Genomic DNA, 57671 nt, shown 5'->3' on the forward strand with positions numbered 1-57671 from the left:
ATATCCCTTCGTAAGAGTAAGACCTCTCAAAGACTATGAGTTTGATAGGCTCAAAGTGTAAGCGTGGTGACACGTTCAGCTTGCGAGTACTAATCGGTCGAGGGCTTTTCCTTTTTACTTCTGAACTTCTTTGTTCTTGCCTCGCATTACGCTTTATTCGTTTCAAAACTTCACAAATATTTAGTCGGTGCTTATGGCAATGAGGTCACACCCGTTCCCATTCCGAACACGGAAGTTAAGCTCATTCGCGTTGACGATACTTGGCTGGCGACGGCCCGGGAAACTAAATCAGTGCCGACACAAATAAATATCGGAAGCTAAAAAATAGCTTCCGATTAATTTATGAGGGCCATTAGCTCAGTTGGTTAGAGCATCCGGCTCATAACCGGACGGTCTGGGGTTCGAGTCCCTAATGGCCCACCACGAAAAAAGCTTTCAAACTATTTGGTTTGAAAGCTTTTTCTTTATATATTGATTTAAATGAAAATGTATGTTATAATACTTATATAATTCAACCGTATTTAAGGAGATCATTATGAAAAGGACTGATTACATATCCTGGGACGAATATTTTATGGGTATTGCTCTTCTGTCTGCACAGCGAAGCAAGGACAATTCAACTCAGGTAGGTGCGTGTATTGTAAATGATAAGCATAAGATCGTTTCTGTAGGCTATAACGGTATGCCTACAGGCTGTATTGATGATGATATGCCGTGGGAGCGTGAGGGCGAGTCCACACTTGATACTAAGTATCCCTTTGTCTGCCATGCTGAGCTTAATGCTATCCTTAACAGCAGCTTTGGAAGTCTCAGCGGCTGTACTCTCTATGTTACACTCTATCCTTGCAATGAGTGCGCAAAGGCTATAATACAGTCCGGTATCACTCGCGTTGTTTATAAGTGCAATAAATACGCCAATACTGACAGCGTCAAGGCTTCCACCATTCTTTTTGAGAAGTGCGGAGTAAAGGTGGAAGAATATCAGCCAAGCGGCAAGGATATAATTCTTTCAGTCTGAGGTTTTAGATATGAAATTAAAACGAATTAACTGCTCGGTGCAGTAGGAGAGGGAACGTCACACCGAGTAAGAATAGTTCCCGTACTGCGCCGATTATTGATATAATTTAAAAAGGAGCAGTTATTATGAACAAATATTTGAAATATCTTGACAGGATAGAATTTGTTGTTACAATGTGCTGCACAGGCAAGTGCAGGCATTGCAGCGAAGGGGAGCATACAACAGGCTCTCCTCATATTGATACCGATATTGCGGTAAAAACTATTAAGGACGTGTGCAGCAGATATGATATCAGGTCTTTGATGACTTTCGGCGGCGAGCCGCTGCTTTATCCCGAAACTGTTGCTGCGATACATAAAACAGCCTATGAAATGGGTATCCCTGAGCGCGATATTATAACAAATGGTTATTTCAGCAAGGATAAGAAGAGGATAGAACAAGTGGCGTCAATGCTTCGCGAGAGCCATATACAGCGTGTTATGCTCTCTGTGGACGCTTTTCATCAGGAAACTATACCTCTTGAGCCTGTTGAGTTATTTGCTGACACTTTAAAAGAAAACGGCGTTTATGTTGAGATAAGTCCTGCATGGCTGGTTGACAGAAATGCTGATAATCCTTACAATTCCGTAACTTCTGAACTTATAGGGAAGTTTGCTGCAAAGGGCTTTGAAATAGGCAATGGAAATGTTATTTTTCCGCAGGGCAACGCTTTGAAGTATCTTGGCGAGTATTTCAATGAGGGGGAAGTCGTTTCAAATCCCTATGAGGAGTCGCCCTATGATATCCGCTCGCTTTGCATCGGCTGTGACGGTAGTGCATTGAACGGAAATCTCTGCGAGAAAGACGTTTTGCAGTTAATAGAGGAGTATTCTCCGAAATAAAAAAATTGCCGCAGCATTTGCTGCGGTTTTTTATGATTTCAGATAGTTGGAGAGTTTTTTCTTTTTCTTTTCTTTGTACATCTGCTTATCCGCTTCTGTAACGAAATTGAAAATATCTTCTCCTTCTTTGGGTGTTGCAATGATAAAACCTGTACTTGCACTTAGTTTGAACGGGTTTATCTTACTTTTATTTATCCTTTCAATATTCTTTTGAATCCTTAAAGTGAGATTTTTGGCGGCTTCTTCGGTATAGTCAGCACCAAAAATAATAAACTCGTCACCGCCAAAGCGGCAGAATATCTCTTTTTCACATGACTCTCTGAGAACATCGGCTATGTTGCATATGGCTTGATCGCCTGTGTTATGACCGTAGGTATCGTTTATGCCCTTGAGTCCGTCAAGATCAATGAACATAAGCATTATGCTGAGCTGTTCTTCCGTACATTTATCGTACAACTCGGAAGTAGCCATAACGAAGCCGTTCCTGTTATATATTCCCGAGAAAGTATCCTGTGCATAGAGTTTGCCAAGTCTGTCAATAGCATATTCAAGGCACATGAGCTTTCTGATATTTTCAAGAGAGTTGCTGATATTTATACAGAAAGACTGGAACATTATATTTTGCAGAGCAAGCTTAGTGCTCCTGATAGCCATATATCCGAGGCATCTCTCACCAAAATGAAGAGGCGTTACAAAGAAAAGCTTGCCGTTATTTCCTGTATTTATAGAAGGCGGGATAATGTCCTTGGACTTGAATTTTCCACAGTTTATGAATTCACCGTTTACGTACGCTATAGGAACTATGACTTCCTCAGTGAATGTCACGGGAACTTTTTCAGAGGAGCTGTCTAAGCCTGTGGAGTTTTCAACTGTCGTTTCACTGTCCCAGTTGTCGCAAAGGCAGAAGTAAAACTCATCGGGGTGTATCTCTACTGCTGCACGTTTGAGTGTTGAGATATACTCATCGAAATTGTTGCATGCGAGGAGCTGTGTAGATATTCGGTTCAGTACGGACATATAGGTCTGTATACTTTCAAAGTTTGAATAGTTCCTGTAATTGAGCTTTTTCAGCTCTGACAGGTCGGATAGCGCATTATGACCGCAGCCGCAGCTCTCGGTGAAGCAGGTAGACATATTCAGTATCACGCTTCTTTCCTGAGCTATTCCGCGCAGGTGATTATAAAGCATCTTGCAGGCGAGCCGTCCAGAAAGTCCCAGAGGACGTTCAACAGAAGTCAGCTCTACTTGATAATTATGACTGTTATAGGTATTGTCAAAGCCTGTTACAGCGATATCATCTGGCACACTGTATCCGTGTGAGGCAAGAGTCGTAATAGCTGACGCTGCCATAACGTCATTAGCGCATATGATAGCCTGTGGCATCTCGGGGAGACACTCAATGAACTGCTCCACGGCAAGCTTGCCTGTGGGAGCGCGGAAATCTCCGTAATATATAGCATCTTCGTTGATCCTGAGCTTGTTCTCTTCAAGTACGGAAGAAAAGCCTGCAAGTCTGTCCGAACTCTCGGTATTGCCTGGCGGTCCCGAGATATACGCAAATCGCGTGAAACCGTGTTCAGTTATCATATGCTCGGTTATTTTTCGCATTGCTGTCTTATTATCTATACCTATGTAAAAAAACGGCGGAACATCTTTATCTATGCTCACAGCAGGGATACCTGCTTTTTTTATTCTGTCAAGGATAATGTTTCCCACAGGTTTATAGTATATTGTATTCGTAAGAAGTATCGCTCCGTCAAAATCATTGAAATCAGGCAGATTAAAAATATTGAATTCACCAACATCGTGACGAGCGTTGCCCATATCGCCGCTGAATGATGTAAATGCGAGTATATTAAGTCCGAATTCTTCGGCAGCAGAAGAAATGCCATCAAGGATAGAGCTCTGATAGCTCTGTCCGATCTCTTCAATGATGACAGCTATTCTGTATCCACTCATCGTTTATCCCCTCTCTGTCAAAAGTCTCAAAAAACTAACCATACATATATTTTACTATATTCTTTTAAAAAAAGCAATAGAATTTTATTATAATATTCATTATTGATATTCACTTTTTATTAATATTGCTTTACTGGTTGTAAAAAATTGGATAAATCTTACAAAAATGCAAAAAGGACAAAAAAACGAAAAAAAGCTTTGATTTTGGGATAATTTATCATAAATGCCGAAAATTGAACGGTATATTGACAAATCTCAAAAAAATGGTATACTAAAATGTAGGGGATAACGTCATTAAATGGCTTATCAAAATAATCTTCTGCCGTGCAGACTGCGCGGACAGAGATGCTGCGGAGGGAATTTATGAATATCTGGCACAAGATCAGTCCAAAGAGAATAACTTCCGAAGATTTTATTGCTGTGATAGAGATCGGCAAGGGTAGCAAGATCAAGTATGAGCTTGACAAGGAAACAGGTCTTATAAAAATGGACCGTATCCTTTATACTTCCACTCATTATCCTGCAAACTACGGATTTATTCCAAGGACTTACTCAGACGATAATGATCCACTCGATGTACTGGTTCTCTGCTCTGAACAGCTTATGCCTCTTACTCTTGTGAGATGCTATCCTATCGGAGTTATCAGAATGCTTGACAATGGACACCGCGATGACAAGATCATTGCTATACCGTTTGAAGATCCGAATTACAATATGTACAAGGATATCGAAGAGCTTCCACAGCACGTTTTCGATGAAATGACACATTTCTTCACAGTTTACAAGGAACTTGAAAACAAAACAACAGCCGTTAACGAGGTCGATCATGCAGACGTTGCAAAAACGATCATAAGCGGAGATATCGAACGCTATATTGAGAATTTCTGTAAATAATGCACGGTTTTGACCGAAAATGACTAAAATGCGAAAGGAGATCACGCGTTTTACGTGTGAGAAAAGGTTTTATGACAGCTTCAAGTGAAATTTTATTCGGCAGTGATTCAAATGTTGCCCCTATCGGCATCATCGCTATGAACAGCGTTACCGAGCTTGGAAAGAAGATCGACGATTATCTCGTTGACTGGGCAGGCAAGGGCGGTATCAATGTGGATTCATTCCTCGTTGAGAGCGAATGCCCTCGTTTTTCATCGGGCGACGGTAAAGGTCTCATCAAGTCAACTATCCGCGGTAAGGATCTCTTCATCATTATTGATGTAGGCAACTACAGCATCAAGTACGACTACTTTGGAATGCAGAACGCAATGTCCCCTGACGATCATTTTCAGGATCTTAAAAGAATAATCCAGGCTGCAAGCGGTAAGGCTCACCGTATAACTGTCATTATGCCTACTCTCTATGGCGGCCGCCAGCACAGAAGAAGCTATCGTGAATCTCTTGACTGTGCCTGCGCTCTTCAGGAGCTTGAGGCAATGGGCGTATCAAACATCGTTACATTTGACGCTCACGACCCGAGAGTACAGAACGCTATCCCGCTCATGGGCTTTGATAACGTTATGCCTACTTATCAGGTACTCAAGGCTATGCTCAAGGATATCAAGGATATCAGCTTCAACAAGGAAAAGTTCATGGTAGTAAGCCCTGATGAGGGTGCTCTTAACAGAAATATGTACTATGCATCAGTTCTCGGCGTTGAAATGGGTATGTTCTATAAGAGAAGAGACTACTCCACTATCGTAAACGGACGCAATCCTATCGTTGCTCACGAATACCTCGGAAACCCTGTTGAGGGCAAGGACGTATTCGTATCAGATGATATAATCTCGTCAGGTGAATCTATGCTTGATGTTGCTTCTGCTCTTAAAGAAAAGAAGGCAGGCAGATTCTTTGCTTATGCTACTTATGCTATCTTCACAAACGGTCTTGAGAAGTTTGACAAGGCTTATGAGGACGGCATCATAGACGGTGTATTCGGTACAAACCTTACTTACAGAACACCTGAGCTCCTTAGCAGACCGTGGTTCCATGAGGTCGATGTATCAAAGTATATCGCATATTTCATTGAAGCTATCAACCACGATGTTTCTATCAGCAAGATCATTGATCCACACACAAAGATAGAGACTCTCCTCAAAAAATACGGCATGAAATAAATATTTAACAGATAAGGCATTGTTAACAAACAATGCCTTATTTATTTGTGAAATTTATGTGAAGTCGCTGTGAAAAAATGACAATCGAATTGACAATTATTCGTCAAAGTGCTATAATAATATAAGTAAATTTTAATTTACATAAGGGATTTAAAGGTAAAAATAATAACGAAGGGGCGATCCAATGTTACAACTGAAGGACATCGTGAAAAAGTACGGCGTTGGGGATAACGTCGTAAATGCTCTCAACGGAGTCAGCGTAACTTTCCGTGAGAGTGAATTTGTAGCTATACTCGGTCATTCGGGCTGCGGTAAAACTACACTTCTTAACATCATAGGCGGACTTGACCACTACACATCGGGTGATCTTATCATCAATGGTGTTTCGACAAAGGAATACAAGGACAGAGACTGGGACGCATACAGAAATCATTCTATCGGATTTATTTTTCAGAGCTACAATCTTATACCGCATCAGACCGTTCTTTCAAACGTTGAACTCGCTCTCACTATCTCAGGCGTATCCAAATCAGAACGCCGCAAACGTGCCAAGGAAGCACTGGAAAAGGTCGGACTCGGAGACCAGATACACAAGAAGCCTAATCAGATGTCTGGCGGACAGATGCAGCGTGTTGCCATTGCCCGTGCGCTTATAAATGATCCTGATATACTCCTTGCCGACGAGCCTACAGGTGCTCTTGACTCGGAGACTTCCATACAGGTCATGGAGCTTCTCAAAGAGATCGCCAAGGATAAGCTGGTGATCATGGTTACTCATAATCCTGAGCTTGCAGATCAGTACGCTACACGTATAATTAAGATCAAGGACGGTAAGCTCACAGGTGACAGCGATCCCTTTGAAGTCAAAAAAGCTAAAAAGTCAAAGGATAAGAAAGCTGATAAAAAAGCAGACAAGGAGAAGAAAAAGCGAGTATCAATGTCTTTCGGTACGGCTGTATCGCTTTCTCTCAATAACCTTCTTACCAAAAAGGGAAGGACTCTTCTGACTGCTTTTGCAGGCTCTATCGGTATAATCGGTATTGCCCTTATCCTTTCTCTTGCAACGGGTATCAATGAATATATCGACAATATCCAGGAGGAGACCCTTTCTTCCTATCCTCTGGAAATAATGCGTGAGAATACCGATACTTCGGGAATGATATCGGCTCTCATGAAAAATAAGGAGGAGTATGAGGCTCGTACCTTTGATGACGACAAGGTGTACGCAAATACTCAGGTCTATGATATGTTCAATTCCTTCAATGCCTCTGCAAAGCAGATAAACAATATGAAGGACTTTAAGACTTTCCTTGAAAACGACAGCGTTATCAAAGAAAAGACAACTGCAATAGGCTATTCCTACGACGTAAAGATGCCAGTATTCACGCAGTCTCCCTCAGGTGAGATAGTAAAGGTAGACTTTATGGATATGTACAGTAAGGCTATGGGAATGGGCGAGTCGGATATCATGGCAGCTACCATGAACAATCCTATGGCTGATATGGAGATGCAGGCTTTCGGACTCACTGTTATGGAAGAGCTGCTCCCCGGTGAGAATGGCGAGCCTGTAAATCCGCTTGTAAAGGAACAGTATGACCTTGTAAACGGCAGCTGGCCGCAGAATTATGATGAGGCTGTTGTTGTACTGACACAGAATAACGAGCTTCCTGATATCATAACCTATGCAATGGGACTTAAAGATCAGGAGGGCTTTGCAGATAAACTCAAGGCTGCAATGACTAATGAGGAGATAAAGGATTACGGACAGCTCGAGTGGAGCATAGATGATATCCTTGGAAAGAAGTTCAAGATGATACTTCCTTGTGAGTATTATCAGTATAACGAAATGGGCAAGGGCTGCGTAGACCTTACGTCTACAAAGACAGGTCTTGAATACCTTTTCAATGCAGATGATATAGGAACAGAGATCAAGATAGTTGGTTTCATACAGCCTAAGGAGGGCGTAAAAGCTCCTATGCTCAGCGGTTATCTGTGCTATACTACACAGCTCACGGATTATGTTATAAACAAGACCAATAACAGCGATCTTGTAAAAAAACAGGTAGAGGATAAGGAGAATGACATTATCACAGGCACAAAGTTCATGTCTGATGATTATGTTGAGCCTACTATCAATGAGAAAGTCGAGACTGTAAAGGAATTCATCAAGAATGCCGATACAGATACAAAGGCTGATATCTACCGTCTTGTTATATCACAGCCTGATCCTGCACAGGCAGATGCTCAGGTGGAAGCTGCTATGAAGGATTTTGACCGTCAGCAGTTTTTAGATCAGATCACTCAGATGTATTCATCTGAGCTTGGTGTTGATGCAGAGCAGGTAAAAGCTTTCGTTCAGGCTATGAGCGATGAAGAGCTTAAAGGCTATGCAGAGCAGGCTATCAGAGAGCAGATAGCCCAGCAGTACGCACAGATGGCTCAGGAACAGCTGGGTACTCTTACAAATGCAGAGCTTGCAAAGCTCCTCGACTCAACACCTATAAGCGATGAAAATTATGCTGTTGTATTTGAGAAGTATACTCCCGAGGAGATATCAAAGTCAACTTACGATGATAATCTGAAACTTCTCGGTGTTGCAGATGAGTCTGACCCGTCACGCATAAGACTCTTTGCAAAGAGCTTTGAGGACAAGGACGATATCTCAGACGCTATAAAGCGTTACAATGAGGGCGTAAAGGAGGCTGACGTTATACACTATACCGATGTTGTCGCACTTCTTATGTCGTCAATTACGGGCATTATAAGCGGTATATCATACCTTCTCATTGCCTTTGTCGGAATTTCACTTGTTGTATCTTCGATAATGATCGGAATAATAACGTATATCTCTGTTCTTGAGCGTACAAGAGAGATCGGTATACTTCGTGCGATCGGTGCTTCAAAGCACAATGTCCGCACGGTATTCAATGCCGAAACGCTCCTTGTTGGACTTGCGGCAGGTCTTATAGGTATAGGGGTATCAGTGCTTCTGACCATACCTATAAACGCTATAATACACAGTGTAACGAGCCTTGATACACTTCGCGCTCACGTTCCTGTTGTGGGAGCTGTGATACTTGTCGTCATCAGTATGCTCCTTACACTTATCGCAGGACTTATTCCGTCAGGCGTTGCAGCAAGAAAAGACCCTGTTGAAGCTCTCAGAACTGAATAACATAAAAGGACTGCTTAAAGCAGTCCTTTTTATGTTATAGCTCAGAAGCTGTCGGCATAGTCGTTTAACTCATCGGCAAGAGCTGTTATATACTCTTTTGTGAGTACATCGCTGAAGCCACATTCTTTCAGAGCCATTTTGAATGTATATTCACCTGAGTTGAAAGATGTTTTAGCGATCTTTTCGTATTGCTCAAGTGCTTTTTGCGGATCTTTCATGAGATCTTCAAATATGTCAAAGGCAGCCAGTGAAGAGGTTGCATAGCTTATATAGTATCCCGGGCTTTCAAATAAGTGTGGGATATCACTGATATTTATATATGGATTATAGCTGTTGAACAGGTCGTCGAAAAGGTCAACTACCTCCTGCGGAGTCATATTATCCTTATCTCTTACAACAGTGTATTCAAATTCACCGAGAAGAAAACCGCATATTACCGAGTCGAGGAGATCAAGTACCTTGCTCAGCTTATTGGCATCGCTTCCGTCTCCGTAAATATCGTCATAAAACTGCAAGAACAGGAGTTCAAGACACTGTGACTGTATCTCTGCGATATCCATATTGTTTTTGAAGAGATAAGAAGGTGTCTCGTCATAGAGGCAGGCATGGAAGTGACCGAATTCATGTATGGCAGAGCCGAGTATATTCTCGCTTCCTACATTTCCTATAAATACCCTTGCTCTGTTATTTGTTGGCAGATCGTCAGTAAACGCACCTGAAAAAGCATCGGCATTATTGCAGATAGTGTAGAGCTTTTCATCGCAGATGATGTTAGCGCTTTTTTCTATATCAGCTGACAGACGGGGAGCATAGGAACGTATTATCTCAAATGGATCAGAGCTGTCATCATTGAAAAATGCTGCCGCCCAATCGGGAATGTCGAAATATTTGTCCAGCAGATCGTTGTAAACAGGGATAAGCTCTGATTTTACTGTCTTGCCCAGTTTTAATATCTCATCGCCTGTATAGTCTCTGTCATACTGAGAATACAGCGAATCGGTATCATAATCGGTCAGAAGATCGAGGAGTATATCAGCACATTCAAGCTGCTTTTCCTTGGAGGTGAGGTCTTCATCGTTGGTGACATCGTAATAGCTGCTTACAGCTTCAGACCTGTCCTCAAAGCTTGCTTCTGATTCAAGACGTGCAGCCTCAAGATCGTATTCACCTTCATGTTCGTTCAGATCTTCTTCGTCCACCAGATCTTTGAAAAGGTCGCTGTATTTACTGTCGTAGCCATATACGAAACCATAGTCGATAAGGTCTTGGGCAACAAACGCTGCGCGGTAAAACTTGTTGTATTCGCTTTCCAGAGCCTTATCGGTATAGTTTCTGTAAAAGACTATTTCCATGTTGGTATGAGCGTCATAAATAAGATCGTACATATCAAGAAGATCTTGTATATCCTCTTTGATAACAGCTTCATCTTCTTTGTCGTCTATGTGTGAGATGAGAAGCTGAACTTCTTTCTCGATGTTTGAGATATCACATATCTCGTCATCGGGGATCTCTATATCATCAGGAATATCTTCCTCGTCAACAGCGTAGGACTGTCCTATCCTGAATTCCTCGTCCTTGTTTCGCTCTCGCTGTATCCTTGGCAGATCTGAGTTATTGTCAGAACATGAGATCATCGAAACGGAAAGGACTACTGCGGTAAGCAGTGCGGAAATGCGTGAAGGTCTCATAATTGCTCCTTTCTTGTTCAGGTACGGAGTTCTTTAACAGCCTTGGGTATATCCTGTATTTTCCTTACTATGATATCAGCTTTTGCAAGTTCTTCGTCTGAGCCGAAGCCGTATCCGCAGCCTATGGACGGCAGACCGTTCTGAGCAGCCGTTTCGATATCATGAAAACGGTCGCCTATAACTATGAAGTCACCTTCGTGGTTAGGGGCTATTTTGCGGAATATCTCATACTTGGGTATAAAATCAAAGGCTTCGCAGCAGTAGAAATAGTCGAAGAAACGGTCGAGCCCGAATACTCGTTTATGGCGTTCGAGGTAGTGGAAGCGGCAGTTGCTGAGGAAGATAAGGGTATAGCCGCTGTTTTTAAGCTCTGTGAGAATTTCCTCAGCACCGTCATACAGTGCGCCCTCGCCGCGGTCTACGCGCTCTGCCATATCCTGTCCCAGCATTATACGTGCTTTTTCACGTATCTCAGGGTCAAGCTCGGGGTGGAATTGTCCCCACATATCCGTTGAATTGAAACCAAGCCAGTAGCTTATCTCCTTGTCGGAGTATTCACGATCGGCGATATAGCCGTTATCCGAGAGCCATTTCATGGTATCGCGGAATGCGGGGGCGTATGTCAGCATAGAGTTGTGGATAGTGCCGTCGTAATCAAAGATCAGATTGGTCATTATGCCTCGATCTCTCTGATAAGGTTTATCATCTCGATAGCACCCTCAGCGCACTCGCTGCCCTTGTTTCCAGCCTTAGAGCCTGCACGTTCGATAGCCTGCTCGATGTTCTCTGTAGTGATAACGCCGAACATTACAGGGATATCGCTCTGGAGAGATACCTGTGCGATGCCCTTTGCAGCTTCATTGCAAACAAGGTCATAGTGTGATGTGCTTCCTCTGATGATAGCACCGAGGCATATGATAGCGTCATACTTGCCTGATTTAGCCATTTTTGAAGCAATGAGCGGTATCTCGAATGCACCGGGTACCCATGCTATGTCTATAGCGGCTTCGTTGACATCGTGACGTTTGAGAGTGTCAACAGCACCGCCGAGAAGCTTTGATGTGATGAACTCGTTGAAACGTGCAACAACGATACCTACTCTTATGTCCTTGGATACAAGTTTTCCTTCATATGTTTTCATAATTATAACTCCTTTATTATCTTTAAAGTTTATTCTTTGTGTAATTCTCTTTGAGCATCTGCTCAAGTTTTTCCTTATCACCCATAATTGTGTATTCCTTCGGCATTATAGCGTTATTGAACCACAGTTTCAGGCTATCTCCCGATAAAATGTATGTTACCTTTTTCTTGTTTTTGGCAAAGCCGAAGGTGTTTGGCTGATATACTCTCTGCGATGTGATGTAGGAATATCTGCACACGAAAAAGTTTAGCACAAGGAGAATGGTGAGAAGTCCGCCTGCAATGGAGAGCAGCTTGTAGTTTATCTCGTTGTATTCATCGCCGAGTATCTTTGCACCGCTCCAGTCCAGGAGAAATACCACTACCCAGATGAGCCAGCAGCAGAACCACCAGATACAGTTCTTTTTCAGACGGCGTTTTATTCTTATTGCATTCTTCTCGCTTTTTACTCTTATGCAGAATACGAAATATCCGACTACAGCAGCTGCGAACACTACTGACATGATGCATAGTGCAGCTATGCAGAAGTTTTTCATGGTGATCATATGGCTTTCTCCTTACTTTGTCAGTGGATTTTCATAGCCGTGCTTGCCGTACCAGTCAGCCAGCATCTTTACTGTTTTCTTCCTCTTTATGCCGAGATTGAATCCATTTGCGAACTTCTTATCGTTCATGAAAAGATCAAGCTTTTCCATGCCGAACAGTCCCTTGCCGTATTCATAGCTCAGGCTCTGTACAGGAGTTATTCCCTTATTGGCAAAAATTGCATTTCTCAAGCCCTCTGGCGAAAGACAGATGACAACGAATGGGATAAGAAATATAGCAAGCAATACCATAAGAACGGAATGGACGGTGTTATTTAATAAGAAACCGTTGACACCGAGAATAATTATGAGACCGAATGACCAGATATTGCTTATAAAAGCCTTTTCCTTTGCCTTTGACCATGAAATGAAACAGCATATATCATATATAAGAGTGACGGTGCAGAGAATTATAAGAACGACTGTAAAAAATGTACTCATGATAAAACACCTCAGTAATTAAGAATATGTCCCATTTTGTCTCTTTTTGTTTTAAGATAGAACAGGTCGTAGGCGGTTGCGTCTACCTGTATAGGCACACGCTCCTTTATTTCCAGTCCGAAGCCGCTGAGTCCGTACACCTTGTCGGGATTATTGGTCAGCAGTCTCAGTGTCTTGCAGCCTAAGTCGCGGAGTATCTGTGCGCCGATATAGTATTCGCGCATATCACCGGGGAAGCCAAGTGCAAGGTTAGCTTCAAGAGTATCCATGCCCTTGTCCTGCAATTCGTAGGCGCGGAGCTTATTGATAAGTCCGATGCCGCGTCCTTCCTGACGCATATAGAGGAGTATTCCGCGTCCCTCTTTTTCTATCTGAGACATAGCCGCAGCGAACTGCTGTCCGCAGTCGCATTTAAGTGAGCCGAAAGCGTCGCCTGTAAGGCATTCGGAGTGTACACGGCAGAGGATATCCTGTCCGTCGCCGATATCGCCTTTAACGAGAGCAACATGGTGTTCGCCGTTGAGCTTGTTCACATAGCCGAGAGCACGGAATTCACCGTATTTTGTCGGCAGCTTTGTGTTTGCAACGCACTCTACCAGATGATCGTGTACTTTTCTGTAGTCCTTGAGAGCCTGAATGGTGATGAACTTCATGCCCCATTCCTGAGCTTTTTCCTGTAGCTCGGCGGCTCTCATCATAGTGCCGTCATCGCGCATTATCTCGCAGCACAGACCACATTCTTCAAGACCTGCAAGGCGCATAAGGTCAACTGTAGCCTCTGTGTGTCCCTCACGTTCGAGGACACCGTTTTTCTTTGACATGAGCGGGAACATATGCCCCGGCTTGCGGAAGTCATCAGGCTTTGCATCGGGAGATACTGCCATACGTGCAGTATAGCCGCGTTCAGCAGCCGATATGCCTGTGGTGGTGTCAACGTGGTCTATGGATACCGTAAATGCTGTGCAGTGGTTATCGGTATTGTAGTCTACCATTTGGTGCAGGTGCAGCTTATCGCAGAGCTGCGGACTCATAGGCATACATATAAGTCCTTTTGCGTGAGCCGCCATGAAGTTTACATTCTCTGTAGTTGCGAACTGAGCGGCGCATATCATATCGCCCTCATTTTCTCTGTCCTCATCGTCAGTGACGAGGATGATCTCGCCGTTTCGGAGTGCCTCGCAGGCTTCCTCAACAGTGTTGTACTTAAACATTAAGATTACTCCTTATCAATTTTGATCTTGCCTGTATTTACTGCAAAGTCGATATTGCAGTTTTCAACTGTGATGCTCAGGCTCTGGGAAGCATCTTTCTTGCTTTCGTCCTTTACATCGTAGTTTTTTATGCCTGTTACTTCGATATTTCCTGTATCAGCACTGACGCTGATATCAGCTCCGTCCGAGCCGTTGAGCGGCAGACAGAAGGTTATATTTCCCGTATCAGCCGATATATCGGTCTTGCCCTTATAGGTAATGTTGTTCATGGTGATATTTCCTGTATCACATTTTATTACTGACGGACCTGTTATCTCACTATCCGTGAATTTGATATTACCTACGCCTACGTCAGCAGTAAAGCTTCCTGACATATTGACGAAATCCACATCTCCCGTACCGCATACAGCCTTGTAATCGGTAACGTATGTGGGAACAGTTACATAAGCGTCATAAACGATATAGCAGTCGGGGTAGTTCTTGGTGAACCATGTGTCTATATCCTCGCCTGAGTCTGCCTCGACAAGCTTCATTATCTGCTCATTGTCCTTTATCTCGGATCTGATGTCGATGTGTGGATTTATCTCGTCTAAGATCTCCTGAGAATCGCCGTATATGTCATAGACGATAGAGTAACCCGACTTGTTGTCGCCTGAGTGCTCGATAAGTATCTTGCCACTGGGAATTTCTACCCTTGCAGATGATATCTCCTCAGGGGTATCAAACGTATAGTTGTTTGCGTATCGTGCGCTTGCTTTATACTTGCTTTTGAGAGCTTCTGTATCTAAAGTGATCTCGGCAGGAGCAGTGCCCGAGCTTTCGTTCTTCTTGTCGGCACAGCCAGTAAGCAAAGTCGAAAGTATAAGTGACGATGCCAACAATGCTTTAAATGCTTTCATAGCTTATTTCTCCTTTTAATATCCGTTTTTCATAAGGAATTCCATGGTTATGCCGCCTGTCTTGGGAGATTCCGCAGGCTTCATCAGTTTTTCCACGTACTTGCCGATGATATCGTTTTCGAGATTTACGATATCGCCCACCTTTCTGCTTCCGAGAATGGTCTGAGCGGCAGTATGAGGTATAATTGATACGCTGAAGGACGTTTCCGTTACCTTAGCGACTGTAAGGCTTATGCCGTCAATGGCGATAGAGCCCTTTTCAACGATATAATGCAGCAGCTCGGGTGCTGCCGAGACAGTGTACCATACGGCGATACCGTCATTCTTTATGTCGGTGACAGTTCCAGTACCGTCGATATGTCCCGATACTATGTGTCCGCCGAAGCGTCCGTTTGCTGCCATAGCACGTTCAAGATTGACGGGACTGCCCGATGTGAGTTTTCCCAGTGATGAACGGCTGAGAGTCTCGTTCATAACGTCTGCGCGAAAGACTCCGCCGTCAAAATGCGTGACTGTAAGGCATACGCCGTTAACTGCGATACTGTCGCCGATATGAACATCTTCAAGGACTTTCTTTGCCTGTATCTCAATGAATGATGAACTGCCTGACTGCTTTACAGAGTTTACAGTGCCGATTTCCTCAATTATTCCCGTAAACATTCTTCAACCTGCTTTCTATGAGGATATCATCGCCTATTCTGACGATGCTGCCCTTTTCGAGCATTATGGCAGCCGAGGGGAAGGGGACTCCTTCGCCGCCTACAGGTGATTTTCCATTGCCGCCGAATATCTTAGGAGCAATATATGCCTGTATCTTGCTGACTATGCCATTGCTGAGGGCAGACCAGTTAAGCTCTCCGCCGCCTTCAAGGAGGATACTGTCTATTTTCTCGCTGCCGAGTATCCTCATAAGCTCTTTCAGGTCTACTCTGCCTTCTACAGGTGATGTCTTTATAACGCGGCAGCCTGCTTCTCTGAACTTTTCCGCGCTTGCTTCATCGTCCGAGACGGTTGCGATGATAGTGGGGACTTCCTTTGCAGTCCTTACTATATTACATTCGTAGGGAGTCCTGAGAGCAGAGTCGCAGATTATACGTACAGGATCTCTTCCGTTTTCAAGTCGGCAGGTGAGCATAGGATCATCGGCAAGAACAGTTCCGACACCTACCATGATAGCACTGTGTCTGAGCCTTTCGATCTGTACCTGTTCACGGGCGGCTTCTCCCGTTATCCATTTGGACTGTCCCGTATAGCAGGCTATCTTGCCGTCAAGTGTCATGGCGTATTTTAGAGTGACGAAGGGCAGACCTGTTGTGATATAGTGGAAGAATATCTCATTGAGCGCATCGCACTCGTCTTTGAGTATCCCCTCGGTAACATCTATGCCATGCTCGCGGAGTATCTGAGTGCCTTTGCCTGCAACAAGCGGATTTGGATCAGATGAGCCAACGAATACGCGCTTTATGCCGTGAGCTATGACAGCATCGGTGCAGGGGGGCTGCTTGCCGTGATGACAGCATGGTTCGAGAGTGACGTACATATCAGCTCCCGTGCAGTCTATGCCGTTGCTGTCGCAGTATTCAAAAGCTGTGCGTTCTGCGTGGAGATCGCCGTATTTTTTGTGATAGCCGCTGCCTATTATCTCGCCGCCGCGGACTATGACAGCTCCTACCATTGGATTTGGAGATGTGAAGCCCATGCCTTTTTGCGCAAGCTCAAGGGCTTCGAGCATAAATTCTTCGTGTGTCATGTTATTTACCTTTTTAGTTTATTCTTCATTATTGTTGTTTCTGAAATTGATATTTCCGAAATACCTCATGTAGAAGTACATCACCATATATACCAGTATAAATATTGGTATGGTTATGAGGAAAAGTCTTGTGAAGTCGATACTGCCTTTTGAGTAATACGAATATCCGCATCTGACAATAAGTGTTAAGAGGAAGCAGGACAGAATGTGTATAGGCAGGCGAAGCTTTGTTTTGAGTTTCAGGAGCGTAAACGATAACCCGTAGAGTATTGAAGCTCCGAACCATATAAGGACTGAGACCATAGTATCGTTAAGTCCTTTGTCGATGATGAGCATAGGAACAAAGATGACTGTTCCGAGACCAATGGAAAGGAATACGTTATGCAGGATATTCTTCACAGTAAAGCCCCCTTATATTGTAAAAATAGAAAAAGCCCCGTAACTCGGGGCGTAAATACTTATTACTGCGCTTGTGCGCGGTCTATCTTCTTTCATCCGGACTTTACCGTCGGCTTCGGAATCTCACCGAATCAACCCATAAGGCTCGCAGGCTTTAACTGCCGGTCAGGAATTACACCTAACCCCGAAGACAAATTTAATTCGTAATTAGGAATTCGTAATTCGTAATTATGGTATCCGCTTCGCGGATAAATTTGAATAAATTTCGTGCAGCTTAATTACGCATTACGCATTATGAATTACGCATTATTATTATATCACTGTGTTATACATTTGTCAATATGCTATTGACTAAAAATACATTTTGGGGTATAATAATTGTATTACATCATAAGGAGTGTTTATTAATGAGCGAATGTACACACGACTGCTCAAGCTGCGGAAGCGATTGCGGCAGCAGACAGGAGCCTCAGAGCTTTCTCGAAAAGCCTAATGCTATGAGCAATATCGGCAAGGTCATCGGAGTTGTCAGCGGTAAGGGCGGTGTCGGCAAGACTCTCGTTTCTTCTCTTCTTGCAGTATCTATGCAGAGACTCGGCAAGAATGTTGGTATCATGGACGCTGATATCACAGGACCGTCTATCCCTAAGGCTTTTGGTATACATCAGAAGGCTGATGCCTGTGAATTCGGTATTATCCCTGCTAAGACAAAAATGGGACTTGACATCATGTCTATAAATCTTCTTCTCGAAAACGAGTCCGATCCTGTAGTATGGAGAGGTCCTGTTATCGCAGGAGTTGTAAAGCAGTTCTGGACAGACGTTATCTGGAAGGACATCGACTGTCTCGTAGTTGATATGCCTCCGGGAACTGGTGATGTTCCGCTTACTGTTTTCCAGTCTCTTCCTGTTGACGGTATCGTTATCGTTACATCTCCGCAGGAGCTTGTTTCAATGATAGTTGAAAAGGCTGTAAAAATGGCTAAGCTCATGAATATACCGATACTCGGTATCATCGAGAATATGAGCTATTTTGAATGTCCTGACTGCGGTAAGCGTCACAGCATCTACGGCGAGAGCCATATCGAGGATATAGCTGCACAGTACGATATACCTGTACTTGCAAAGCTCCCTATCGACCCACAGCTTGCAAAGCTTTGCGATCAGGGTACTATAGAGCTCTTCGAGGGCGAGTGGCTCACAGAAGCTGCCGAGAAGATAGTTTCAATGGAAAAGTGATCAGTGTATAGTGCTTAGTGCATAGTTATCAGTAAGGGCGGATATTATCCGCCCTTTTGCTATGTTTATGGGCGCACAGTGTGCGCCCGAGCTGTTAGCCATTAGCCGTTAGCTTGTAGGTAACGCCGCCCTCGGCGTTCCGCGAATTCCCATAAAATATAAATGACCGACTGTAGGGACGCCCACCGGGCGTCAGTTTCTATCAAATAATAAAAAGGGCGGATAATATCCGCCCCTACTATTTGAATCGTAATTCGCGGACTGCCACAGGCAGCCCCTACACATTATATGTTTTATTCGCATAGTTTCTCTCGGGCGAGCGGAACTCGCCCCTACAATTATGAATTACCTATATTTATAGACTGTGGCTGCTTCAAATCCGTCAAGGAGAGTTGTCATTCTTCCGAATGCCATGCCTGTACCCTTTGCAACGCAGTTTATGGAGTCCTTAGCGATATTGCAGCTTATTCCCAGAGTACGCTTGATGAGCTGAGTAAGTCCGCCAAGCAGAGCGCCGCCGCCTGTGAGGAGGAGTCCGTTATCATAGATATCGCCCACAAGTTCGGGAGGAGCATCTTCCAGTACCTTGCGGATAGCCTCCATGATAGTGAAGGTGTCGTCCTCGATAGCCTCAAACAGCTCTGTTTCACTGAGAAGCACCTGTGCGGGAAGTCCTTTGAGGAGACTTCTGCCCTTGACGATATATGTCATCTCATCGCTTGGATCGTAGAGGTTGCAGAGCTCTATCTTTACCTTTTCGGCAGTTCTTTCGCCGATGAGGAGCTTGTACTTGTTCTGCATATACTTGATGATAGAGCGGTCGATAGCGTTTCCTGCCACTTTTACGGTATGTGAAGTGACTACGCCGTTCATGGAAACTATAGCCACATCGGTAGTACCGCCGCCGATATCGACTATCATGTGTCCCTTAGCCTTTGTGATATTTACTCCTGCACCTATCATAGCCGCAATAGGCTCCTGTATAAGATATACCTGTCTTGAACCTGCGCTCTTTGCAGCTTCTACGACTGCACGGCTCTCGATATCAGTGATGAAAGAGGGGATACATATGACGATACGGGGCTTTACAAGCTGCTTGCCTGTAACTTTAAGTATAAATTCGCGTATCATGCTGTGAGTAAGGTCATCGTCTGAGATAACGCCCTCGCTTATAGGACGCTTAACAGCGATATAGTCGGGATTTCTGCCTATCATCTCATAGGCTTCCTTGCCGACAGCAAGAACTCTTTCAGTTCTTGTATTGTAAGCGATAACAGAGGGTTCGCTGAGAACTACTCCCTTATTGCCCATTGTCATAACGATATTGGAAGTACCGAGGTCGATACCGATATCAGTGTTTGCCATTTTTATCTTCCTTTCTTACAGCTCGAAGGGGGAAGGTGACTTCTTTGTCCCTGCAAGCATATGGCGCAGGCAGGTATACCGCCTTGTGCGCTTGTTGTTGTCTACCATTTTATATATATTCTCCTCACTGCCTATGACTATGAGGAGCTTTTTTGCTCTTGTAACGGCTGTGTACAGCAGATTTCTGTAGCACAGCTTGTCAAATCCGCCCATTATGGGGAGTATGACCGCTTCAAATTCGCAGCCCTGACTCTTGTGTACCGTAACTGCGTAGGCGAGGTCTACCTGTGAGAGCAGGTCGAATGTATATGTAGCCTTTCTGCCGTCAAAGTCTATGACAGCAAGTGAGCTTCGGTTGTCTATGCTTATGATGCGCCCGATATCGCCGTTGAATATGCCTGCGCCCTGTTCGCCTTCCTTTGACCATGTGATGTCGTAGTTATTGCGCGTCTGCATTACCTTGTCACCCTCACGGTAGGTGTAGACGTAGCCCTTTTTCTCCTGCTTGTTCTTTGCAGGGGGATTTATCTGATCCTGCAAAAGCTTGTTCAGCTCAACAGTACCCGTAACGCCCTTGCGGGACGGCGTAAGTATCTGTATATCCTCAGTGGGGGAGTAATTATAGGCTTTGGGCAGTCTTGTCTTTACAAGGTCAACTATGAGCTGAAGTGCCTGCTGATAGTCGGTGCGCTTGAAGAAGAAAAAGTCCGAGTCCTTGCGTGTAAGGTCGGGATATTCTCCTGCAACGATCTTATGTGCATTTGTAACTATACAGCTCTGCTGAGCCTGTCGGAATATTTCTTTAAGCTCGGTAACGGGAACTATTCCGCTGTCAATGATATCACCGAGGAGATTTCCTGCGCCCACAGACGGGAGCTGATCGCTGTCGCCGACCATTATAAGTCGGCATCCCAGCCTTACTGCGCGGAGAAGCTTCTCAAAGAGCACAACGTCAACCATTGACATCTCGTCTATAACGAGCACATCGCAGTCAAGGGGATTATTCTCGTTATGTGCAAAGGTGAGCCTGTCTCCCGAGTCGTATACTACTTCGAGGAGACGGTGTATTGTCTTTGCCTCACAGCCTGCCAAGTCGGACATACGCTTTGCAGCTCGTCCTGTAGGAGCGGCAAGGAGTACCTTCATACCGCGCTTCTCAAAAATGGAGATTATAGCGTTGAGGGTAGTTGTCTTACCTGTACCGGGACCGCCTGTAAGTACCATAAGTCCCCGTGATACCGCAGTTGTTATAGCCTGACGCTGGAGCTTTTCGTATTTGATGTTATGCTCCTCTTCCTCGATGTCGATAAGGGTATCATAGTTGAAATCCTCGGGGGAGGAGAAGTCTTTGAGAATGTGTATCCTGTCGGCAATGAAGCTTTCAGCATAGTAATAATCGGAAAGATAGACGAATTCTATCTCATTTTTTATGTATTCAAACAGCTCGTCATCATCGAGAGCTGCGTTGTAAGCTGTGTAAAAGTCACTTTCGGACACTCCGAGAGTGGACTGTGTTTTCTGTGCAAGAACTTCAAGTGGCAGGCAGGTGTGACCTATGCCGCCGTTAGCGCGGAGTATATACTGTATGCCTGCGATAATGCGCTTATTGTCATTTCGCGGTATATGCAGGTCGTGAGCGATAGTGTCGGCACTGTTGAAGTCGAGCTCGATGTAGTCCGTGCAGAGCAGGTAAGGGTTGAGCCTTAGAAGTGTCATCGCGTCCGAGCCGTACTTCCTGTAGGCATTCATGGCATATCTTGACCTGACCTCATACTGTGACAGGAACGACATAAGATTGCGCAGGCAGAAAAGCTTCTGAGCCTCTGCGGCTATCTCGTCGCACTTCTTTGGCGATATGCCCTTTATCTCTGCAAGTCTGAACGGAGAATTCTCCATTATATCAAGTGTACGGTCGCCGAATACTTCAACTATTTTCTTTGCAAGTCCCGGACCAATGCCCTTGACTGCTCCCGAAGCAAGGTATTTCTCTATATTCACAACAGTTGCAGGTAGCTTTCTCTCGCAGTAAACTGCGCTGAACTGAGTGCCGAAGCGTGGGTGAGTGATGTAGTTGCCTTCGAGGATAAGACCTTCGCCCTCTTCAATGTCACCAAGCTCTCCCACAACGGTGATAAGCTCGCCGCCTGCATCGAGGTCAAGGACGATATAGCCGTTATTCTCATTTTTATAAAGGACATTTTCGACTGTGCCCTCAATGTGAAGGACCTCATGCTCCACGTTTTTCACCTCTGCACACAAAAATACATTATACATTATACCACATAATTCAGAAAATAGCAACAGACGCGGAGAAAAAAGGTGCTTATTTTTTATACGGCTTTTTTAGATATGCTTCTATATCCTCGGGGGATATAAGCTCTGCGGAGTGGTAACGGTCACAGAACTCGCTGCAAAGCTGCAATTGCTCGGCACTTCCGCCGTAGTCTATGAGCAGGATAGTGTCAGCTATGAGACTTCCGTCCTCAATCAGTGAAGAGAGGTATTCAAGCCGCTCTGAAAGCTCCGTATCATCGGGAAATACGGGCAATACAGTGCAGAGGGGATAGCTTTTTCCCCTTTGTTTTGAGCATATAAAAAGACATATAAGCTCTGCAGCGGCGATAACAGCAACAACTATTATAGCGATCATCTCTGGTGTTTTCATTTTGACCACTCCTTCCGCAATATTATATGCACCGAGTGGGGGAGTGGTTACGAAAAAGCTCACGATATGGGAGCTTATAAAGGTTTCCTTATCAAAAAGTAATCGCCGCGTTTAACAAAGCCCAGTTTTTCAGCTGTTCTTGCTGAACCGAGGTTTGAACGCTGACAAGTCCATGCAGGACGCTTTTCGGGGAGCATATCCCTTATGGCAGCAGCTGCGGCAATAAAAGCCAGTCCGCGGCGGCGATAGGCTTCAGCAGTCTCGATACCGATGTCACATTCCAGGCTGCTTGAAGCAGCCGAGAAAGCCCATGAAGCAGGCTCATTTCCGTGCATAACGCAGATGCCTTTGCCGTTTTTGCTGTATTCAGCGTAGTCCTTCCAGTAAAACGAGGGGACGACTCTTCCCGTGAGCGCGTTGAAGAGCTCCTCATCTATCTTGCGCAGGGAATGACCGTCAGGGATATCAATATCGGGAGCTTTGTCATTTGGATAGCAGTATGCATCTCGCATAACAAGCTCAACTCCTCCGTATTGCAGGAGTTTATCTGCCAGTGTATTGTCCTGACACAGGAATTTCAGTCCCTCTGACAGGATAAGTTCATGTATCTCGCGGATATCGTTTTCTTCGGGAGTTCCGTAAATAAAAGTAAAATTGCCTCTGTGACGAATGAGTACGACGCTTTCGCTCTCGTTTGTGTATATGAAGCCGCTCTGTCTGCCTTCAGTCACTGACATTGGATAGACTCTGCAAAAAGGAGAGTTCTGAGCCAGCGGTAAAAAGCGGCTGTATTCTGAAACAGGTATTTCTTTCATGTTATCACCTCTGAGATAATTAAAAGCTCCCATTTCGGGAGCTTTGAGTTATATGAGTTTGTTCACGTACGGTATGAATTTAAGTACTTTCGTTACTGCATATGAGATAACGAGGGTAAGTAGGCAAATGCCTATAGTAGATATCGTACCGCCGTGTTCAAATGGATTGAACTTCATAACTAAGAATATATATCTGAGTACGACCATATGCAGAAGATAGATGCCGAACGAGCAGTTGTCAAGCTCTGCGGCGATCTTATCAATAACTGGCACAGGCTGATTTTTTGTCTTTCTGAGGAAACCGAACAAAGCTATAGCTGCTGCAACATACAGTGGGAAAGAGTAAACTCCGAGAAGATTTATCATCTTGCCGCTTGTTTCGGGTGCAGCCTCTGAATTGTTGTAGGCGTGTACGGTCAGCATTGCGATTATGCCGAGACATATCACAAGCATGAGTACGCTTGCTCTTTTCGGGAGCTTTATTATTCCCGTATGAAGAGCGTGACCTAAGAAGAAGTAAAGCGGATAAACTGTATATACGCAGATGTAAAACGGCAGCTTTTTGCCTGCAATTGTTTCTATAAACGGTATCAGCGAAGCAAATATCGTATAGATGAGCAGGATATATTTAAGCTGTGCTGCTGTGGCATTTCCAGTGATCAGCTTGTATATGGGCAGCATAAGATACAGTGCAAACAGTAAATAAATGTACCACATATGCATCCAGCCGCTGCCAAAGAAGATAGCGTCAATTGAGTCCGTGAACATTTCGCCAACGCCGCATTTTTTTATAAATACACCGTCGAATACTGCGAACAATATCGAAAAGACTACCAGTGCAACTGCCATTCGCAGTACATATTTACCGAAGAGCTTTTTCATCGAGAGCACACGCTTGCTGTCCAGCAGAAGTGCTCCCGAAGCCATTACAAAGCAGGGAACTGCCCACATCATACAGTTCCTCACAGTCATCATAGCTCCCTGAGAACTCAGATCAGAGGAATACATATTTGCTGCAAGGAATGTGTGGAGAACAGTTACCGCAATACAGGCTAAAGCTTTAAGACGGCTCAGATATAGTATTCTGTTATTCATATATTATCAGTTGTTTGTTACGAAACCACTTCCGCAGCCTGCGTCGGGATTTGTAGCGAAGCCGCTTCCGCAGCCTGCATCGGGATTTGTAGCAAAACCGCTTCCGCAGCCTGCATCGGGATTTGTAGCAAAACCGCTTCCGCAGCCTGCATCGGGATTTGTTGCAAAACCGCTGCCGCAGCCAGTGTCGGGATTTGTAGCGAAACCGCTTCCGCAGCCTGTATCGGGATTTGTTGCAAAGCCGCTTCCACAGCCTGTATCAGGGTTAGTAGCAAAGCCGCTGCCGCATCCTGTATCAGGAGTCTGTGCAGCAGGAGCCTGCTGCTGAGCAGGTGCATATGTTGGTTCTTCAACGTATGATGCGTCGATGTTATTGTTTGCGTCAGGATCGAGCTCGTGGATAGCTTCTGTAGACTCAGGAAGTACAGCAGCCATTTCCTCTGACTTCTTTGTATCTACTTTTTCCTTTGTGCTCTTTGAAGTGTACTTGATAAATGCTATGCCGTCCTCAAGGTGGATCTCAGCGAGCTTGTCGATGTCATCGAATGGGAAGTTGTGAAGAACAGCTTCTGTCTTGTCAGCAAACTCTATCTTTACAGAGTACTGGAGAGTAGCGATCTTATCAGACTCACCGTATGTTATGTCACTTACCTTTTTAGGTACATAGTAAAGTGTGCGTTTTTCGTCCTTTGCGAAAGAGTCCTTTTCTTCGAGCATATTCTCGGGATACTCTTCCTCTGTTTCAGCCTTTACTGTGAAGCTTACGATCTCTTTGTCTGTCTTGTTTTCAAGGTCAGCGACCAATACATCTGAACCCTCTGCCTTTTTGCCGATAAGCTTGTATTCCTCAGCAGCTGTTGCTGCTTCTGTAGTTGGCTCGGCAGTAGTTGTTACAGCTGTAGTTGCCTCAGGAACCTGTGCAGCCTGTGTGACATTTCCGCAGCCTGTGAGGACAAGTGCAGAAATGAAAGCGATAATTGCAATTTTCTTTCTCATAATATTATCTCCTTTTACTTTATTTCGCCTAATTTCTGTAATGGCCATACGGTATGACCGTAGGTAAGTGCGAAACCGTTCTCGCCTGATTCTAATGTATAATCGGGATCATATACATAAGTTGCTCCGTTTTCGATTATCTCTACCCAGCCGTGAGGTCCGTAGCCGCCTACTTTAAGCGGTACCTGACCGTTTATGAGGTGAGCATCATAGCCAAGAAGTCTTGCCATTTCGCAGAACATAGCAGCAAGGACATAGCAGTTGCCCTTAGCTACAGCATTTGCATTTCCGTTTCTGGAGTTGAAACCGTAATCAGCAGCTTTCTGAAGGGTTATCTTGCTTGCGTCCTTTTCCCACTCTACATATACAGCTGTTACATTCTTGTTCGAGCAGTCAATGAAAGCGTCTTTCAGAGTCTTTATGTTCTTCTGCTCCATTCTTGCCTTAGCAAGAGGATAAGCGCAGGTAGTAGTTGTTGTAGTTGTAGTGGTGGTTGTGGTAGTTGTAGTAGTTACTGTCCACTGTGCCTTTGAAGCGTAGTAATCCTTCTTCGGAACTACGACCTGAGCGAGGACAGCTGCTGCAAAGTTTACAGTTGAGTTTGCATTGTATTCAGTAGCAGAAACAGTTACAGTACCCTTTGAGTACTTGACTGAGTCAACTCTGAGATCGGGAACAGCTATAGTTTCAGGTGCAGTGCTTGAAAGCTTTGTAACATATGCCATGTTTACATAGCCTGATATGCCTTTATATGTAACGTGACCGAAGTCGCCGTTTGCTGTTCCGTGAGCGTAAGTTATGTTGAACTTTTCTCCTGGAGGTATCTGACCAAGTGAAGCAGAGTTGAAATCGTGTTCTTTTCTGATATTCAGACCCTGATCAACAGTAGGACCTGTTGTATACAGACCTGCATATGAATTGTCACAGCCGCAGCTGAGCTTTGTAATTGTGCCGTTCTTTGTGTACTTGGCAGGATCAAAGTAAGCAGGCTTTATAAGGAGAACAGAGTCCTTGAAGAAGTCATCATTATACTTGGTTAAGTACTTGTTTACTAACGTTTCAGAGAAATAAGGTGAGAGAGCTGCTTTGAGTTCAGCTGTTGATTTAACCACAGTACCTCCTGCCTGAATGTCAAGCTTTTTAAGAGTATCTGTGATACCGTCATTTATCCTTTCGGTAACGGACTTGAAACTAAGTGTTCTGTCAGTTGAGAGGATACGCTTCCTGAGTGCAGTTACATCATAAACATCAACGACCTGATCAAGATTGATGTCAGCGACCTTGAACTGCTCCTCTGTGATGTCGTGCTTGCCGAGCACATATCCCTGTAAAATATCGAGGTCGGCGGAAGTGATAGAACCGTCCCCGTTGATGTCACCGCTGACAGCTGCATATACGGTCGCAGGGAATATTGATGTAGCTGCCATAGCAGCTGAGAGAACAAAACTCAACAGCTTTTTGTTATTCATAAATATCTTCCTTTCATGGGTTGTTTTGCGTTCTATATTAACATAACGAAAAGTTTTTCAGAAATGTGACAAAAAAACGAAAAAAGTTTTTTTACCATTTTTGAACAAATTTTGGTATTATGTTTGATATAAAGGCTTTTTTCGCTCTGTCACGCGAAAAAATCTGCATAAAAGGTCAGTATAGTGAAGAAATCTCCAGTGAAAGTGAGTCGTCATGCATAGATACGTAACTGTCATCTTCCTGTCTGAATACAGCTTCGTCACCGTGGCTTATGAGCTCAAATGAGCCATGAGGGAATGATGAGCTGCTGTTTTTGATGAAAAACAGGTAAGTATCTCCCACGTACTCTCTTCCTGCGCAGCCGCCGCCGTCATATATGGAATAATTCTCGGCATCGGGAAGCAGAACATATCTGTGATGTTTTATATATTCTTCTCCCGGGATATATCCGCCGCTTACGAAAAGAGTTATTCTGTCATCAGGTGTAAGACTGCCTTTAAATACCTCTGTGATAGTGATATTTTCGGCAGTATAAGCTTCGCCGTCAATAGAAGTATACACTATTTTGTTGACTTTTGCAAGTACAACTGCATTTGAGTCACTGAACATATCGCGTATTTTCTCGTCAACAGGGATATCGGAGCCGTTTTTGTCGTCATTGCCGTCCCTGCCGACGCCGTTGCCTGATGAAAGTGCTTCAACTGTAAGTATCTCATCACGGACATCGTATTTTACATCAATGTCAACGGTCATATCTCTTCCAGTTGCTCCCGATTCGACCTCACCTGCACTCGCTTTTGATGATGTGGTAACAGTTGTTGTCTGAGGCTGGGGAGCAGGCTTTGTAGTAGTTAGATGATGTTGGGATTCGCGTGTTGTAGTAATTCTTACGCTTGGAGTTTTTGTTGTTCTTGCAGGTTTTTGTGTATGCTCTGTCGGTTCGGGCTCATTGTTTTCAGGATCGTCTGCTTCTGCAGTGACAGTTGAGTTATCGTCATTTGTCTTTGCAGGATCGGTTGAAACTGCCTTGGAAGCGGTTGTTGTCTTGCTTTTATCTTTGCCCATAGCGGTTGTTGTGACAGCTGCCGAATTATCAGCTGTGGTCTGTGCAGAAGCCTCTATGGAAGTTGCAGCCGTTGTAGTTTCGATAATGTTATCGTCGTTGAACATATCTGTATCAGGCTTGGGTATGCGTGTTATTGCCCCTATTACCAGTGCAAGCATTGCGGCAGAAGCAACAGTGCGCATAATGAGAGGGAATATAGGCTTCTTTATTTTTTCGGGTCTGCGCTTTCTGTATTCGTCTGAAAACTGTTTTTTTCTGTCAGGATCGGGTATGTCGAAAGCTTCAAGCAGTTTTTTCTTTTCTTTATCTGTCATTTAAGCTCCTCCTTTCCCATATACTCGTGCAGCATACCGAGGACACGGTTTATCCTGCGGTTAAGTGCGAAACGCGAGATATTATACAGCTTAGCCATTACGTTTACGGGTACTTCATTTATATATTTAAGAAGTATCAGTTCTCTGTCGTCCTCCGAAAGCTTTGTAAGAGCGTTTTTGAGTTCGATGTCAGAGAGTACATTCTCCTCGATATTTTCCGATGAAGCTTCTGTATCTGTCAGTTCATCGGTCTTATGCTTTCTGAATTCATCAGTGCAAAGGTTGCCTGCGATAGTGTAGAGGAGCTGTAATGTCTTGTCGATATTGCTGTATTGAGGGTGTTCAAGGTAACGGAGGAAGGTCTCCTGAGTAATATCCTCAGCAGTCTCTTTGTGTTTAACTTTCAGGTAGCAGTAGCGGTATATTTTGTCGTATTGTTCATCAATATCAAATGCCAAAGAGACACCTCCTCCATAGTCTTAATTTTATACATTATTACATTATAACACATAATAATAAATAAAGCAACCAAGGAGAGAATTTTTTTGAAATTTCGTAATTAGGAATTATTTTGTCCGCCTATACGGACGAATATATGTTGTTAATGCCGGTCAATAAGCGGAAATACTGCTGTATCAGCAGCTGTATAGTCTGAAAAACAGGGGAACTTTGAAAAAAGTCCCCCTTCTGATTATCCCCCTTACAGGATATGTTTTATTAAAAGCTGCAAAGTGCAGTTACAGCTTATGAGAGTGAATTGAGTACGCCGATGAAAACAGGGACAGATGTCTGTGTATCTATGATGCAGTAAACAAAAGGTCTGTCAAGGATAACTTTCTTCTGATCTTCGGGCTCGAAAGCTTCGCCGTCGTTCATTGCAACAAGGGTTGCTGCAGCAGCCTTTGTGCCGTTTTCGTCAAGGTCTATGAAGGTCTTGTGCACAACATAGCCTATGAAGATAGGGTGAACGTCTGCGATAGATGACATATTGGTGAAATCAGCAGCTTCATCACCTCTGTTGAAAGCAGTGGGCATACCCATATCTATAAGGTAGTCTGAAATATTTTCTCCGTATTCGCATTTGAACTTAGGGAGCTTTACATCTGCCTTTTCGTAATTTTCCTTGTAGCTGCCGAGGATATTGCTGAGCTTTTCGGGAGTAAGGTCTGCCACATACTGTTCAACGGAAGTGCCTTCCTTGGGGAGAAGAGCTGCGAAGGCATATTTTCCGCCGCTGTAATATTTCAGCATACCGTCTGTATCCTCGTCACCGATATAAACTTCGTCGCTGCAAAGCATTTTTGCTTCCTGCTCTGTGCCGTCGGCAGCAGTGAATTTGCCGTCTGCGATCTCATATTTATCGTAAGGTCTCATCCATTCTGCCTCGAAAGCAACTGCGTTAACAAGGTACATAACAGCGTCATCGGAGATGTGCTCGAGTATACTTGGTATCATCTTGTGAGTTTTTTCGTTTACCCAGCCGTTTACATCTTCGAGCGTAGTATCATCGAAGGGAGCGATGTAGTACTCACTGTCGTAGTAGTCAACGCATTTCTGTATAAACTCGGGACGCGCCTGTATACGATAAGGGTTGTCTATAGCCCAGATAGAATTAGCTGTACTCATTGACCACTTGTTATATTCGGATTCATTGGGGTTAATTGTTCTTTTGCGCTGAGCAAGCAGATATTGGTCAAGCTCATCTATGGACATTCCGTTGCCGAGTACTTGTTCCATTTCTTCAAGTGTCTTGCCGTTTGCACCGTTGGCTGTCATTGCCAGTGCCTGCATTATGGAATAAGGAGAGATCATGCTGTTTTCGCCCTGTTTTGTAGTGGCTTTCAGCATATCTACAGTGAATTTCATCTGGCTTTCGATGAATTTTTCGTCAGCTTCTTTACCTTCAACAGCGGACTTGTTTATGCCTGCACAGAGATTTCTCGAATTCGGAGCATAGCTCGGCACGGGAACACTGCCGATACACTCAATGAGCATTTTTCTCATTGCACTAAGGTCGAATATATCAAGCTCGCCGTCCTCGTTTACGTCGGCATTGCTGATGTTTTTGAGTTCGCCGCTGCCTTTGAGCCAACGCTGATACATTACCATGTCAGCAAGATTGAAGGAAGTGTCACCGTTTACATCACCTTTTATCGGCTCTTCAAGTGCGCTGACAGTTCCTGCGATACCTGCGGGAATTGCAATACAAGCAGCCATAACAGCTGAAATGAGCTTTCTGAATTTCATATATAAACCTCCTCATATTTCACTTTAGCGAAACCATTCGCTTTTCATATATATTAACGTAAAAAAAGGGGAGATGTGCGGCTTTGAATGTAAACATTCTGTGAACAAAACGTACTGTATATATTTGACATTATTGCTGTTTTATGGTATAATACATATTATTTTTATGTTCGTATTAAACGCAAAGGAGACAAATTATGAAAAAGGTCGTTTCATTATTATTATCACTTGCAATGATAACGGTTTTAGCATCATGTTCAGACAAAAAAGGCGAAAACAGTACTGAAAATGCTGAAACAACACAGGCAACTGAAACAGCAACGACGGCTGCTGAGGTAACAACAGAAAAAAGCAGTGATGCGCAGTTAAAATATGAAAAGTATGCTTCAATGACTCCCGAGGAGATAGTTGCACAGCTCACTCTTGAACAGAAAGCTGCTCAAATGGTTCAGCCTGCTATATATATGGTCATGGATGATCCCGAAGCTATTATGAAGGAGGAGGATTTCGGCAGCGTTCTCGGTGAGCTTTCTGGTATGGAATTCACCTGTCAGGAGTGGCAGGAGATGACGAATGAGCTCCAGAAGGGTGCTATAAATTCAGAAGCAGGCATACCTTTTATATACGGAATGGATCACGCTCACGGCGTTAATTATTGCCTTGACTCGGTAATATTCCCACACAATATCGGTATCGGAGCAGCCAACGATGAAGAACTCACATATAAAATGGGACAGATAGTTGCAGATGAAGCCAAAATATGCCATATCCCGTGGAACTTCTTCCCTGTAGTTACACCCTCTGTTGATCCTCGATGGGGACGTACATACGAGTGCTACAGCTCTGACCTTGATATCATATCAAAGCTTGGTTCTTCGTACATAAAGGGTTATATCGACGGCGGCGGAATTACCTGTGCAAAGCACTTTTTTGCAGAGGGAAATGCTGCCTACGGTACAGGCGAGGACTCAATGAACGGTGAGCAGTTCGTTGACAGACTTATCGACCGCGGTGAGGCTACTCTTTCCGATGATGAGATAAATAAGCTCCTGAAAGTATATCAGGATATGATAGACGCAGGCACACAAACTATAATGATAAGCCACGCATCTCTTAACGGCATAAAAATGCATGAGAACAAGAAGTACATTATGATGCTCAAGGAAGAAATGGGCTTTGAGGGCTTTATCGTCAGCGACTGGGAGTCTATCCAGAATATTCCGAACAAGTCGTATGAGGAGCAGGTCATCGCTGCCATAAATGCAGGTATAGATATGCTCATGGAGCCAAACAAGTTCGATGAAGCAAGAGATATTATCATCGACGCTGTTAAAAACGGAAAGATATCGGAGGAGCGTGTCAACGATGCTGTTACACGTATCATAAAGGTAAAGAAGGATTACGGTTATTTTGATGATCCGCTGTTTGAGAAGTCTGTTACAAAGCAGAAGGAAACAGGCTCAAAGGAGTACAGAGAGGTGGCTGAAAAGCTTGTTGAGGAGAGTCTTGTACTGCTGAAGAATGAGAACAGTGTTCTTCCTATAAAGAGCGGTTCATCGGTATATGTCATAGGACCTGCTTCCGATGATGCAAGCGCACAGTGCGGCGGTTGGACTCTTGACTGGGCTGAGAGCTACACAAAGGATATCCCCGGAGCCACTACCATACTTGAGGGCTTCAAGGAAGTTGCCGAGGAGTACGGAATTACCGTTATAACAAACCCGAAGGAGGCTGAGAAAGCAGACGTTGTTGTGAACGTTGTGGGCGAACAGGTCTATTCCGAGTGGAACGGTGATACAGAGGATATGGAGCTTTGCGGCAAGCTTGGACTTGAAAAGAACCGTATGGCTATTGACGAAGCAAAGAAGCTCGGCAAGCCAACTGTAACCTGTATCGTTGCAGGCAGACAGGTGATACTCGACAAGGCTGACCTTGACAGCTGGGACAGCGTGGTAATGTGCTATCTCCCAGGCTCTGAGGGCAAGGGTGTAGCAGACGTGCTCTGCGGCGGAAGCAAGTTCACAGGAAAGCTTCCGAGTCCGTGGTATGAGTCCGTTGACCAGATAGGCACTGATAAATGCTGGCTCGAAAAAGGCTTCGGACTTGAATACTGATGATGTCACCATTTAACCGTGGGACTTATATAGAATTTTTTTACATGAGCTATTTAGGGAAACTTTTGAAGAAGTATTTCTCTGGATTCTTTCAAGACCGTTATTTAATTTTTTTCTTTAACAGAGCCATATAAAAAGATCTGCCCCCTTGTAGATACTTACAAGGGGGCTCTGTTATAGAAAAATCAGCTAAAAGTCTTTGGAAAGGGGGGCGGGGTGACTCCCCGCAGTGGGGGGAGATGTCACGCAGTGACAGAGGGGCGCGCCTCTGTCAGAGGGAACCTTTCCTCAGAAAGGTTTTCCCCGATAATTTCATATAAAGTTTTATATAAGTATCACAGTTAAGTGGCTATACACCGCGCTCTAATTCGACTGTTTTTCTGCGCCAGTCATTAGTGGCTGTTTCGTATGCCTTATCGAAATATGAGTTGGCATCTTCGTGTCTGCCCATTTTTTTCAGGCAGCGGGCTTTATCAAGGAAAACGCCGAAGGAAAGCTGCTCATCTTTTGCATATTTGTCCAGAAGCTTTAAGGCATTTTCGTATTGCTCGTGTATCATTAGCGATTCAAAATAAGCCGTATCCATAAAATAATCCGTGATCTCGTTCATGCCGCGGTATTTTGCAAAATATCGCTCACTGTTCCTGAGCTGATCCTCCAGCATTTTTTTGTCATTGCGTCCTGCATAGAGCTGCACCCAGAGTACGCAAAGCATTACGATATTGTGCTGTGCAGGCAGAGACTCGGGATTTTTAGCCTGTAACTGCATGAAGTCGATGTCGGCTATCTCAAGCTTTTCCTCAGCTTTGTCGAATTGTCTCAGAGACATATATGCTTCCGCAAGAAACATAGCATACTGATTGGTGTAGGCTGTATATTTTCGCGGTTCTGCCCGACAGAATGTGAGCTGCTCTTCCATTTTTGAGATAACATCGTCAGAGTACCCACAATCGGCTATCTTTTGCAGTATCTTGCGGAAAACGCTGTATTGCTTATTCAGCCGCGGAAGAATGAAGAGCCGCGCTATAAGGTTTGCTATCACAGAGCCGACTGCGGCAAACATCACACGAAAGGCTATTGTGTTGGATCTCTGTCCGCTGATGATATCAATAAGAGATGTCAGCGAAAAGATGATAATGAACATTATTGCCCATCGCATGAATAATGAAGTGAAAATAAGTATATACTTATTAGTTTTGGGAGAAGGTTCTTTCATATTCTATCATACTTCATAAAATGAAGCCCTTTCTTAAAGTAGGTATCGGCAAACAGCCTGTATATCCGAATGTAAGGGAGCTGCATAACAGCTGTCATGCACTGCAAAATACTTTTACCCCAAGGGATTATAACACAAAACACTGTAATTGTAAAGAGGCATTAACGTACAAAGGCTCCGATAGAAGTTCGGAGCCTCTGACGTTTTGAAATGGAAGAACAATTATTGATTGATAACAAGTTTTCTTAAAAATACAAGGTCAAAAACATCAGCAACGCCGTCTTCGTTGCAGTCGCACATAGAGCGAAGCCTTACCTTGCCAAGCAGAGCGTTCTGCAAGTAAACAAGGTCTGCAATATTGACTTCACCGTCATGGTTGATATCGCCAACGAGCTTTTCAGGTTTCACAGTAGTAGTTGTTGTAGTTGTTGTCTGTGAAGTTGTTGAAGTCGTTGATGAAGCTGACGAAGTATTTGTCGCAGATGTGGAAGTTTCTGTAGTAGTAACAGTTGTTGTCGTTGTCGTCGGCTTTGATGTAGTTGTGGTAGTAGTTGGTTTTGATGTAGTCGTTGTGGTCGTGGTTGTAGTCGTGGTAGTAGTTGGTCTTGAAGTAGTTGTGGTTGTCGTAGTCGTTGTAGTGGTAGGTTTTGATGTGGTCGTGGTAGTTGTCGTTGTTGTTGTAGTCATTGCCGCAGATGTTGTAGTTGTCTGAGGTGTATAAACATAATCAGTCTCTGATATTTCGGGATAATTCAGAGGAGTGATAGTATAGATCGCCTCAGGAGTATGGTTTTTGTTAAAGCTCTTTGAACCTTTCAGGAAGTAATCATACTTTATCTGACGGCCGTTCTTGCCGTCAAGGTCGTCCCATGTAACGTCCATGGCGTACCAGATGCCGTCCTCCATTTTGACATAATTCCACATATGAGCGGATTTTTCTTCTTCGTTAAGATTACCGAAAACGCATACACAAGGGATGTCAAGCCTGTCACAGATGAGTTTAAAAGCTTCGGAATATCCTTCGCAAACTACTCCCGGTTCAACAAGAGCACCAAGTGCGGAACTGCTGAATTTTGCCTCAGTATCGTAATAAGTGGAATTAGCTATGTAATCATGGATACTTTTCAGTTTTTCATATCTTGTTTCGCCAGAGATATCAACTTTTTCAAGAGCCTCTTCAAGTCTTTCTCCGTACTCCTTAGCTTCATCTGCTGAGTCAAAACAGCTCATATATGCAGGATAAATAGTTATCTTGTATATCAGAGCGGTATAGCCTGATGAAAACGGCCAGTTTGAAGTAAAACTTGTGTCTTTTCCGATAGCGATAGACCATAGTGAAGGATCTACCCAGTATAGCTCGGGCATATCGAAAAAAGCACAGTCAAGTCCCGGTTTGCAGTTTTCAATGAATGCGTTTTGCAGCTTTTCTGCATCTTCGTCCTTGAATGATTTTGAATAAGGCGAAGATGACAGCTTGACGCTGACAGGATTTGGAAGTGTTACCGTAAATCCCTGATCAGTGGGGTCGGTGAGATCTTTTACGGCGTTGTACACAGCGAGATTGTTCTCGTCAAGCATATCGCCGTAATTGTAAGAGTCGCTTGAGTAGTTAGATTTCAGTTCAGGATAATCTGATAGCTGAACTTTGAAGATGTCAAAATCTCCGAGATACGTTTCATTCTCAATAATATCTGTATTTTCTGATGTCATATCACCGGCAGCAAACGCTGTGCTAAAGCAGCCACAGGCAAGTATAGCCATAGATGTCATTACAGAGATCGTCGATGAGATTAATTTTTTCATAAAGATACCTCCTATTGAAGCAATTAATTCCCATCCCCTATGTATTCTTTTTCTATATACATATATTATATACAAAATTGCTATAAAAGTCAATGGGCTTCACTGATTTTTCATTAAACATTTACATTTGGCATTACAGTTTCATAAGCCATACCAAAAGAGAATATCGCTATATATAGGCGTAAATGCCGAAAACAACAAAAAAAAGAGTTTTCAAGGTTTATAATTTGTTATATTGTCTCTTGAAAATGTGTCAATGCTGTGATATACTTTTATGTGGAGATTTTGTGCTGTTATGCACCATAAATATTTGAAAGGTGAGATCCTTATAATGAATTTATCCCAGATGACAAAAAATGAGATCGCTTCGTTCAAGAGTGAGAACGAGAAGCTCTACAACGACTTCAAAGGTCAGGGGCTTTGTCTCAATATGGCAAGAGGTAATCCGTGTAAGGAGCAGCTTGAGCTGAGCGTTGATATGCTCAGGGCTTTCGATGACGGAAACTTTATGAGCGAGTGCGGAAATGATGTCCGCAATTACGGTATACTTGACGGTATTCCCGAAGCAAAGAAGCTGTTTTCGGATATGCTGGGCGTTGCTTCTGATGAAGTCATCATTTACGGTAATTCAAGCCTTAATGCAATGTTCTTCTCAATGCAGTGCGCTTTCAATAAGGGAATTCTCGGAAGCAAGCCGTGGTCACAGTGCGGAAAGATCAAGTTCCTTTGTCCTGTACCGGGATATGACAGACACTTCAAGGTGACTGAGTTTTTCGGCGTAGAAATGATAAATGTACCTATGACTCCTACAGGCCCTGATATGGACATGGTAGAGGAGCTCGTAAAGGACGAAGCTGTAAAGGGTATCTGGTGTGTACCGCAGTATTCAAATCCTGACGGTATCTCATACAGTGATGAGACAGTAAAGCGTTTTGCTGCACTCAAGCCTGCTGCAAAGGATTTCAGGATATTCTGGGATAATGCTTACTGTATACATCATCTTACAGATAAGCCTAAATATATTCTCAACATACTTGATGAAGCCAAGAAGGTCGGCAACGAGAATATCGTTTATATGTTCGGTTCTACATCAAAGGTAACATTCCCCGGCGCAGGCGTTGCAGTAATGGGCGCAAGCAAGGAGAATATCGAAGAGCTTAAAAAGTATCTCGGCATCAGCATCATCGGTTTTGATAAAATGAACCAGATGCGCCATGTCAAGTATTTTGGTACATACGAAAATATGGTTGAGCATATGAAGAAGCACATGGCTATCATTGCTCCTAAGTTCAGACTTGTATGTGATAAGCTCCAGAGTGAGATCGCACCTCTCGGTATCGGCACATGGACTACACCTGAGGGCGGATACTTCATCTCATTCAATGCACCTAATGGCTGCGCAAAGAGAATAGTCCAGCTATGTAAGGACGCAGGCGTAACACTTACAGGTGCAGGTGCAACATTCCCATACGGAGTTGATCCCGAGGACAAGAACATCAGACTTGCTCCTACATATCCTCCGATAGAGGATCTTGCAAAGGCAATGGAGCTGTTTGTGATATGCGTAAAGATAGCAGCTGCTGAAAAGCTTCTTGCTGAATAAAAAGTTTAAGCCTCCTGAATATCAGGAGGCTTTTTTACGTTATTTTGCAAATACTTCTCTTTCGATAACGTCCATATTTGCGTCAAAGTCAACTTGCAGAACGTTTCCGACATCAACATCTGCGCCGTAGAATGTACCCTCGGCAGGTATCTGTATCTGCTTCATTTTGTATCTTGCTGCGAAAGGCAGTCTCAGTGATAGCAGGTAAGCATCGAGAGTTGACATATTTGTTGAAACATCGGGGATAACGTCAGATGCAAGGTGCTTGAACATTGATGGTCTGAATGACTTGAGTTTTGCGATGATAAGGGACATTACACGACGCTGACGCTGTGTGCGCTCGAAATCGCTGTTGCCGACCTTACGTATACGTGAGTAGGAGAGTGCCTGCTTGCCGTTAAGGTGGAGTTTTCCGCCGTGGTCAAGAAGGTCTGACATTCTGTCATCACCCATAAGCTCATTTACCTCAGATATGAGGATAACGTTGATCTCCTCGGCTTCGTCATCGCTTACTTCGATATCTATTCCGCCGACTGAATCAACAACGGATACGAATGAAGCAAAGTCTACAGAAACATAATCGTCGATACGTACATCGAAGTTATATTCGATAGTGTCCATGAGAAGCTCGGGACCGCCGAAAGCATATGCTGCATTGAGCTTGTTCCAGCCGTTATCAGGTATCTCAACGTAACAGTCACGCATGAAAGATGTCATAATAAGCTCATTTGTCTTGCTGTTGAGAGAAACGAGTATCATAGAGTCCGAACGTCCGCGGTCGTCATTAGTCCTTCCGTCAGTACCGATTACAAGTACGCTGCGGACATGGCTTCTGCCCGTATTATTAGCGTAATGAGTACGGTTGCCTGTTTCAACATGGTTCATTTTGCTGATAAGGCTTAAAGATGTACATGAATATATTCCGAACAGCAGCAGGAAAAGAACAAGTAATGACCTAATTATCCTGCCGATTATCTTCCTTGCAAGAGATTTATGCTTGCGCTTTTTCTTTTTTGGCTGGTGTTCAGGCTCGGGAGCAGCGGCAGGTCTGCTCTGTGAAGCAGGTCTCTGCGGCGGCGGAGCTGTAGGTGCAGCAGGCGGCGGAGTCTGTGAATATCCGCTGTAGTTCTGAGGCGGCTGCTGATTATAGTCGTAATACTGTCCCGACTGCTGATGCATTGGCGGTGGGGGAGCAGCGCTGTGTGGGAACTGTGGCGGCTGTCCGGATTGCGGAAACTGCGGCGGATCATTTGAAGTATATACCCTCTCACCGTTTTTCTGCTGTGGACGGGAAGTGTTGCTGCCCACCTTTCTCAGATGAGGAAGCTCCTGACGGGGCTGCTGATATTGCCTGTAATCGTTAAGATCATCAGGCAGAAGCATTGTATCCTCATCGTCAGTATTTTTTATTTCGTCATGGTTTTTGCCATTATATTTGTTTGGCATGGTTGTGTCCTTTCTATGCTTTAAGAACCTGTATCAACTTTGCGGAAGATACAGGTTCTTTGGTTATTTATGTTTTTTTGATGCTTACGGCAATGTATGTGACAGCAGCCCAGACCAGATTATAAACGGTCAGTGCGGTAGCTGACATATACACATAATTGGATCGGAATGCCTTTGAAAGTATCAGAAGCATACACAGTCCGAAGCCGAGAATTATTGATGCTGTCTGTAGGATAAGACCTATTATAGCAGATGTATGGACTACCTTAGTGCCGATGAGAAGCTCGGCAAGTGAGGAGAATTTACCTGTAGTAGCCATTGAAGAACTGAGACGTACTGCCTTTTTGGTCTCCTCGTAGAAGTCCTCATGGAGCTTTTTGGGAAGTATTTTTGACATATCCTCGGGTATACCGAAAAGGGTATTGAGCTTTTTAACGGTGATACACGGATCGATGCTCTTTACGAATAAGCATATCTTATTCTTGCAGAGCTTCTTTGACCATTTCTTCACATAGCGGTCGGCAACGATATCAACTACGAACATCGCAGCAAGATTTCCCGATATCGAAAGATACATTGCGTCTTTTTTGCCGTCCACCATTTCGGCTTCCTGTGTTTTTGTAGGTACGCCCTCGATGTTGTGGCTCGTCATGAGCTCACGGTTTCCGAAGAGGACTCTCTTGTTGTTTATCCAGCCGCACATACCCATACCCTCCTCATAGGAGTAATTTTCGATAGGGTAGAGCACACCGTTTCTGCCTGCGATAACGTCTGTGAAGAGCTGTGACATTATGCTTCCTGCTGTAGCTGTAAGGCTTGCAGCTTCAAGGAGAGCTTCGTCAAGCTTTGTATTCGAGAATACCTTGATACCGTCAAGTCTGACAGTACCCTCAGGGAAAAGAGAACTTGCGTCAATCAATATGGAATTTGTATCATAGAAGTCGTCAACGCTCTGGTATCCAAGCATTATGCCCTTGTTTCTGATCGCACTGTTTGAAACATTCTCCAGCGGTATATTGACTACGAACGGTATAGCGATACAGGAAGTAGCGCATATGAGCATACTGAATATTGAAAATCCGAATGCAGCCGAGTCAAGGTTGAAGAAAGTGCCCTTACAGAAGAATGTAAGGAAGAATGAAACGATGATCGAAGCAATAAGGCATATAGGAGTAGCTTTTTTGCAGAATTCATCGGTCATATCCGAAGAATAGGTATATCGCAGAAAATCGGTAAGGAAGTCCGTTTTCCTCATAGAAGCAAGGATAGGGAAGTCTCCGAGAGTTCCGCGGGTTATACGTTCTGCACGTTCCTCATCTGTAACATATGTAACGCCGTGACGGTCGAAATTCTTTGAAACGAATTTGAAATTCCTTGCTGCGCGTCTTATAATAAGTAGCTTGCCCACTGCGTTGATAAACAGAGCAAGGATACCCACGGGCATATATATATGTATGTTTTCGGTCGTGACAAGATCAGGTCTGAGAAATGCAGGTATCAGCGCGATAAGGCAGGAAATAGCTGTTACTGCCGTCATGGAATCGCTGTCTGCTTTCAGGCTGACAAGCTTTTTCACTCCCTTTGTTATCACTGCCATTGATGAGAGTATGGATATAACTCCCAGCACAAGATGTGTGGTGAGGTATGTCTTTATGTGCGACATACTCAGAAAATCAAGCAGCGGCAGCTGGAACTGATTGGATATCGTTATGAACAGGCTCAGAAAAGCCGTCATAGCAAGAATTACGACTCTGACGGAAATAGTGCTTTTCAGCTCGTATATATCTCGTCCGACATCTTCAACATCGCCGTAATAATTGAAGTCAACGATACGTTTTGTTCGTTTGCGCTTTGAATGTACCGACATATACTCGTCAGCTTCCTGAGTTATGTGTACATCGAGCTGACCTGCGTCTATCTGTGCCTTTTCGCTGAGATTTATGCTTGTGAGCTCAGCTCTCGGAGCAGGTTCAACAGGCTTTGCAGCCTCCACAGCAGCAGGCGAAGGAACGATATCGGTTATCTGCTTGCGTCCCTCGGGACTTTCGGCAGCCTGTATTATCTGTATCCTGGTACGCTTTTTCTTTTTGAACTCAGGGGGAGCATACATATACTCTCCATCGGGAGTTTCCTTAGCGTAGGTATAGTCGTTATCCTTTTTGCCCTTGCGCTTCTTTTTGTATTTTTTACCGTCAGCTTCCTTGGCACGCGTAGATTCGCTCATACGCCTTATCTTTGGAGCTTCATCGGGATTCATCTGTACAGGGGTGACTACACCTGACGGAATCACCTTTCGCTGAGGATTTGTACGTATCTCGCTCATTGCGTCCGAGCTTACAACGGCTATCTTATGCCGTGAAAGATCGGCAGGCTTGACAGCGTCCGCAGGCTGTTCGTTACGGAGCGCATTGTCAAAAAGCGCGGATTTCTCATGTGAAACGGGAGGTCTTGATTTAGCTTTCTGAACGATGTCGGGTGAGTCTACAGTTGAATTTATGATCTTCTGGGCATCTACTCTGCCCACTTTAGTCTTTGGTCCGTTGTTATCGGGAGAGTACTCGTCAAGAATAGCCTCCAGCGATGGTTTCTGTTCCGACATAATTATCTCCTTAGTTATTGCTTCTGCGCTGACGCAGCACCTCATACATAAAGATACCTGCTGCGACGGAAGCATTGAGTGAATTTATTTTTCCAAGCATAGGGAGTTTTATCATAAAATCGCATTTTTTCTGTATAAGCTTGCTCATGCCGAAGCCCTCAGAGCCGATAATAAGAGCGACTCCGCCTGTGAAGTCTGTCTCTGAATAATCAGTGCCCGAGGCGTCAGTGCCGTATATCCACACGCCGTTTTCCTTGAGTGTGTCGATACAGCTTGCGAGATTTGAGACTCTTGCAACAGGCACATAATTTGCTGCACCTGCTGATGTCTTGAAAACAGTAGCGTTAAGGGAAGCACTTCTGCGCTTCGGGATAATAACGCCGTCAGCTCCCGATGTTTCGGCAGTACGGATAATAGCACCGAGGTTATGGGGATCTTCGATCTCATCACAGATGATGATGAAAGGCTTAGTGCCTTTTTTCTGTGAAACAGCGAGGATATCCTCAACGGAAACATATTCTCCGCAGGCTCCTTCGGCAACAACGCCCTGATGAGAACCACCTCCTGAAAGTCTTGAGAGCTTTTTATCATCGGCATCTTTTACGACGATGCCTTTATCTTTTGCAAGTCGGCGGATAACACCGAGGCTTCCGCCGTTACCGTTGATATATATAGTATCAAGGTTAGCACCTGATTTAAGTGCTTCGATAACGGGATTACGTCCGCATATTATATTTTCGGACGCTTCTGTAGTATTTTTCTCTTTTTCCATATCTTACAGAGGGCACAAAAGCTGCCCATGCTCCTTTTGTTCTGTGTTTTGTGATACTTGCTTAAAACGAAATATCATTCCTATTATATCATTATTCGTCTGAAATTACAAGTGTTTTTTATTTTTCTTGGAAATACAGGCGTTTTATCTGTTTATATCTATTACCGAAAACTCAGGACGATTGAAAATTCTTGGTATGAATATCATTCTAAGCGGTCTTGCAAGTCCGCGGCTTATTATGTGGACTGTATCGCCGTAATGATACATACCTGTGGTATATTTCGGGAACAATCCCTGCTGTGGGGCGTAAAGTCCCTGATCGAGTAGCTTTGGTATCCTCCACTGACCGCCGTGAGCGTGTCCCGATAATATAAGGTCGAAATCCTTATCGGTATTGAAGCCTTCGCCGAGGTAATAGTCGATATCTTCGGGCTGATGAGCAACGAGTATATTGTAATGTTCATCGTCAAGATCATCGAAGCACTCCTGAAGCTGAGTTGAGTACTTATAGCAGACCTCAGCATTTATAGCACCGAAAAGTCGTATATCCTGTCCGTTTACAGTGATATCTGCGTGATCTTCGCCCATAAGTACGGGACATATCGTCCTAACTTCATTGTAAAAATCCTCGATATCGCTTCTCATTTCCTCGTGATTGCCCGGGGAGTAGAAGCAGGGATACTCGCTGCTGAGAGCTCTTATAAGGGTGAGGGCGTGTTCTGTACCGCCCCACATATCAATGACATCTCCGCCGAATACAACGATATCGGGAGCGGCATCGTGTACTCTTTCAATTAGAGCCGACTGATCTGTACCGCCGTAGAAGCAGTTATGCAGGTCGGAGATGAATACTATCCTCAGTCCCTTGTCAAGCTTGTCGGACTTTACCTTGTACTTTACAGTCTGCATCACATATCCCCATGCAGTAAGGATAACATAGATAACAAAGAGTATAAGCAGTATTTTGAGCTTCTTTTTAGTTTTCGGGGATAATTTCTTACCCATTATTTTCCTCTTTCTGCGATAATGTTTATCATTTCTCCCACATTCTTCATGCCTGAGACTTCGCGCATCTTGAAGCGCATACCGAATTCAGCTTCAACAGCACCGATGAGGTTGATGTGCTCAATGCTGTCCCAGTCATCAATATCGTCAGCTGTAGTTGAAGCTGTGACCGAGATAGAAGAGTCTCCGAAAACATCGCGAAAAACCTCATTAAGTCTTGGGATTATTTCATTAGTGTTCATTTTATAAGCTCCTTTTCTTTTGTTTTTATGACTTTATTTTTCTTTTTATAGTCAGTGATATCAAGATGCCATACAGCGTCTCCGTTTTCGGCTTTTTCATCAAGTGTGAAGCCGAAATCACCGTACAGCTCCGATACCATATTGTTTTTTGCGGTTTTATAGTAATAGCCGTTGAGCCTTGTGATATCCTTAGCCTTAGCCTGACTTACAAGCTCGTCAAGCATAGCAAGCTCCATATCACGTTTGAGAACACGGCAGCTCATGAGCCACAGCTCGATATCAAGAGCATTGCCGTTTATTTTTCCGATAACTACCGAAACTATGCCGTTGTCGCCGAATTTATCACTGAGCTGACCGCAGAGACAGATATGATCGCTGCTGTTGCTTAGCTGCTGTATCTCATTTTCGGTATAGCGTCTTGTAGTAAGGTTGAACTGATTGCTCTTGTTGGTGAGCTGAGTCACACGCTGAATGTAAACGGGCTCAAATCCGCTTATTACAGCGGTCATATCAAGACTAAGCAGGTAATCAGTATAGCTTCCGAACTGCTTCTGCTGAGCAGCTCTTTTGGCATTTGCAGCATACATTTCCGAGCGGTGCATATCATCGGCGGAAAGGGAAGTTATCTCGAAATATCCGCTTCTTGAAAGCATATACATAGCATCGTGAACGCTTGTTACGGGAATTGTCTGCACTGACGGCAGCTGCCCCTCAACAATGGCACATTCCGCAGGATTATCGTCAACGAACACGAAGGAGTCTATGCCAAGAGAAAGTTCGTCAGCGGACTCGGCAATATTCTGATCCTTTGGCTGCCAGTTTGCCTTTATGGACACAAAATCCTCGGGAGCAAGTATACTGCTGGGGTGCTTCAATCCGAGAAGGGCATTTTCTTCTTCGTTTTTTGAGCAAACAGCAAGAAGTACGCCGTAGTCCTTATAGCCTTTAAGAAATGACTGGAACTCGCTGAATGACTGTCCTGTGGCAGTTTCGGGACCTATTTCGATGCCTTCCTGACCGTCATCACCGATAACGCCGCCCCACAGTGTATTATCAAGGTCAAGGTCAATGACCTTTTTGTTTTTGCCGTATACCGACTTGATGATACAGGCGATGCTGTAGGCAAGGTCGGGGATTACCTCTGTGCTCATGGCATATTTATAGAGATACCAGTCATCGGCGTTATGCCACTTTGTAAGTCCGCAGACTGATGAAAGATAGTTGATATCATTTACGAAAAATCCCTTGTGTGTACGCGCCCAGTCAGACACAAAAACGTTCATGCGCTGGATAAAAGCAGCCTGACCGCAGGTGCTCCAGCCGTCGAAGCTGCCTGAGCGGCGGAACAGCGGGAGCTCGAAATTATTCTGTATAACAGGGCAGGAGAAACGCTTTTCAAGGCTTTCCCATACCTGTCTGAATATATCTTCCTGCTCATCGAGCCTTGAATGAACGGCTTCGGCAGTTTCTGAAGGACTGTCAGGGATAAGGGTAAGATTTCTTGAAGTCGTATGGATATATATGATATCGGGGGAGAAGCTGTCGAGCCCGGCATTGCCGAAAACAGCATCTTCATAGAATTTATTGTATTCAGACTGGTAAAACTCAGGTTCTATGCCTGAATTCAGCAGAAAAAGCTCAAGAGCTGAAACTATATGATCGGTAGTTGAGCCGCCGAGAACGGCGATCTTTTTCTTTATGCGGACGCTGCCGTCGCTGAGGAGCTCCTTGCGCAGACCGCGTTTTTTTCTCATTATATAGGCAGCATCAAAAGGAAAATCAAGCTCTTTCATTATGTCTCCTTATCTGATAAGATTGTTGTATATACTGTTTCTGTTCACGCCTACAGCCGAGAACGAACACATTGAGAACAGCAGGTCTGTAGCTCCAACCTGATTTATGAAATCAATGGCATTAAGCTCAAAATAGCGGATATCGCAGAGATAGATGTTCTCAAACGAGCTTGTGAGCATAGGCAGAAGAGCGTTTCCGTAGCTGTCCTTGAAAATAACGAGAGTCCTTCCGTTTTTACACTCTGTATTTACGTGGACTATCCTCTCGTCCGAGCCGAATACCATATAATAGCCCGAATTAGGCATTACTGACGGGTCAAGCAGGAGATTAGCCACAACAGGGTTCTGGAAATGTGTATCGTACTGGGTTACTGTTACAGGTACCTTTGGCTTATAGTAAACGAAGTCCTCGGGATTATTGAGGAGAGTAGCACTCTGAGTATACATATACAGTGTACCCACATAGCCTGGGAGTGTAACTGTCTCATACTCGGAAAGATCGGCAAATGGCACACCTGCTGTGAGTGCGAATTTCTCAGCAGCATAATAAGCACCCAGCGGCTGCCAGTGATGATCTGTACGGGAGTAGATAGCCTCGTCCTTATGGGCGTTAAGAGCTGAATATGCATCAACTGACATAACGTTCTGCAATGCGCCGTCAATGTTGTCGAAATCTTCCTTCTCGCTGTGAGCAAGGTCTTTATAGTTGTCAGGCAGATAGAAAGAGCTTGAAGTAGGGAGCACCATTGAATAAACGTTGACATTTCCCAGCTTTTCCTTGTAAGCATTCAGATATGAAGCGTATTCCAGCTCAGTTCCCCAGCCGCCGCCGTAAAGAGTGATACCGCGTTTGTTCACGATAAGGATATTGTTCGTGAGCTCACCCTCAGCAGGAGCAGGTTCTTCCGTAGCAGGTTCTGTTGCAGCCTGCACAGCTGTAGTTTCGGTCGTGATTTCAGGTATAAACGGCTTTGTGGTTGTAACAGCAGATATGGACTTCTTTTTCTTGGCACTGCTTCCGTAAAGCTCTGCGCCGTCATCGCTGCCGCCGTATTTTCTGCCTTTCAGCGGCATAAGGTTGTCAGCGATGAACTCCTTTATATTAGCTCTGTTATGGACTGTATCATCGAAATAATCAGCAATTCCCTCTGTATACTGACCGCTTGCATATGACTTGGCAGATAGTTTCGGGAATTTGGTGAGCATACGGTTCTCGTCATCAGCTTTTGTCTCATGCGGGAGTAGTGTCATGTATGCAAAACCGCCTGCAAGGAGAGCTCCAATAAGGATAATATTTGAGAGCGCGATAGTGTTCATAGTCTTTTTTCTGCGTTCTCTGCGGAGCTTTTTAGCCTTTACAGGTATATCTATCTCTGTATTTTCACGATCCGAAGCTGCTATTGATATAACAGGCTCGGGACGGACAGAGCTTTTTTCAGCGTCCTTGTTTTTATCTTTTTCGGACGTTGTATTCTTATTATTCTCACTCATTTGTTGTTTTCCTCTTTAAAATCTGAAATAAAGGAACGGATTTGTAGTTGCATCGACAAGCATAACACTTGTAACTATGAGCAGCAAAGCAGCAGCAATTGCAGCTGCCGAAGAAACAGTCACCTTTGTTACATAATGCTTGTCCGAAATGTTTTTGATACTGCTCAGTATCGGGAAACAGCAGATAACAGCCAATATCATAAGGTACATATTGTTCATGAGAGATATTTTATCCTGAACTGCGATAAAGCCGTTTTTGCCGAAGCCGAAGGCTGTTTTGAAGAATGTGCCGAGTTTGCCGAGCTTCTCAAAATAGAATATGCCGAATCCTACGAATATAACGAATTTGCTGTAGATATGGCGGATAACGATCGGTATCTTCTTCATATTTTTCTTGCCTATCTTCATTTCGATGAAAACAAAGATACCGTAATAAAGTCCCCATATTATGAAGTTCCAGCTTGCACCGTGCCATATACCTGTGCAGAGCCATACGAGGAAGAGTCCGCCGTACTTTCTGCGCTTGCCGAATATAGGGATATAGAGCACATAGTCGCGGAAAAATGTGCTGAGAGATATGTGCCAGCGCTGCCAGAATTCGGTAATATCCCTGCATATGAACGGGTGTTTGAAGTTTTCGTCAAAATGGAAGCCGAAAACTCTTCCGAGTCCGATAGCAATGTCGGAATATCCCGAGAAATCAAAGTATATCTGCAAGCCGTAAGCAATTACGCCGTACCATGCGCCAAGCATAGTAGAGCTTCCGATATTGCCGAGGAAGCTGTCTGCGATAATGCTGAGCTGATTTGCTAAAAGTACCTTTTTTCCGAGACCGAGTGCGACTCTGTTAAGACCGTATGAAACATCACTGAGAGTAATGGTGCGTTCTTCGATCTCTTTTTCGATAGTGCTGTATCTTACGATAGGACCTGCTACCAGCTGTGGGAACAGCGTAAGGAAAAGCAGGAAATTCTTGAAGCTTTTCTGCGGCTTTACCTTTTCCCAGTGACAGTCTATGATATATGATATGGTCTGGAAGGTATAAAAGCTTATACCTATTGGCAGTTTTATATCAGGAACGGGTATTGAGGACGAAAAAAGGGCGTTGATATTTTCCACGATAAAACCGCTGTACTTGAATACTCCGAGCATGAGGAGGTCATAGACGACAACAGCTGCTGTTGCCGCAGTATCGCCCTTTTTACCCTGATACTTCCCGATGAGCAGACCTGCTGAATAGTTGACGACAGCAGTAATGAGCATAAGGAAGATATACACGGGTTCTCCCCAAGCATAGAAAACAAGTGAGAAAATTATCAACACCGTATTTTTAGCTTTAGTTCCTCGTGCCAAAGCATAGCACAGCAGGCACAGAGGAAGAAAAATATATATAAAGAATAATCTCGAAAAAACCATTGTTCTACCGCCTTGTTGCAAATAATCTTTTTATATCTGTCTGTAGTGATACCGCGTAAAAGCAGGCGGAGCAATGTAAAGTAATAAAAGTATTATCAAAGTTGAAAACTTGTACAGACCATTGCAAGCCTGCACAGAATATTATACAACAAAAGCAGTGGAAATGCAAGCGAAAAAGGGGACGATTTTCAAAATTCGGCAGCTTTTTTTAAAAATCGTATCAAACTACAAAAAAGCTCATTTTTTATGCGGCGTTTTTGACAGATAAAAATCCCCCTTTCTAATTACGGGAAAGGGGGATAAGAGCTGTGATTATGTGGTCAGTCGAAATCAATAGTTGCTGCGTATTTCCATTCTTTTCTATAATCCTCGTATTTATCATCCCATTCATCAACCTGAAATTCTATTATTGCAAATGAATCAGCCCATACTATCCTGACATTGTCGCCGAATTTATAAGCAGGGAACATGCCGTCAGTTGTTAGAATATAGTCACAGTTGAATTTATCAAGGTCGTAATAGTCATAATATTCGCCATAATACTTGTATGATCCATCATTATTTATATTGAAAAACATATAAGTGCAGCTGTCGTCCATAAAATCATCTTCTACTGCGGTAATATATATGTGATGCTTACCGTCAGGAGAATCAAATGCGTGTGCACGGTACTCAGGAACGAATAATTCAAAATCCCATACAAGACCTATACCGTTTGACTGGTCATATATACTCTTCGGAACGGTTGTACGGAAAAGAATTACCTTATCGGTTTTGGGATAAAGCATAGGGTGTGTATTATACTCCTGATATGTTATGAGCGTGTAAATATTTGAGTTTTTCAGGGTTTCAATATCAACATTTAATAATTCGGCTGCTTGTTCATATTTTGATTCTTCGGTAACTTCAAAAACCTCTGCAAATTTTCCAACCATAAAAGATGCTTCAGGGTATCTGAAATGTATGCCATTGCCGTATTCCTGGACAAGTGTGCCAAAGACAACATCACTGTCCTTAAAGAAATCGTCATCGTAGATATCAAGATATTGCTGTATTTCTTCCTCACTTGTCCCTATGCCAGAAAGATAAGAAGTTATATCCTCGGGCGACCTTATAAAGGCAGCAACATTGCTCGCTTTATTTGCTGAGGATAAAATATCGGCATCACTTACGATTTTAAAGGCTTTTTCGGGTGATATTACAAGCTTTCTGAGCTCGATAATGTCAAAAATATCGGTGGAAAGGTCGAAATTCAGATCGGAATACCCAAGCTCGTCGTAATAATACCTTCCATCAGCGTCAGATCTGTTTCCGTGCATAATATGAGCCATGATAACAAGGTCGCCTACACTTATTTCTCCATCTTCTTTAAGGTCGCCGACAATTCGGGTATTTGTTTTATGCGTGATAAGATCATCTGAAAAATCAAGTGAACCGTCAGCAAAAGCGGTTAAGGAAGATGCGGAAAAAACAGTCAGTACTGAGGTGATAATAGAAATGAATTTTTTCATATGCGATACCTCCTTTTAGGACAGGAAGATGTGAATATTACTCCTTATATCATCAGTTACTTATAGAAATATATGCGTTTGTATTGACAGACAATGAAACTTTCTTTAATTGAGCAATAAAAAATGCTTCCCGAAAAGGGAAGCATTTGAAAGTTTAAGTTCAGTTTGCCTGATAATCATGGAAATTTGTTTCACTGCTGCCTTTTGCAGGAACAGTGTCTTTTTCAACGATAGACTTGAGTCCCATAGCAAGACCTGCAAGGCCCTGTATCTCACTTGGGATAATGATCTTTGTAGCCTTACCGTCAGCAGCCTTTGCGAAGGATTCAAGAGACTTGAGCTGGATAACTCTCTCATTAGGATTAGCCTGATTGAGTTTTACGATACTCTCGGCAAGTGCCTGCTGTACCATTTCGATAGCCTTTGATTCACCGGTAGCTTCAAGTATCTTCTGCTCTCTTACAGCGTCAGCCTTGAGGATCATAGCCTGCTTCTGAGCTTCTGCTTCGAGGATCTGAGACTCTTTCTTAGCCTGTGCGCGGAGGATCTGAGATTCCTTTTCACCTTCTGCAACAAGGATCTGAGACTTCTTGTCACCTTCAGCCTGAAGAATCTTTTCACGACGCTCTCGCTCAGCCTTCATCTGCTTTTCCATAGCGTCCTGTATCTCACGAGGAGGAAGGATATTCTTGAGCTCGACACGGTTTACCTTGATACCCCAGCGGTCTGTAGCCATATCGAGGATAGCAGTGATCTTTGAGTTGATTACGTCTCTTGAAGTAAGAGTAGCATCAAGTTCCATTTCACCAATGATGTTACGGAGTGTTGTAGCTGAAAGGTTCTCGATAGCTGCGAGAGGTCTTTCAACACCGTAGATGTACTGCTTAGCGTCAGTTACCTGATAGAACACAACGGTATCTATCTGCATGGTAACATTATCTTTTGTGATAACAGGCTGCGGCTTGAAGTCAACGACTTTTTCTTTTAATGATACCTTACCTGCGATCCTGTCGATGAAAGGAACGAGAATGTGAAGACCTGTATCCCATTCAGCATGGAAGGAACCGAGACGCTCGATAACGAATACGTGAGCCTGCGGAACTATCCTGAATGATCTTACGATAACGAATAACAGGAAAACAATAACTAACAATACAATGATCTTGAATGGATCCATTTTAAATACCTCCAAAAAACAATAGTGGATTTAGTTTGTTACTTTTCTGGTGCGACGAGTAATCTTGCGCCCATAACTTGTTTTACGACAACGATCGTACCCTCAGGTATGATTTCGTTTTCGTTTTCAGGAACGGCACTCCAACTTACCCCATTTAAAGTGACTCGTCCTGTACCTTTATCGCTGTTTATAACTTCAATAACGGTTGCGTGTCTGCCTATATCAAGATCGGCATTAGTGGCAACGAAGTCGTTTTTCTTTCGGCGATTTCTAAGAAACGGTATGCTCAACAGCAGGAAGATCGAAGAAGAAATGATGAATATTCCCAACTGCTCGATAGCGTTAAGCTTATAGAAATAGCTGAACAGCATTGTGACCATAGAACCCGCAGCGAACCAGATCGAAACGAGTTGGACGGTGATAACTTCGGCAACTACGAAAGCTACAACAGCACAAGCCCAAAACAGAACACCCATAACGAGGCCCCCTTTCACAAAAAATATTTGTAGTAATCCCTACAGGAAATATTATATCACAAAAGTGTGAACTTTTCAAGTATAAGTGCCGTTTTTTGAACAAATATTTTTGTTCGGAGAGTATTATTTTTACATCTTTTTAATCTCTGTAAACGCCATGATATAAGGAGCTATGCCCTTTGCATCATTTTCGGTTATCTTTTCGCTGAGGTAGTATTCTGCTGAACCGTCACGTTCGTTTTCACCGCCGAGACCGCCAACGAGACAAATATTTCCGAGGACGGGTATCTCCGACTCTGTGTTAATGAATTTTTCGGTAATGGTATTGAAGGCTTTCAGACCTATCTGACGGATATCGTCTCCGCATACACCGAGCCTTGCAGCTTTCAGAGCAGCATAAGCCACAAGGAGAGTACCGCTTGTTTCGGGATAATTGCCTTCAAGCTCAGGCTTCAGCGGAAGCTGATAAAGCATACCGTCATCACGGCAGTATTTTGTGATATCGCCCAGCATTTCCGCAAGCTGTCTGCCTATTCTCGGATCTGTCAGTATCTCAAAAGTATCAGCCAGCGCGGCGCACAGCCAGCCGTTTGAGCGCAGCCAGAATTCGGGTGAAAGTCCTGTGATCTTGTCAGCCCATATCATAGTTTTGGTGTCATCATAACCGTGATAGTACAGGCCTGTTTTCGGATCGCGGGATATTCGTTTGATGTCGCAGAGCTGTCTTTCTGCATCATCAATAACACCGCGTAGATCGTGGAGCTTTCCGTACTCTGCCATAAAAGGCAGAGCCATGTAAGTTCCGTCAAGCCAAATCTGATCAGGATATACAGCCTTATGCCAGAAGCTTCCGCAGCTGAGACGTGGCTGACGAAGCACCTGTTCATTCCAGAGCTTTTCAAAACCGAGACGGTAATGCTCCGCACCTGTGAGCTTCCAGAGGTCGATAAGATTTCTTCCGCCGTTGAGATTATCGAGATTGTAATCTGCGTAGTTTATTGTAGGGATATTGCCGTCCTTATTCACATAGGTATCCGTGAATTTGACGGAATATCCCAGCAGTCTTTCATCTCCACTGAGATCGTACAGCATGAGAAGAGCGGTTATCATGCAGTTGTCGATGTAGTTCCATTTGGGAACTTTGCCGTAAACGGAGCTTTCAACGTTCCAAAGCGGAGAAAGCGGCTCAGAGGTCAATATGAGTTTTTCGATATAATTGTTTATGATAGTATCAGGTCTTGTCATCCCGAGAGTCCTCCTGCGGTGATACCGCTGATAAATTTTTTCTGCGCAAGAGCAAATACTGCAACAGAAGGTATAAGACCTATCACTGACATAGCGATTATTTTTTTCTGTTCATATCCCTGTCCCGTGCTGTCAACGGATAGTCTCAGAGCAAGGGAGAGGGGATATTTTTCAACAGACTGTATCATTATGAGAGGTGAGAGGAAATCGTTCATTGTCCAGAGAAATGTAAAGACAGCAATTGAAACAACAGCAGGTCTTATGCATGGCATGAGCACAAAGAACAATGTTTTTAAAGTGCCGCAGCCGTCTATACGGGCAGCCTCATCGAACTCCTTCGGTACTCTTTTCATGAACTGTATAAGTATGAATACAAACATACCTTCACAGGCGAAAAGAGAGGGGAGAGTAAGAGGTATATATGTATCGAGGAGACCGAGCTTGCTCCACATATAATACTGCGGCATTATCGTAACGATAGACGGCATCAGCATACCGCATATAAGTAGCGCGAAGAAGAATTTCTTCAGCGGAAAATCAAATCTTGCAAAGCCGTAAGCCACAAGCACTGAGGAGAGCACGGCAAATACGGTCTTTGGTATGATTATCAGAAAAGTATTGATGAAATAGTGTCCCATAGTGTATGGGGTAACAGTTTCCCATGCCTTTTTGTACACATCTGTGTCAAAGCTTTTGGGCATGAACCATATAGTGGTGAATATCTCATCGTTTGATTTGAACGACGCACCGAACAGCCACAGAAGCGGATACAGCATAATGATACTTATAAAAGCAAGTACAAGATAAAGAAGGATTTTTTTCATAGTTAGTCCCTCCTCAGTCTGCTGGTAAACTTGTACATCAGCATAACGATAATGCCGATGATAACGAAAAGCAGCCATGAAACAGCATTTGCAGTTCCGTCGTCGCCGTACCTGAACATCTCATCATAAATGTACATACCGATAGTTCTGGTACTTCCCAGTGGACCGCCGCCTGTTATCATGTATGGTGCGTTGAATTCCTGCATCGCAGCAATTGTTTGCAGTACAAGGTTTATGAATATGATGTTTTTGAGCTGTGGGAGAGTAATGTAGAAAAATGCCTTTATCCTGCCGCAGCCGTCTACCTTTGCAGCATAGTACAGTTCTTTGGGGATATCGCGGAGAGCAGCAAGGAATATGACCATAGTCGAGCCGAATTCCCATACTCTCAGCAGCACTATTATAAACAGCGCGGCATTTGTATCTCCGTACCAGCCGACGGGAGCTATGCCTGCTGCACTGAGCAGCTGATTTACCAGTCCGTCCGAGGTGAAAAGGTATTGCCACATTATTATGACCGCAAGGTTAGAGCCTAATATAGAAGGTATGTAGAAAGCTGTGCGGAATAATCCGATACCTTTCAGTTCGCAGTTGAGCAGTAGAGCCGCAAGGAGCGATACTACAAGTTTAAGCGGTACAAGTACAGCAGTATATTTAAGAGTTACCATTGAAGCCTGACGAATATTCCTGTCAGACAGTATGTTTTTGTAGTTATTGAAACTCAGGCAGCCGCTGTTATCGGTAAGTCCCACAACAAAGGAACATACAAAAGGATATACGATAAAAAGTATCGCACCGATAATGAACGGAAGTATCAATACAAGACCTGTGAATTTGCTTACGCCCACAGAGTTTCGGTAAATTCGGGATTTCATTTTCTTATCTTCTCCAGATAATTATTCACTGAGTCGAACATCTGCTGTGCCGCACTGTCAATATCGGCAGTCCCGTAGGATACGGATTCTATAGCTTGGTTATAGAATTCCTTCATGCGCGAGAGCTCCATGTAAGGGCTTATCGTGACAGTATCGGCATTGCGGAGGATATCATCGCTTTCCTTTGAGAGCCCTTTCAGCTCACCGCTGTTTTTCAAAGCGGCTTCTGCCTTGTGTGACGCAGGTATACCGCGTGTAGTGCCGAGTATTTCCGCACATTCTTCGTCATTGAGCAGGAAATTGATGAAAGCAGCCGCTTCATCGGGATGTTCTGTGTTTTTAGATACAGCATACAGCAGCGACGGCTTTATCATCCAGCCGTCAGAGCAGCCGTTCTCATCGGTAAGCAGCGGACCTGCTTCAAGAACACCCTCCGCCAGTACCGATTCATATTTTCCAACTGCGCTGCCCCATTCGAGAACACCCGCAACTCTTCCGCCTATGAACTCAGGCGACTGATACAGCGCGGCATTACCGTCCTCGTCAGTGCGTGTCCTTACAGTACGTATGACATGGCTTTCCTCCAGCTGCTTATAGAAGCTGAGTGCAGTTTTTATGTCCTCGACGGTAAAGCCGAGCCTGCCGTCAAGGGTAATGAACTGTCTGCCTGTCTGCTGCTGAACATAAACCACCGCCAGATACCATGCAGTGCCTCCCGACTGTATATCAAGGTCAAGAGGATAAAGCCCGTCTGCACCGAAGCTGTTGCCGAGAGCCATAAGTTCGTTCCATGTTTCTGGGTAATCAGCCCCCATTTTGCTGAAAACCTCGGAATTATAGAAAAGACTTCTTCCGCTTACCGATACCGTAACAGCGTTGAGCTTTCCGCTGACTCTGCCGAAAGATAGCACCTCTTCATCGAACTGAGAGAGATCAAGCTGTGAACTCAGTTCATCGAGGTCGTAAAATCCGTTCCCGTCAGGGGACATGGAAATGAGCCAGTCGTAGTTTATCTGCATGATATCGGGTTCAGTGCCACCCTTTACCTGTGAAGTGACCTTTTCCGACCAGCCGTCCCAGCCTCCGTATTCGGGAGTTATGGTGATATCGGGGTGCTTCTTGTTCCACAGTTCAATGGCTTTTAAAGTAGCTTCGTGTCTGTCGTCACCGCCCCACCATGAAAAGCGCAGGCTGCACTTATCAAGTTTCCCATCGGGCTTAGTGACTTTGTGTACCGTTTTTGCCGAGCAGGCAGAGAGCGACATTGCGCAGCATACAGCTGCGATCTTTAAAAATATTTTTTTCATACTCTCAGATCCCGAATAAATGATATTACAGTAATTATACATCATTTACGCTTAAAAATCAATAGAAAAATAGTGAATTCAGACAAAATAAACAGGGGGGAGTATTATCAGCCCATGTAAATAAAAAAGCCCTTAGTCGTTAGCAATTGTGTCGCCTTCGGCTAAGGGCTAATGGCTAAAGGCTGTATTATATACTGCTTTTTATCCGTTTGATAGCACTTTTTTCAAGCCGTGAGACCTGCGCCTGAGATATACCTATCTCACTTGCAACTTCCACCTGAGTTTTTCCGCGGAAAAATCTGAGATAAAGGATATTTTTCTCGCGTTCCCCAAGATCCTTTATGGCATCGCGGATAGTGAGCTCGTCCATACAGCTTTCAACGTCGTTAAGGTCACTTATCTGATCCATAATGTAGAGATTATCCTCAGAGTCTGAGTAAACTGGCTCATACAGCGACACAGGATCGCTTATACTTTCAAGAGCGATAACTACATCTGCACGTTTGACGCCTACCTCCTTTGATATCTCATCAATATTCGGCTCACGCTGTAGAGAATTCGTTAGTTTTTCCTTGGCTTGTATAGCCTTATATGCCAGATCGCGGAGTGAACGGCTTATCTTGACATGGCTGCTGTCTCTGAGGTAACGTCTAAGCTCACCGCTTATCATCGGAACACAGTAGGTGGAAAAACGCACTTCCTTCGTGAGATCGAAGTTGTTTATAGCTTTTATGAGCCCGATAACACCTATCTGGAACAGATCGTCGATATCCTCGCCTCGTCCCGTAAAGTGCTGTATAACACTTAGAACAAGGCGCAGATTGCCTTTTATGAGCTTATCCTTTGCAGCCTTGCTGCCGCTGGCGCGTATTTCCTTGAGCAGTGCTATCTTTTCATCTTCTTTCAGTACGGTAAGCTCCGAGGTATTTATCCCTGCGATAACGACTTTATTGTATGCCATTGAAAATATCCTCCGTAAAAATGGTTACGAGGATATTATTGCCTTATTGCATTATTGTAATCACAGGTAAAAAATGGCATGGAAAAAGGAGCAGCTTTGCTGCTCCTTCAAATAACTATTTCGGGTATGCGGAACGGATATTTCTGATTAAACGAGCGTATGCTTACAGCATTGAAATCAAAGACAGCATTTCTGTCGCTGAGTTTTTCCTTGCTTGGCATAGCGATCAGAAGATCGGCTATGTCCTGAGCTATCCAGTAGTGCTGAGCTACGAGGATATCTCTCAGCAGTTTTATTGTAGTAACGACAAATGCTGTAGCACAGTTTGGAACATTATCGTATATCCAGACTTTTTTCAAAAGCTTTGAGGATATTGCTGAAATGGCAGTCGCTTCTGACATACTGCCGTTGATTATGCCATATAAAGCTTCTGCGCAGCACAGACTGTCAGGGGTTTTGCTGTTGTCCTTGATAAATCGAGCAGTTTCTTTAATTAATACTATCATAGTTACTCCTTGACATATTCGATAAGCTTGCCGAGACAGAGCTCAAAGCAGCTTCCGTACCATGTTTCCTCCATATGCGGGATAGTAGCTTCTATGCAGTCGAGAGTGAACTTTACAGCGATATCGAGGCATTGCTGCATATCCTTGCCGAGTGCGCAGGCACCCGAAAAAACGCTTGAAAAGATATCACCCGTACCGTGGAAGCGTGAGTTTATATTCTTGCCGAATGAGAAGTAGAATTTATCGTTTACCGAATCATAGGCAGCTGCGCCCTGTAGCTTGTCATCGAAGTGTACTCCCGTAATGATAGGAGTTTTGCAGCCAAGCTCTGAGAGCTTTATGAGAACATTTTTTATATAGTCCTCATCGTAGTCCTCAGTGTAAGGTATATCGAGGAGGAAAGCCACCTCTGTCATATTTGGGAGAATGAAATCAGCCTTTGAGCAGAGCCTGCGCATTTCCGCAACGAAAGAGGGCGTAAAGCCTGCATAGAGCTTGCCTGCATCACCGAGAACGGGATCAACGATGATAAAATTGTTGTCAGTGCCGAAGTCATCAAAGAAGTCCGATACTATCTGCACCTGTTCCTGCGAACCGAGATAGCCTGTGTACAGTGCATCGAACTTTAAATCCATGCTTTTCCAGTGAGCAGCTATAGCAGGGATATCGCTTGTAAGGTCGCGGAATGTGTAATCCTTGAAGCCTTCGCCCGTATGAGTTGACAGTACAGCTGTAGGGATAACGGCTGTCTCGATACCCATA

49 protein-coding genes, 1 tRNA gene, 2 rRNA genes and 1 riboswitch (1 of these 53 running past the window's edge) are annotated in these 57671 nt (G+C 44.0%); of the genes, 11 read left to right on the forward strand and 41 right to left on the reverse strand.

Annotated elements, in window-relative coordinates; translation table 11 throughout:
- From BLW60_RS14165 to BLW60_RS14185, 5 genes are all read left to right on the forward strand, one after another.
- Positions 1-114: ribosomal RNA gene (locus BLW60_RS14165) — 23S ribosomal RNA — on the forward strand; the annotation flags it as partial.
- Between the two features lie 69 nt (positions 115-183).
- Positions 184-300: ribosomal RNA gene (gene rrf, locus BLW60_RS14170) — 5S ribosomal RNA — on the forward strand.
- A gap of 46 nt (positions 301-346) precedes the next feature.
- Positions 347-423 (forward strand) — tRNA-Ile (locus BLW60_RS14175).
- Between the two features lie 112 nt (positions 424-535).
- A complete protein-coding gene (locus BLW60_RS14180) occupies positions 536-1018 on the forward strand; it encodes a deoxycytidylate deaminase (RefSeq protein ID WP_074718516.1) in 483 nt (160 codons plus the stop codon).
- Positions 1019-1143: 125 nt separating this feature from the next.
- A complete protein-coding gene (locus BLW60_RS14185) occupies positions 1144-1899 on the forward strand; it encodes a radical SAM protein (protein ID WP_074718518.1) in 756 nt (251 codons plus the stop codon).
- A gap of 30 nt (positions 1900-1929) precedes the next feature.
- Here BLW60_RS14185 and BLW60_RS14190 read toward each other — a convergent pair whose 3' ends face one another.
- Positions 1930-3858 (reverse strand): substrate-binding and GGDEF domain-containing protein, encoded by a 1929-nt coding sequence (locus BLW60_RS14190; RefSeq protein ID WP_074718520.1) that lies wholly within the window; start codon positions 3856-3858, stop codon positions 1930-1932.
- 363 nt (positions 3859-4221) lie between these two features.
- Here BLW60_RS14190 and BLW60_RS14195 point away from each other — a divergent pair, with 363 nt between their 5' ends.
- The 3 genes from BLW60_RS14195 (at position 4222) to BLW60_RS14205 (ending at position 9144) form a co-directional block, all read left to right on the forward strand.
- Positions 4222-4752, forward strand: a complete 531-nt coding sequence (locus tag BLW60_RS14195) for an inorganic diphosphatase (RefSeq protein WP_074718522.1) — start codon at positions 4222-4224, stop codon at positions 4750-4752.
- 71 nt (positions 4753-4823) lie between these two features.
- Entirely contained in the window at positions 4824-5969 is a 1146-nt protein-coding gene (locus BLW60_RS14200; RefSeq protein ID WP_074718524.1) for a ribose-phosphate pyrophosphokinase, read from the forward strand.
- Between the two features lie 184 nt (positions 5970-6153).
- Positions 6154-9144: an ATP-binding cassette domain-containing protein gene (locus BLW60_RS14205; protein WP_074718526.1), complete on the forward strand. Its 2991-nt coding sequence runs from the start codon at positions 6154-6156 to the stop codon at positions 9142-9144.
- A gap of 41 nt (positions 9145-9185) precedes the next feature.
- Here the strand turns inward: BLW60_RS14205 and BLW60_RS14210 are convergent, their stop codons facing one another.
- From BLW60_RS14210 to BLW60_RS14255, 10 genes are read right to left on the reverse strand one after another with little or no spacing between them, the layout of a single operon-like run.
- Complete coding sequence (locus BLW60_RS14210; protein ID WP_074718528.1) at positions 9186-10832, reverse strand: gluzincin family metallopeptidase; 1647 nt, start codon at positions 10830-10832, stop codon at positions 9186-9188.
- A 17-nt stretch (positions 10833-10849) separates the two neighbouring features.
- Positions 10850-11506 carry an HAD family hydrolase gene (locus BLW60_RS14215; protein ID WP_081348279.1) on the reverse strand — a complete coding sequence of 219 codons (657 nt, stop codon included), beginning with the start codon at positions 11504-11506 and terminating at the stop codon, positions 10850-10852.
- On the reverse strand, positions 11506-11973 hold the full coding sequence (ribH, locus tag BLW60_RS14220) for a 6,7-dimethyl-8-ribityllumazine synthase (protein ID WP_074718532.1): 468 nt from the start codon (positions 11971-11973) through the stop codon (positions 11506-11508). Before ribH ends, BLW60_RS14215 begins: the two co-directional genes overlap by 1 nt.
- Positions 11974-11995: 22 nt before the next feature.
- Entirely contained in the window at positions 11996-12517 is a 522-nt protein-coding gene (locus BLW60_RS14225; RefSeq protein ID WP_074718534.1) for a hypothetical protein, read from the reverse strand.
- Between the two features lie 12 nt (positions 12518-12529).
- The gene (locus BLW60_RS14230; RefSeq protein WP_074718536.1) at positions 12530-12997 is read right to left on the reverse strand and encodes a hypothetical protein; all 468 of its coding nucleotides are present in this window, start codon (positions 12995-12997) and stop codon (positions 12530-12532) included.
- Positions 12998-13008: 11 nt separating this feature from the next.
- Positions 13009-14208: a bifunctional 3,4-dihydroxy-2-butanone-4-phosphate synthase/GTP cyclohydrolase II gene (locus BLW60_RS14235; RefSeq protein ID WP_074718538.1), complete on the reverse strand. Its 1200-nt coding sequence runs from the start codon at positions 14206-14208 to the stop codon at positions 13009-13011.
- Positions 14209-14213: 5 nt separating this feature from the next.
- Positions 14214-15107, reverse strand: coding sequence for a DUF4097 family beta strand repeat-containing protein (locus BLW60_RS14240; protein WP_074718540.1), 894 nt, complete (start codon positions 15105-15107; stop codon positions 14214-14216).
- A 15-nt stretch (positions 15108-15122) separates the two neighbouring features.
- Positions 15123-15767, reverse strand: coding sequence for a riboflavin synthase (ribE, locus tag BLW60_RS14245; protein WP_074718542.1), 645 nt, complete (start codon positions 15765-15767; stop codon positions 15123-15125).
- On the reverse strand, positions 15748-16857 hold the full coding sequence (gene ribD, locus BLW60_RS14250) for a bifunctional diaminohydroxyphosphoribosylaminopyrimidine deaminase/5-amino-6-(5-phosphoribosylamino)uracil reductase RibD (protein WP_074718544.1): 1110 nt from the start codon (positions 16855-16857) through the stop codon (positions 15748-15750). The genes ribE and ribD overlap by 20 nt, the downstream gene beginning before the upstream one ends.
- 18 nt (positions 16858-16875) lie before the next feature.
- Positions 16876-17256 (reverse strand): hypothetical protein, encoded by a 381-nt coding sequence (locus tag BLW60_RS14255; protein WP_074718546.1) that lies wholly within the window; start codon positions 17254-17256, stop codon positions 16876-16878.
- Positions 17257-17336: 80 nt separating this feature from the next.
- A riboswitch (FMN riboswitch) is annotated at positions 17337-17452 on the reverse strand.
- Between the two features lie 211 nt (positions 17453-17663).
- On the opposite strand from BLW60_RS14255, the gene BLW60_RS14260 reads away from it, so the two are divergent.
- The gene (locus tag BLW60_RS14260) at positions 17664-18494 is read left to right on the forward strand and encodes an Mrp/NBP35 family ATP-binding protein (protein WP_074718548.1); all 831 of its coding nucleotides are present in this window, start codon (positions 17664-17666) and stop codon (positions 18492-18494) included.
- 345 nt (positions 18495-18839) lie between these two features.
- On the opposite strand, the gene BLW60_RS14265 is transcribed toward BLW60_RS14260, so the two are convergent.
- From BLW60_RS14265 to BLW60_RS14310, 10 genes are all read right to left on the reverse strand, one after another.
- Positions 18840-19859, reverse strand: a complete 1020-nt coding sequence (locus tag BLW60_RS14265; protein ID WP_028516432.1) for a rod shape-determining protein — start codon at positions 19857-19859, stop codon at positions 18840-18842.
- Positions 19860-19874: 15 nt separating this feature from the next.
- Positions 19875-22097 (reverse strand): SF1B family DNA helicase RecD2, encoded by a 2223-nt coding sequence (recD2, locus tag BLW60_RS14270; protein ID WP_081348280.1) that lies wholly within the window; start codon positions 22095-22097, stop codon positions 19875-19877.
- Between the two features lie 85 nt (positions 22098-22182).
- On the reverse strand, positions 22183-22524 hold the full coding sequence (locus BLW60_RS14275) for a hypothetical protein (RefSeq protein WP_074718552.1): 342 nt from the start codon (positions 22522-22524) through the stop codon (positions 22183-22185).
- Positions 22525-22598: 74 nt separating this feature from the next.
- Complete coding sequence (locus BLW60_RS14280; protein WP_074718554.1) at positions 22599-23339, reverse strand: GNAT family N-acetyltransferase; 741 nt, start codon at positions 23337-23339, stop codon at positions 22599-22601.
- 48 nt (positions 23340-23387) lie between these two features.
- Positions 23388-24434, reverse strand: coding sequence for an acyltransferase (locus BLW60_RS14285; RefSeq protein WP_074718556.1), 1047 nt, complete (start codon positions 24432-24434; stop codon positions 23388-23390).
- A 6-nt stretch (positions 24435-24440) separates the two neighbouring features.
- A complete protein-coding gene (locus BLW60_RS14290) occupies positions 24441-25430 on the reverse strand; it encodes a hypothetical protein (RefSeq protein WP_074718558.1) in 990 nt (329 codons plus the stop codon).
- A 14-nt stretch (positions 25431-25444) separates the two neighbouring features.
- Positions 25445-26899: a dockerin type I domain-containing protein gene (locus tag BLW60_RS14295; RefSeq protein WP_074718560.1), complete on the reverse strand. Its 1455-nt coding sequence runs from the start codon at positions 26897-26899 to the stop codon at positions 25445-25447.
- A 175-nt stretch (positions 26900-27074) separates the two neighbouring features.
- On the reverse strand, positions 27075-28280 hold the full coding sequence (locus tag BLW60_RS14300; protein ID WP_074718562.1) for a hypothetical protein: 1206 nt from the start codon (positions 28278-28280) through the stop codon (positions 27075-27077).
- Complete coding sequence (locus BLW60_RS14305; protein ID WP_074718564.1) at positions 28277-28738, reverse strand: RNA polymerase sigma factor; 462 nt, start codon at positions 28736-28738, stop codon at positions 28277-28279. Before BLW60_RS14305 ends, BLW60_RS14300 begins: the two co-directional genes overlap by 4 nt.
- 286 nt (positions 28739-29024) lie before the next feature.
- Positions 29025-30527: a serpin family protein gene (locus BLW60_RS14310; protein WP_074718566.1), complete on the reverse strand. Its 1503-nt coding sequence runs from the start codon at positions 30525-30527 to the stop codon at positions 29025-29027.
- Between the two features lie 197 nt (positions 30528-30724).
- On the opposite strand from BLW60_RS14310, the gene BLW60_RS14315 reads away from it, so the two are divergent.
- On the forward strand, positions 30725-32641 hold the full coding sequence (locus BLW60_RS14315; protein ID WP_074718568.1) for a glycoside hydrolase family 3 protein: 1917 nt from the start codon (positions 30725-30727) through the stop codon (positions 32639-32641).
- Between the two features lie 349 nt (positions 32642-32990).
- Here BLW60_RS14315 and BLW60_RS14320 read toward each other — a convergent pair whose 3' ends face one another.
- Positions 32991-33857 carry a tetratricopeptide repeat protein gene (locus tag BLW60_RS14320; RefSeq protein ID WP_074718570.1) on the reverse strand — a complete coding sequence of 289 codons (867 nt, stop codon included), beginning with the start codon at positions 33855-33857 and terminating at the stop codon, positions 32991-32993.
- Between the two features lie 222 nt (positions 33858-34079).
- Complete coding sequence (locus BLW60_RS16335; RefSeq protein WP_081348282.1) at positions 34080-35660, reverse strand: dockerin type I repeat-containing protein; 1581 nt, start codon at positions 35658-35660, stop codon at positions 34080-34082.
- A gap of 331 nt (positions 35661-35991) precedes the next feature.
- Between BLW60_RS16335 and BLW60_RS14335 the strand changes: the two genes are divergently transcribed.
- On the forward strand, positions 35992-37263 hold the full coding sequence (locus BLW60_RS14335) for an aspartate aminotransferase type Ic (protein ID WP_074718572.1): 1272 nt from the start codon (positions 35992-35994) through the stop codon (positions 37261-37263).
- A 39-nt stretch (positions 37264-37302) separates the two neighbouring features.
- Here BLW60_RS14335 and BLW60_RS14340 read toward each other — a convergent pair whose 3' ends face one another.
- The 18 genes from BLW60_RS14340 to BLW60_RS14425 form a co-directional block, all read right to left on the reverse strand.
- The gene (locus tag BLW60_RS14340) at positions 37303-38709 is read right to left on the reverse strand and encodes an LCP family glycopolymer transferase (RefSeq protein WP_074718574.1); all 1407 of its coding nucleotides are present in this window, start codon (positions 38707-38709) and stop codon (positions 37303-37305) included.
- Positions 38710-38776: 67 nt separating this feature from the next.
- Positions 38777-41308 (reverse strand): hypothetical protein, encoded by a 2532-nt coding sequence (locus BLW60_RS14345; protein ID WP_074718576.1) that lies wholly within the window; start codon positions 41306-41308, stop codon positions 38777-38779.
- Between the two features lie 10 nt (positions 41309-41318).
- On the reverse strand, positions 41319-42080 hold the full coding sequence (gene rlmB / locus BLW60_RS14350; protein WP_074718578.1) for a 23S rRNA (guanosine(2251)-2'-O)-methyltransferase RlmB: 762 nt from the start codon (positions 42078-42080) through the stop codon (positions 41319-41321).
- Positions 42081-42224: 144 nt separating this feature from the next.
- The gene (locus tag BLW60_RS14355; RefSeq protein WP_081348283.1) at positions 42225-43085 is read right to left on the reverse strand and encodes a metallophosphoesterase; all 861 of its coding nucleotides are present in this window, start codon (positions 43083-43085) and stop codon (positions 42225-42227) included.
- On the reverse strand, positions 43085-43327 hold the full coding sequence (locus BLW60_RS14360) for an acyl carrier protein (RefSeq protein ID WP_072949349.1): 243 nt from the start codon (positions 43325-43327) through the stop codon (positions 43085-43087). The genes BLW60_RS14355 and BLW60_RS14360 overlap by 1 nt, the downstream gene beginning before the upstream one ends.
- Positions 43324-45120, reverse strand: a complete 1797-nt coding sequence (locus BLW60_RS14365; RefSeq protein ID WP_074718580.1) for an HAD-IIIC family phosphatase — start codon at positions 45118-45120, stop codon at positions 43324-43326. Before BLW60_RS14365 ends, BLW60_RS14360 begins: the two co-directional genes overlap by 4 nt.
- A 9-nt stretch (positions 45121-45129) precedes the next feature.
- Positions 45130-46611 (reverse strand): DHHW family protein, encoded by a 1482-nt coding sequence (locus BLW60_RS14370; RefSeq protein WP_074718582.1) that lies wholly within the window; start codon positions 46609-46611, stop codon positions 45130-45132.
- A 15-nt stretch (positions 46612-46626) separates the two neighbouring features.
- Positions 46627-47964, reverse strand: a complete 1338-nt coding sequence (locus BLW60_RS14375; protein ID WP_278289925.1) for an MBOAT family O-acyltransferase — start codon at positions 47962-47964, stop codon at positions 46627-46629.
- Positions 47965-48347: 383 nt separating this feature from the next.
- Positions 48348-49538, reverse strand: a complete 1191-nt coding sequence (locus BLW60_RS14380; RefSeq protein ID WP_074718586.1) for a hypothetical protein — start codon at positions 49536-49538, stop codon at positions 48348-48350.
- Between the two features lie 160 nt (positions 49539-49698).
- Positions 49699-50715, reverse strand: coding sequence for an SPFH domain-containing protein (locus BLW60_RS14385; protein WP_074718588.1), 1017 nt, complete (start codon positions 50713-50715; stop codon positions 49699-49701).
- A 38-nt stretch (positions 50716-50753) separates the two neighbouring features.
- Positions 50754-51191 (reverse strand): NfeD family protein, encoded by a 438-nt coding sequence (locus BLW60_RS14390; RefSeq protein WP_074718590.1) that lies wholly within the window; start codon positions 51189-51191, stop codon positions 50754-50756.
- 129 nt (positions 51192-51320) lie between these two features.
- Positions 51321-52436, reverse strand: coding sequence for a glycoside hydrolase family 88/105 protein (locus tag BLW60_RS14395; protein WP_074718592.1), 1116 nt, complete (start codon positions 52434-52436; stop codon positions 51321-51323).
- Positions 52433-53260 carry a carbohydrate ABC transporter permease gene (locus BLW60_RS14400; RefSeq protein WP_081348284.1) on the reverse strand — a complete coding sequence of 276 codons (828 nt, stop codon included), beginning with the start codon at positions 53258-53260 and terminating at the stop codon, positions 52433-52435. Before BLW60_RS14400 ends, BLW60_RS14395 begins: the two co-directional genes overlap by 4 nt.
- A 2-nt stretch (positions 53261-53262) precedes the next feature.
- Entirely contained in the window at positions 53263-54135 is an 873-nt protein-coding gene (locus tag BLW60_RS14405; protein ID WP_074718596.1) for a carbohydrate ABC transporter permease, read from the reverse strand.
- Positions 54132-55442 (reverse strand): ABC transporter substrate-binding protein, encoded by a 1311-nt coding sequence (locus BLW60_RS14410; RefSeq protein ID WP_074718598.1) that lies wholly within the window; start codon positions 55440-55442, stop codon positions 54132-54134. Before BLW60_RS14410 ends, BLW60_RS14405 begins: the two co-directional genes overlap by 4 nt.
- Before the next feature lie 187 nt (positions 55443-55629).
- On the reverse strand, positions 55630-56403 hold the full coding sequence (locus BLW60_RS14415; protein ID WP_074718600.1) for a SigB/SigF/SigG family RNA polymerase sigma factor: 774 nt from the start codon (positions 56401-56403) through the stop codon (positions 55630-55632).
- Positions 56404-56510: 107 nt separating this feature from the next.
- The gene (locus BLW60_RS14420) at positions 56511-56909 is read right to left on the reverse strand and encodes a hypothetical protein (protein ID WP_074718602.1); all 399 of its coding nucleotides are present in this window, start codon (positions 56907-56909) and stop codon (positions 56511-56513) included.
- A gap of 2 nt (positions 56910-56911) precedes the next feature.
- A protein-coding gene (locus tag BLW60_RS14425; protein WP_074718604.1) for a pyridoxamine kinase crosses the window boundary here: on the reverse strand, positions 56912-57671 show its 3' portion. It continues 89 nt past the right edge of the window; 760 of the gene's 849 nt are visible here — the last part of the coding sequence; its start codon lies off the right edge, out of view; the stop codon is at positions 56912-56914.

Origin of the sequence: Ruminococcus flavefaciens, from assembly GCF_900108555.1 — a bacterium.
Lineage (GTDB): Bacteria > Bacillota > Clostridia > Oscillospirales > Ruminococcaceae > Ruminococcus > Ruminococcus flavefaciens_P.

Coding starts and splice junctions, on each gene's coding strand:
- BLW60_RS14335 (WP_074718572.1), top strand. CDS start 35,992: ATGAATTTATCCCAGATGACAAAAAATGAGATCGCTTCGTTCAAGAGT.
- BLW60_RS14200 (WP_074718524.1), top strand. CDS start 4,824: ATGACAGCTTCAAGTGAAATTTTATTCGGCAGTGATTCAAATGTTGCC.
- BLW60_RS14195 (WP_074718522.1), top strand. CDS start 4,222: ATGAATATCTGGCACAAGATCAGTCCAAAGAGAATAACTTCCGAAGAT.
- ribE (WP_074718542.1), bottom strand. CDS start 15,767: ATGTTTACGGGAATAATTGAGGAAATCGGCACTGTAAACTCTGTAAAG.
- BLW60_RS14345 (WP_074718576.1), bottom strand. CDS start 41,308: ATGTCGGAACAGAAACCATCGCTGGAGGCTATTCTTGACGAGTACTCT.
- BLW60_RS14285 (WP_074718556.1), bottom strand. CDS start 24,434: ATGAATAACAGAATACTATATCTGAGCCGTCTTAAAGCTTTAGCCTGT.
- BLW60_RS14215 (WP_081348279.1), bottom strand. CDS start 11,506: ATGACCAATCTGATCTTTGATTACGACGGCACTATCCACAACTCTATG.
- BLW60_RS14240 (WP_074718540.1), bottom strand. CDS start 15,107: ATGAAAGCATTTAAAGCATTGTTGGCATCGTCACTTATACTTTCGACT.
- BLW60_RS14415 (WP_074718600.1), bottom strand. CDS start 56,403: ATGGCATACAATAAAGTCGTTATCGCAGGGATAAATACCTCGGAGCTT.
- BLW60_RS14225 (WP_074718534.1), bottom strand. CDS start 12,517: ATGATCACCATGAAAAACTTCTGCATAGCTGCACTATGCATCATGTCA.
- BLW60_RS14360 (WP_072949349.1), bottom strand. CDS start 43,327: ATGAACACTAATGAAATAATCCCAAGACTTAATGAGGTTTTTCGCGAT.
- BLW60_RS14275 (WP_074718552.1), bottom strand. CDS start 22,524: ATGAAAACACCAGAGATGATCGCTATAATAGTTGTTGCTGTTATCGCC.
- BLW60_RS14265 (WP_028516432.1), bottom strand. CDS start 19,859: ATGGCAAACACTGATATCGGTATCGACCTCGGTACTTCCAATATCGTT.
- BLW60_RS14290 (WP_074718558.1), bottom strand. CDS start 25,430: ATGAGAAAGAAAATTGCAATTATCGCTTTCATTTCTGCACTTGTCCTC.
- BLW60_RS14315 (WP_074718568.1), top strand. CDS start 30,725: ATGAAAAAGGTCGTTTCATTATTATTATCACTTGCAATGATAACGGTT.
- BLW60_RS14380 (WP_074718586.1), bottom strand. CDS start 49,538: ATGAAAAAATTCATTTCTATTATCACCTCAGTACTGACTGTTTTTTCC.
- BLW60_RS14320 (WP_074718570.1), bottom strand. CDS start 33,857: ATGAAAGAACCTTCTCCCAAAACTAATAAGTATATACTTATTTTCACT.
- BLW60_RS14230 (WP_074718536.1), bottom strand. CDS start 12,997: ATGAGTACATTTTTTACAGTCGTTCTTATAATTCTCTGCACCGTCACT.
- BLW60_RS14185 (WP_074718518.1), top strand. CDS start 1,144: ATGAACAAATATTTGAAATATCTTGACAGGATAGAATTTGTTGTTACA.
- BLW60_RS14180 (WP_074718516.1), top strand. CDS start 536: ATGAAAAGGACTGATTACATATCCTGGGACGAATATTTTATGGGTATT.
- BLW60_RS14260 (WP_074718548.1), top strand. CDS start 17,664: ATGAGCGAATGTACACACGACTGCTCAAGCTGCGGAAGCGATTGCGGC.
- BLW60_RS14235 (WP_074718538.1), bottom strand. CDS start 14,208: ATGTTTAAGTACAACACTGTTGAGGAAGCCTGCGAGGCACTCCGAAAC.
- BLW60_RS14390 (WP_074718590.1), bottom strand. CDS start 51,191: ATGGGTGTTCTGTTTTGGGCTTGTGCTGTTGTAGCTTTCGTAGTTGCC.
- ribD (WP_074718544.1), bottom strand. CDS start 16,857: ATGACACACGAAGAATTTATGCTCGAAGCCCTTGAGCTTGCGCAAAAA.
- BLW60_RS16335 (WP_081348282.1), bottom strand. CDS start 35,660: ATGAAAAAATTAATCTCATCGACGATCTCTGTAATGACATCTATGGCT.
- BLW60_RS14400 (WP_081348284.1), bottom strand. CDS start 53,260: ATGAAAAAAATCCTTCTTTATCTTGTACTTGCTTTTATAAGTATCATT.
- BLW60_RS14280 (WP_074718554.1), bottom strand. CDS start 23,339: ATGAAAGAAATACCTGTTTCAGAATACAGCCGCTTTTTACCGCTGGCT.
- BLW60_RS14395 (WP_074718592.1), bottom strand. CDS start 52,436: ATGACAAGACCTGATACTATCATAAACAATTATATCGAAAAACTCATA.
- BLW60_RS14295 (WP_074718560.1), bottom strand. CDS start 26,899: ATGAATAACAAAAAGCTGTTGAGTTTTGTTCTCTCAGCTGCTATGGCA.
- BLW60_RS14385 (WP_074718588.1), bottom strand. CDS start 50,715: ATGGATCCATTCAAGATCATTGTATTGTTAGTTATTGTTTTCCTGTTA.
- rlmB (WP_074718578.1), bottom strand. CDS start 42,080: ATGGAAAAAGAGAAAAATACTACAGAAGCGTCCGAAAATATAATATGC.
- BLW60_RS14410 (WP_074718598.1), bottom strand. CDS start 55,442: ATGAAAAAAATATTTTTAAAGATCGCAGCTGTATGCTGCGCAATGTCG.
- BLW60_RS14370 (WP_074718582.1), bottom strand. CDS start 46,611: ATGAGTGAGAATAATAAGAATACAACGTCCGAAAAAGATAAAAACAAG.
- BLW60_RS14405 (WP_074718596.1), bottom strand. CDS start 54,135: ATGAAATCCCGAATTTACCGAAACTCTGTGGGCGTAAGCAAATTCACA.
- BLW60_RS14190 (WP_074718520.1), bottom strand. CDS start 3,858: ATGAGTGGATACAGAATAGCTGTCATCATTGAAGAGATCGGACAGAGC.
- BLW60_RS14365 (WP_074718580.1), bottom strand. CDS start 45,120: ATGAAAGAGCTTGATTTTCCTTTTGATGCTGCCTATATAATGAGAAAA.
- BLW60_RS14210 (WP_074718528.1), bottom strand. CDS start 10,832: ATGAGACCTTCACGCATTTCCGCACTGCTTACCGCAGTAGTCCTTTCC.
- BLW60_RS14420 (WP_074718602.1), bottom strand. CDS start 56,909: ATGATAGTATTAATTAAAGAAACTGCTCGATTTATCAAGGACAACAGC.
- BLW60_RS14310 (WP_074718566.1), bottom strand. CDS start 30,527: ATGAAATTCAGAAAGCTCATTTCAGCTGTTATGGCTGCTTGTATTGCA.
- ribH (WP_074718532.1), bottom strand. CDS start 11,973: ATGAAAACATATGAAGGAAAACTTGTATCCAAGGACATAAGAGTAGGT.
- BLW60_RS14340 (WP_074718574.1), bottom strand. CDS start 38,709: ATGCCAAACAAATATAATGGCAAAAACCATGACGAAATAAAAAATACT.
- BLW60_RS14355 (WP_081348283.1), bottom strand. CDS start 43,085: ATGGGTAAGAAATTATCCCCGAAAACTAAAAAGAAGCTCAAAATACTG.
- BLW60_RS14300 (WP_074718562.1), bottom strand. CDS start 28,280: ATGACAGATAAAGAAAAGAAAAAACTGCTTGAAGCTTTCGACATACCC.
- BLW60_RS14205 (WP_074718526.1), top strand. CDS start 6,154: ATGTTACAACTGAAGGACATCGTGAAAAAGTACGGCGTTGGGGATAAC.